Genomic DNA, 56,982 nt, shown 5'->3' with positions numbered 1-56,982 from the left:
CGCCGATCCCGACGATCACGAGAATCTCCTGTCACGCCGCGGTCGCGGCATCCGTCACCCTATCGCGGCGCGAATGACCGACCGCCCGTCGGGACTACTCGACGGTGACGGACTTCGCGAGGTTGCGGGGCTGGTCGACGTCGAGCCCCTTGGCCGTGGCCAGGCCCATCGCGAAGATGTGGAGCGGCACGACGGCGAGCAGCGGCTCGAAGAGCGGACCGGCCAGCGGGATGCGCAGCACCTCGTCCGCCTTGGGAAGCACCGCGGCGTCGCCTTCTTCTGCGATCGCGATGACCCGGGCGCCGCGCGCGCGGATCTCCTCGATGCTCGAGATGACCTTCTTGTGCATCTCGGCCGACTGCCGCGGCGAGGGCACGATCACGAAGACCGGCTGACCGGGCTCGATCAGCGCGATGGGGCCGTGCTTGAGCTCGCCCGCCGCGAAGCCCTCGGCGTGGATGTACGCGAGCTCCTTGAGCTTGAGAGCGCCCTCGAGGGCGATCGGGTAGCCGACGTGGCGGCCGAGGAAGAGCACCGAGCGGGTGTCGGCCATCCAATGCGCGAACTGCTCGATGCGCGGCTGCTCGCGCTCGAGGATCTGCGCGATCTTGGCCGGGATGGCCTCGAGCTCGCGGACGTGGGCGGCGGCATCCGTCGCCGAGACGACGCCGCGGACGCGACCGACGTGCAGGCCCATGAGGTACAGCGCCGTCACCTGGGCGACGAACGCCTTGGTCGACGCGACCGCGACCTCCGGACCGGCGTGGGTGTAGACGATCGCGTCGGACTCGCGCGGGATCGTCGCACCCTGCGTGTTGCAGATCGACAGGGTCTTTGCGCCGCGCTCGCGGGCGTACTTGACGGCCATGAGCGTGTCCATGGTCTCGCCGGACTGGCTGATCGACACGACGAGGGTGTCGGGACCGATCACCGGGTCGCGGTAGCGGAACTCGTGCGCGAGCTCCACGTCGACGGGCACACGGGTCCACTGCTCGATGGCGTACTTGCCGACCTGCCCGGCGTACGCCGCCGTGCCGCAGGCGATGACGATGATGCGCGAGATGCCGACGAAGAGCTCGTCGAGTCCGTCGAGCTCGGGGATGACGACCTCGCCGTCGCGGAGGCGGCCGCGCAGCGTGTTGGCCACGGCCTCGGGTTCCTCGGAGACCTCCTTGGCCATGAACGACGACCAGCCGCCCTTGTCGGCCGCCGACGCATCCCACGTGACCTCGAACGGCTCGACCTCGACCGGGTTCCCGGAGAAGTCGGTGACCTGCACGCCCTCGGGCGTGATGGCGACGATCTGGTCCTGTCCGATCGCGAGCGCGTTGCGGGTGTGCTCGACGAACGCGGCGACGTCCGAGCCCAGGAAGTTCTCGCCCTCGCCCAGGCCGATCACGAGCGGCGAGTTGCGGCGGGCGCCGACGACGAGGCCCGGCTGGTCCTCGTGCATCGCGAGGAGCGTGAAGGCGCCCTCGAGGCGCGACACGACGTTGCGGAAGGCGACCACGAGGTCGCCCGCGGCACGGTACTCGCGTCCGAGCAGCACGGCCGCCACCTCGGTGTCGGTCTGGCTGCGGAAGGTGTACCCCTCGGCGAGGAGCTCGTCCTTCAGCTCGGAGAAGTTCTCGATGATGCCGTTGTGGATGACGGCGAGCTTGTCGTCATCGGCCAGATGCGGGTGGGCGTTGTCGTCGGTGGGGCCGCCGTGGGTGGCCCAGCGGGTGTGGCCGATGCCCGTCGTGCCGTCGGCGAGGGGTGCGGTGCCGAGGTCGTCGCGGAGGACCTTCAGCTTGCCTGCGCGCTTGCGCATGCCCAGATCGCCGTCGGCGTCGATCACCGCGATGCCGGCCGAGTCGTAGCCGCGGTACTCGAGCCGGGCGAGTCCGGCGAGGAGGATGGCCTGGCTCTGGCGCGGGCCCACGTATCCGACGATTCCACACATGCCCTCAATGGTAGGCGGGCGGTTATGCGAGGAGCCTGAACGAAAAGAGACGCCCTGATCAGCGGGAGATCGGATGCCGCGGTCAGAGCTTGCGGAGCAGCACCCGCTCGACGGTGTGGTCAGCCGCCTTCTGCAGAACGAGGCTCGCCCGGCCCCGGGTGGGCAGCACGTTCTCCATGAGGTTGGGCAGGTTGATGTCGTTCCAGTACCCGAGCGCCGTCTGCACCGCCTCCTCGTCGGTGAGGTGCGAGAAGACGTTGAAGAAAGAGCTCGGGTTCGCGAACGCCCCGGACTTGAGCGCCATGAAGCGCTCGACGTACCACTGCGAGATGTGGGCAGGGTCGGCGTCGACGTAGATCGAGAAGTCGAACAGGTCGCTCACGGCGACGTCGTGCGGCGCAGGCGGCGGCTGCAGCACGTTCAGCCCCTCGACGATGACGACGTCCGGCCGCCGCACCGTCGTGTGCGCATCGGGCACGATGTCGTACCGCATGTGCGAGTAGAACGGCGCGCGCACCTCGGGGGCGCCGCTCTTGACCTCCGTCAGGAACGAGACGAGCGCGCGGCGGTCGTAGGACTCGGGGAAGCCCTTGCGCGCCATGATCCCGCGGCGCTCGAGCTCGGCGTTGGGGTAGAGGAAGCCGTCGGTCGTGACGAGCTCGACGCGGGGCGTGTCGGGCCAGCGGCTCATGAGCTCGCGCAGGAGACGCGCGATGGTCGACTTGCCGACGGCGACCGAGCCGGCCACCGCGACGACGAACGGCGTCGTCGCCTCGGAGTCGTGGAGGAACGCACTCGTCTCGGCGCCGAGCTCCTTGGTCGACTTCGCGTACAGCGAGAGCAGCCTCGAGAGCGGCAGGTAGACCTGCGACACCTCGGCGATGTCGAGCCGGTCGCCGAGGCCTCGGATCTGCACGATCTCGGTCTCGGAGAGCGGCTGCGCCATGCCCGCTGCGAGACGGGCCCACTCACCGCGGTCGATCTCACGGTAGAGCGAGAGCGCGGGGCTGATCGTGGCTGCGTCGTCGGCGGACATCCCGCTCATCGTAACCTGCGCGAGCGGGCCCGCCCCCCGGAGGGAGCGGGCCCGCGTAGCACTGGACGATCCGAGGTCAGTCGGCCTCGTTGTGTCCGTGGTCGGGGTGAAGGCCTCCGCCGCCGCCCGCCCACGTGCCCTCGGGGCCTGCGGACACCGGCAGCGTGAGCTTGCCCGGAACCGGGACTCCGGCCACGCCGTTCACCGACTCGGTCGAGTAGGAGTACGCCAGCACCGCCAGCGCGATGGCGTCCGCGTTGATCTCGAGCGCCTCCATGCTGATGTTGTCGATGTCGTCGCACGCCTGGTGGTAGCACGGGTCGAGCCACTCACCCGCGACACCGCCCCAGATCTCGGCCTGCTCCGGCGTCTTCTCATCCTCGGCGCCGGTGAACAGACCGCCCGCCGGGATGCCGTTGAGGATGAACGCCTCGTAGTCGCTGCGGCCGCTGAACTCGGCGTCGTCGTAAGGCTGGCCGACGCTGGTGAAGTAGGCCTCGAACAGGTCCTCGATCTGGATCGAGCCCTCCGGCACGACGACCGGCGCCTCGAACGTCGACTCGTCACCGTCGTAGATCATGTAGATGAAGTTCGGCGATGCGACCATGTCGAAGTTCAGGTACAGCGCGATGCGCTCCTTCTCGGCGTCGCTCAGACCGTCGACGTACGCCGCCGACCCGACGAGGCCGACCTCTTCGGCACCCCACCACGCGAGACGGATGGTGTTCTGCGGCTCGAGCTTGGACAGGTTCTGGCCGAGTTCGAGGAGGGCCGCGGAGCCCGAGCCGTTGTCGTTGATGCCGGGGCCTGCCGGCACCGAGTCGAGGTGCGCGCCGGCCATCACGACGTTGTCGTCGTTGATGCCCGGAAGCTCGGCGATGACGTTCTTCTGCGGGCGGTTCTCGAGGAACATCGACACCGTGGCGGTCGAGCCGGGCTGAGCCAGGGCGGTGCCGGCCGCGAACGAGGTGTTGACGACCGGGATCGCGAGGTTCTCGGTGTTCTCGCCGATCAGCGTCACGTTCGTGATGATGCCCTCGTTGCCCGCCGTGCCGATGTTCATGATGATGACCGCCTCGGCGCCGGCGTTCTGGGCGTTACGGGCCTTCACACCGAACTGGCAGCCGCCCCGCTGGATGAGCGCGATGTCCATTCCGCCGGTGAAGTCGAGCCCGGAGAAGTCGGACGCGGTGCAGCCGCTCGTGCTCGCGGCCGGGTTCGCGAGGGAGAGGTCGACGGGGATGACCGGCCCCGTGACGGTGCCCTCGCCCGAGCCCGTCGAGAAGAAGCCGGCGGGGTGCGTGGCAGCGGCGGGGGTCAGCTGCTGGATCTTGGGCACGGGGACGATGTAGTCGAACTCGTCGATCGAGACCTCCCAGCCCGCGGCCTCCATCGTCTCGACGACGTAGGCGACGCTGTCCTCGTAGCCGGAGGTGTCGGCTGCCCGGTTGCCGCCGTTGGCGTCGGCGATCGCCTGGAACGCCTCGAGGTGCTCGAGCGCGCCCTCGGCCGTGACGCACTGCAGCAGCTTCGACACGGTGTTGTTGTTGCGGTTGTCGCACTTCGCCGCCGGCGCCGCTGTCGCGGCGGACGCCGGCGCGATCGCGAGTGCGAGCGCGGTGGCGCCGGCCGCCGCGAGCGCCACAGCGCTTCTCGCTGTGATGCGGGATCGATTCATGTTCTCTCCTTCACGAGGGCGCTCCTCTTCGAGCGCCGTTGCGCGCGGACCTGCCCCCTGGGGGCCCGCGAGCGGGGGACGGTGCCGGATAGGCACCTGGCGCCGAGGTTAAGCGGGCTTCGCCGTACGCGATAGGGGCCTGCGCGAGTTCTCATCCGGCCCTCATGTCGCGACACACGAGCGACGCACGCTCCTGTCGGCCGGTACTGTCGTGGCGTGCGCCTGGGAGTCCTCGACATCGGATCGAACACCGTCCACCTGCTCGTCGCCGACGTCCGCCCCGGCGGCCGGCCGCTCGCCACGACGAGCCGGCGGACGGTCCTGCGCCTGATGCGCTACCTCGGCCCGGACGGTGAGATCACCCCGGACGGCGTCGCCGCGCTGGTCGCCGCCGTCGCCGAGGCGCGCCGGGTCGCGGCATCCGAGAACGTCGACGAGCTCCTCGCCACCGCCACGTCGGCGGTCCGCGAGGCCGCGAACGGCCCCGAGGTCATCGCGCTCATCGAGGAGGCGCTGGGTCAGCCGCTGCAGGTGCTCGGCGGTGAGACCGAGGCGCGGTACACGTTCCTCGCGGTGCGGCGCTGGTTCGGCTGGGCGGCCGGGCAGATCCTGCTCTTCGACATCGGCGGAGGCTCGCTCGAGATCGCCGCCGGTGCCGACGAGCTGCCCGAGGCCGCGGCATCCGTCCCTCTCGGCGCCGGTCGCATGACGGTGCAGTTCCTGCCGGAGGACCCGCCCGGCGAGGACGCCGTCGAGCGACTGCGCGACCACGCGCGCACGACCCTCAAGCCCGTCGCCGAGACGTTCGGCCGCCTCTCCCGCCCCGACCACGTCGTCGGTTCATCCAAGGCCATCCGCTCCCTCGCGAAGCTGGTGGGCTACCCGGTGCCCGGCTGGTCCGGCATCGAGCGGATGCTGCTCCCCCGCGCCTCGCTCAGCTCGTGGATCCCGCGCCTGGCGCGCATCCCCGCATCGGCGCGGCAGGAGCTGCCGGGCATCACGCCCGACCGCACGTTCCAGATCGTCGCCGGCGCGGTGGTGCTGCACGAGGCGATGCGGGCACTCGACGTGGACGAGCTCGAGGTCTCGCCCTGGGCGCTGCGCGAGGGCGTACTGCTGCGCTACATCGAGTCGCTGTCATGGAGCGCGCCGTCCCCCTGACCGCCGGGGTCAGGGGAACGGACGGACGACCTGGGCCTCAGAGCGCGAGGCGCTCGCGGACGACGGCCGCCAGACGCTCGGCGTGCGCGTGGGCGTCCTCGGCGGAAGCGGCCTCGACCATCACGCGCACGAGCGGCTCGGTGCCCGATGGGCGCAGGAGCACGCGTCCGGAGTCGCCGAGCTCGGCGGCGGCGGCCGCGACCGCTTCCGAGACACCCTGGTCGGTGTTCGCGCGCGATCGATCGACGCCCTTCACGTTGACCAGCACCTGCGGGTACACGGTCATGATCGAGGCGAGCTCGGCGAGCGTCTTCTTCTGACGCGCCATCTCGGCCAGCAGATGCAGCCCGGTCAGCAGGCCGTCGCCGGTAGTGGCGAACTCGCTCATGATGACGTGGCCGGACTGCTCGCCGCCGAGGGCGAAGCCGCCCTCGTTCATGCGCTCGAGCACGTAGCGGTCGCCGACCGCCGTCTGCTCGACGCGGATGCCGTGGTCGGCCATCGCGCGGTGGAGGCCCAGGTTGCTCATGACCGTGGCGACGAGCGTGTCGTCGGCAAGGCGGCCGCGGTCCTTCATGGCCACCGCGAGGATCGCCATGATCTGGTCGCCGTCGACGATCCGGCCGTCCGCGTCGACCGCGAGGCAGCGGTCGGCATCGCCGTCGTGGGCGATCCCCACGTCGGCGCCGTGAGCGAGCACCGCCTGCGCCAGGTTGTCGAGGTGGGTCGAGCCGACACCGTCGTTGATGTTCAGGCCGTCCGGATCCGCGCCGATGACGGTGACCCGCGCACCAGCGTCACGGAAGGTCTCGGGAGATACGCCGGACGCCGCACCGTGCGCGCAGTCGAGCACGACGTGGATGCCGTCGAGGCGATGGGGCAGCGACCCGAGGAGGTGCACGACGTAGCGGTCCTCGGCGTCGGCGAAGCGGCGGATCCGCCCGACCTCCGCGCCCGTGGGCTGAAGCTTCGGGCCGGCCATCGCGTGCTCGATGCGCTCCTCGACGACGTCAGGGAGCTTGACGCCGCCGCGGGCGAAGATCTTGATGCCGTTGTCAGGCGCGGGGTTGTGCGAGGCCGAGACCATGACGCCGAAGTCGGCGTCCATGTCGGCGATGAGGAACGCCGTCGCCGGGGTGGGCAGCACTCCCGCGTCGAGGACGTCGACGCCCGACGAGGCGAGGCCCGCCTCGACGGCGGCCGACAGGAACTCGCCGGAGACGCGCGGGTCGCGTGCGACCACCGCCGTGATGCGCTTGCCGGCCGCGCGGCGCGCGTCGGCAGAACGGCCCTGGCCCAGGACGACAGCGGTCGCCTGAGCCAGGGAGAGTGCGAGATCGGCGGTGAGGGGGCCGTTGGCCAGCCCCCTCACCCCGTCCGTGCCAAAGATCGGCATACGGAACGAGAGCCGATCAGCGCTTCGAGTACTGAGGCGCCTTGCGGGCCTTCTTGAGACCGGCCTTCTTGCGCTCGATGACGCGGGCGTCGCGCGAGAGGAAGCCGGCCTTCTTGAGGGCGGGGCGGTTGTTCTCGGCGTCGATCTCGTTCAGCGCGCGGGCGATGCCGAGGCGCAGGGCACCGGCCTGGCCCGAGGGGCCGCCGCCGGAGATGCGCACGATGACGTCGTAGGCGCCGGTGAGGTTGAGCACCGTGAACGGGTCGGTGATCAGCTGCTGGTGCAGCTTGTTCGGGAAGTAGTCCTCGAACTCACGGCCGTTGACGGTGATGACGCCCGAGCCGGGGATGAGGCGCACGCGGGCGATGGCCTGCTTGCGGCGACCGACGGCCGAACCGGGAACCGAGAGCACGGGGCGCTCGGCTGCAGCGGCAGCGGACTCGTCGACCTGGGTCTCGGTCGAGTAGCTGGTGGGTTCTTCGATGTTCGCCACGAGTGTGTCCTTATTCTCTGCGGTGCTTACTGGGCGACCTGGTCGAGGGTGTACGTCTTGGGCTGCTGGGCCGAGTGGGGGTGCTCGGCGCCGCGGTAGACCTTCAGCTTCGAGAGCTGCTGACGTCCGAGGCTGTTCTTGGGGAGCATGCCGCGGATGGCCTTCTCGACAGCACGGACGGGGTTCTTCTCGAGCAGCTCCTCGTACGAGACGGCGGTGAGGCCGCCCGGGTAGCCCGAGTGGCGGTACGCCATCTTCTTCTGGAGCTTCTGGCCGGTGAGGGCCACCTTCTCGGCGTTGACGATGATGACGAAGTCACCGGTGTCGATGTGGTTCGCGAAGGTCGGCTTGTGCTTCCCGCGCAGGAGCGCGGCGGCGTGCGAGGCGAGGCGGCCGAGGACGACGTCGGTTGCGTCGATGACCAGCCACTCGCGCTGGGTCTCGCCAGCCTTGGGGGTGTAAGTGCGCGTCACAGTAGTGCTGCTTTCTTGATCGAACGGAGAGGTTCGTGAATCCCACTCCGGGGTGGTTCGCCAGGCCGAGGGCCTTGCCGAACACGCCAGTGGAGGGCTCACGTTCGTGGTGCCGGGTCAGCTGAGCCGCACACCAAAGGTCGAGTCTACGGCATCCGAATGCCCTGGCCAAACCAAGGATCGACGGCGGCGTCGCGCCTGCTCGCTATCCTCGTCGTCATGTCCGCACCGACGCCGGCCGCCCGTTCCGCGATCACGCCGTCGACCTCGGTCCAGCGCACCTACAGGTATCTTCGGATCGCCATCGCCGGCACGGTCGTCGCGATCTTCGCCTCCGTCGCGGTCGCGTCGGTCTCGGTCGGCTGGCTGACCTCGGTGAGCGACTACTTCTACACCCCCGCGCGCAACGCGTTCGTCGGCGCCCTCATCGCCGCCGCCCTCGCCCTCGTCGCACTGTCCGGCCGGGGCACGGAGCGCGCCCTCCTCGACGCGGCCGCGCTGTTCGCTCCGCTCATCGCCCTGGTGCCGACGACGCTGGCGCCGGGGACCGTTCCCGATGTGGTCGTGCCGTGCACCGTCCGCTGCTTTCCCCCCGCCTTCGAAGCGGATGCCGCGAACGGCGTCATCACGTACCTCATCGTCGGTGGGCTCACCGTCCTCGTCGCCCTCCTGCTCGTCGCGCTGCGGCAGGTGTCGCTGACCGCGGTCGGCTTCTCTCTCGTGATCACCACGGCGGTCCTCGTCGTCGTCGGAGCCTCGTGGCTCTTCGCTCGCGAGGCGTTCCTCGCGCAGGGCCATTTCGTCGCCACGACGGCATTCTTCGGGCTCTTCGCCGCGGTCGCGATCATCAACGCCTTCCCACGCCGGGGCGCTCCGCCGGCGCCGGTGTACCGCGTGCTGTACGTCGCGATCGCCCTCGCCCTCGTCGGCGTGCTCGTGGTCTACGTCCTGCTCCTCCCCCAGGCGGACGCGCACGGCCTGCCGATCGTGCTGCTCGCCGAAGCCGCCGCCCTCGCCCTGTTCTTCGCGTTCTGGGTCGTGCAAGGAATCGAGAAGTGGCGCGAGGACGACCCGACGCTGATGGCGGCGGTTCACCCTCCCGCCGACTGAGCGTCGCCGTCCCGCCCCCGGCACGACACCGCGCCGGAGTATCCCTGGAGCGAGCGGCAGATCGCCGCGGGTCAGGAGAACTGCTTCTTGCGCCTCTCGGTGATCGGCTGCGGCTACCTCGGAGCGGTACACGCCTCCGCCATGGCCTCCCTCGGTCACGACGTCGTCGGCGTGGACGTCGACGACGGCAGGATCTCGCGACTTTCGAGCGGGGTCGCGCCGTTCTTCGAGCCGCATCTCGAGCCGCTCCTCCGCGACGGCCTGCGCTCAGGTCGCCTCCGGTTCAGCACCGATCCGGCCGCGGCATCCGGCTCGGCGGTGCACTTCCTCGCGGTGGGCACGCCGCAGCAGCGGGGCGGGCACGCCGCCGACCTCACCTACGTCGATGCGGCGGTGGACGCGCTCACGCCGCACCTGCGTCCGGGAGACATCGTCGCGGGCAAGTCGACCGTGCCCGTCGGCACCGCGGCGCGGCTCGCACCCCGGATCGAGCGGACGGGCGCGACCCTCGTCTGGAACCCCGAGTTCCTGCGGGAGGGCTGGGCCGTCAAGGACACGATCGAGCCCGACCGGCTGGTGGTCGGTGCGGGACCGGATGCCGCGGCCGCCGTCGACGCGCTGCGCGAGGTCTATCGTCCGGCGGTCGACGCCGGCACACCCTTCATCGTCACCGACTGGGCCACCGCCGAGCTCGTGAAGGTGGCCGCCAACGCCTTCCTCGCGACCAAGATCTCTTTCATCAACGCCATGGCCGAGATCGCCGAGGTCACCGCGCGGACGTCACCCAGCTCGCCGACGCGCTCGGCCACGATGCGCGCATCGGCCGGCGCTTCCTCGGCGCCGGGATCGGGTTCGGGGGCGGCTGCCTCCCGAAGGACATCCGCGCGTTCGCGGCGCGTGCCGAGGAGCTCGGACGCGGAGACGCGGTGGGCTTCCTCCGCGAGGTGGACGCGGTGAACCTCCGCCGCCGCGAGCGAGCGGTCGACCTGGTGGTCGACGGCCTCGGCGGATCGGTCTTCGAGAAGCGCGTGACGCTCCTCGGCGCGGCCTTCAAGCCCTTCAGTGACGACATCCGGGACTCGCCGGCCCTCGACGTCGCCATCCGGCTCCGCGGACTCGGTGCGCACGTGACGGTGACCGACCCCGCCGCACTCGACAACGCGCGACGGGAGCATCCCCAGCTGACGTATGTGGACGATCGCGACGACGCCCTCCGCGGGGCCGACGCCATCGTGCTGGTCACCGAGTGGGACCATTACCGGCGGGAGCTGGATCCCGCGCACGCGGCCTCTCTCACCGACGGCCGCGTGGTGGTGGACGGACGCAACGGATGGGACGCCCGGGCCTGGCGAGCCGCGGGCTGGACGTACCTCGGAATGGGTCGGCCCTGATCGCGTCCTCAGCGCGCACAGCCTGACCCGGGAGCGCGCTCCGATTGTTTCCGGCATGTTTCGGATGTGTCGGGCAGGTAAACGATTCGTGAGTTCGCGTAATAACTGTTGATCGTTTGCGTCAGGGTATGCCACGGTTATCCGGACAGCCGGACCGACGGCACTCGCAGCCCCGATACTGCGAGCGCTGACTGGGATGGTCCATGTGCTGTCATCTGGGGGCCTCGCCGTAGCGGCTCGACTGGTCGCGCGCTCTCTGTGGGCGACCCTCTTCCTGCGCGGCTCCGGTCGCGTTCCAGCATCGCGAATTTGGGGTTCACATGCTTCCTGGCACGACTTTCTCGACCGCTTTTTCCGCCGTTTCCGGCGCTTCTTCGACATCCACCGCTCCGAGCTTCAGCTGGTACTCGCTGGGCGACCTGTGGAACACCGTCGCTCCGTACTTCCCGCTCGCCGTCGCAGGCACGATCGTGTGGGGACTCTGGCTCTACCGCGTCATCCTCTCGGCGCGGGTCAAGCCGATCGAGAGCGATTACCGGACAACCACCTCGGTGATCGTCCCCTCGTACCACGAGGACCCCGACATCCTGATGCGCTGCCTGGACACCTGGCGTGGCCAGAACCCGACCGAGATCATCATCGTGCTCGATGTCGCCGACCTCGAGGCGTACGACCGGATCGTCGCGCTCGAGGACCCGCGGATCAAGCCGATCCTCTTCCACCACGCCGGCAAGCGCTCCGCGCTGGGCGTCGGGATCCGCGAGGCGACCAGCGAGATCCTGGTGCTCACCGACTCCGACACGTCGTGGACCCGCGGACTGCTCGACAACGTGCAGAAGCCCTTCATCGACCCCCTGGTCGGCGGCGTGAGCACGCAGCAGAACGTGTACCAGCGCGGCTCCAGCATCTGGCGCCGGGTGGCCGACTGGCTCGTCGATCTGCGCTACTACAACTACGTCCCCGCGATGGGAGCCGCCGGCGCCGTGCCGATCATCTCGGGTCGCACCGCGGTCTACCGTCGCGCGGCCGTGCTCCCCGTGGTCGACAACCTCGAGAACGAGTTCTTCCTCGGGCGCCGGTGCATCGCCGGCGACGACGGGCGGCTCACGTGGCTCGTGCTCGCGTCGGGCTACAAGACCGTGCACCAGCGCTCCGCGAAGGCGCTGTCGATGTTCCCCTCCAGCTTCCGCGCGTTCGTCAAGCAGCGCGTCCGGTGGAGCCGCAACTCGTACCGCACGTATCTCACCGCGATGTTCAAGGGCTGGCTGTGGCGGACGCCGTTCGTGACCAAGATCACCGTGCTGCAGATCCTGCTCACGCCGGTCACGATGGGCCTGACGGTCTTCTACATCATCTTCAGCCGGCTCGAGCCGACGCCGATCGCCATCTGGGCGACCGTCGCCTGGCTGCTCATCGGCCGAGGCATCCGCGGGTTCTCGCACCTGCGGCGCCGCCCGCTGGACATCTTCCTCCTGCCGGTCGTGACGCTCACCGTCATCTTCATCGCGCTGCCCATCAAGCTCTACGCGTTCGTCACGATGAACAAGCAGGGCTGGCTGACCCGCCACGCCGACCAGATCGGCGGCGACGGCCAGACCGCGCGCACGCTCACGCCCGAGCCGCAGTTCGCCGCGGGTCGCGAGATCGTGGCGGAGGCCGCCTGATGCGCGCCGCACGTCTGCCGCGTCTCGCGGCCACCGCCATCGTGCTCGGCGTCGCCGCTGCACTGACAGTCCCGCTCGCCGCGCACGCGGCGACGACGACCCCGGCGCCGACTCCGACGGTCGAGCCGGAGCCCGCCGGGGCGGCCGTCCCGGAGACCGGCGGCGTCCAGGGCGACCCGTATCCGGGCGATGCGGCCCTCGAGGCACAGCTGGTCGCGTCGGAGGAGCGCCGTCTCATCGACGTTCGCGCGATCTCGAACGCCGCAGGGTGGACGAACGTCAACCAGGGTCGGCCGTACCGCCTCGTGACGGGGAACACGTACACGCTCGTCCTGATCCGGCGCGAGGCGCCGTACACGCTGGACGACCTTCTCGAGTACGCCCCGAGCACGTTCGTGCGGCAGCCCGACGGCTCCTACCTGCTGTCGGAGAACATCGTCGTCGAACAGGGCGCCACCCTGCAGCTGAGCTCGGAGGAGGGGCTCGTGCTGCACATGCTGTCGACCCCCAACGCCTTCGTCTCGATCGTCACGATCGGCGGCGCCCTGAAGTTCGGCGGCACCGACGACAAGCGCGTCGAGGTGACGAGCTGGGACCCGGTGGCCAAGGTCGTCGACTCGACCACGGCGGACGGACGCGCGTACCTCCGGGTCACGGGCGGTCACGCCGCCTTCTCGCACGTCGAGTTCCACAACCTGGGCTTCTGGTCGGGGTCCACCGGCGGGGTTTCGCTCACCGGCACCGCCGCGCCGGAGACGCTCTCCGCCGACGAGGACCAGAACCGCGAGACGGAGACCGAGAGCGAAGCGGGCCCGACCGTGTACGGGACCGACATCTACCCGGCGGGCGGCGCGGAGCTGCTCAACCTCGCGCCAGATCTCGGCGGCTACAGCTACGTCTCGGCCGCGATCGACGATGTGCACAGCCGTGACAACGCGTTCGGCATGTTCATCACGAGCGCGGAGGGCGTCGACATCCGCGACTCCACGTTCGACAACAACCTGGTCGACGGTCTCGTGCTCCACCGCGGCGTGAGCAACACCGTCGTGCACAACACGTCGGCGTCGCACAACGGCGTCGACGGGGTCAGCGTGACCCGCGCCGCCACCGGTGTGATCCTGGACCGCATCACAGCCGGTGAGAACGGCCGCAACGGCATCCGTCTGGAGGGCGGCCCGCTCGCCGACGGTCCCAGCGCCACCGGGACCGCGACCGGCGACTACGGCAACAACACGGTGTCGAACTCGCTCGTCAGCGGCAACGGACGGTACGGCATCGAGGTGGTCGGTGGCGAGAACCTCGTCATCGACGGCAACTCGGTGTCGGACCAGCAGATGGGCATCGTGGTGGCGGATGCCGTCACCGGCGTGACCATCACCGACAACATCGTCGAGCACTCCGACGAGCACGCCATCGCCCTCCGCGGCGGCGTGACGGGCGCGACCATCCAGGGCAACAGCGTCGAGGGCGGGACGGTCGGCATCTTCCTGCGCGACGCGTCCGGACTCATCGACCGCAATACCGTCGCGGGCGTCGGGAACCACGCCGTCACGCTCATCCGGGGCGTCGAGGAGTCCACGATCAGCAACAACGTCGTGTCGGGCCGCGGCCCGAGCGCGATCGACGTGGCCCGCGCCGGCATCGAGCCGGTCGTCGAGAACAACGACACCGAGGCATGGCAGGGCACGAAGCCGCTGGACGTGATCCTGCGCAGCATCTTCCAGCCGCTCACGGTCATGTGGATCCTGCTCGGCCTCGCCGTCGTGATCACCGCCTTCACGGGGCTGCGCAGCCGCCGGCACCGCCAGGGGATCCGTCACCCGTACGAGTCCCACCGCTCGCTCGACCAGCTCACCGCGGGCGTCGCCGACCCCGCCGCGCTGGGGCGCGCTCCGCGCGCGACCGGCGAGGGGCAGACGGCATGATCACCCAGCTGACAGAGCGTCCCTGGCTGCTCGCCGCCCTCTCTTTCCTCGCAGGCGCCGTCACGATCCTGCTCGTGTGGGGCATCGCCTCGCTCATCGCCGCGGGCAGCCGGCCGATCGACGCCGGCGCGAACCCGACCTCATCGCCGGGACGCACGGAATCCCCGGTCGAGACGCCGGAGCCGAGCGACGAGGAGCAGCCGTCCGCCACGATCCCGGCCACGCCCGGCACCGACAGCCAGGCATCCCCGGTCGACTGCTCGTCGAGCACGGTCGAGGTGCGCAGCGCCGATGAGCTGTCGTCCGCGCTCGCGGACGCCGAGCCGGGCGACGTCATCGAGATGGCGCCCGGAACCTATGTCGGCGAGTTCGTCGCCACCGTCTCGGGCACGGACGACGACCCGATCACCCTGTGCGGGCCTGCGGATGCCGTGCTCGACGGCGGCGACTGGAAGGGCGACTACGTCTTCCACCTCGACGGCGCTCGGTACTGGCACCTCAAGGGCTTCTCGGTCACCAACGGGCAGAAGGGCGTGATGGCCGACGGCACCGTCGGCTCGACGATCGAGGGTCTCACGGTCTTCCACATCGGCGACGAGGCGATCCATCTGCGCAAGCACTCGACCGACAACCTCATCGTCGGCAACGACGTGAGCGACACGGGCCTGCGGCGCGAGAAGTTCGGCGAGGGCATCTACATCGGCACGGCCGAGAGCAACTGGGAGACGATCACCGGCGGCGAGCCCGACAACTCGGACCGCAACGTCATCCAGGACAACCACATCCACGGCACGACGTCCGAGGCGATCGACATCAAAGAGGGCACGACGGGGGGCATCGTCCGCGGCAACACGTTCGACGGTGCCGCGATCGTCGGCGCCGACTCGTGGGTCGACGTCAAGGGCAACGGATGGGTCATCGAGGACAACCGGGGCGTCAACTCGCCGCTCGACGGTTTCCAGACCCACGAGATCGGCAACGGCGGCTGGGGAACGGGCAACGTGTTCCGCGGCAACACCGCCGACGTCAACGGACCCGGCTTCGGGTTCTCACTCACTCCCGAACGCGACAACGTCGTCGCGTGCGACAACAAGGTCTCTGAAGCAGGCGAAGGGTACTCCAATGTCGACTGCCGCTGAGAAACCCGCCGTCCCGATCGGCGCTGTCCACCATTCCCGCGTTCCAGCAAGGAGACTCGCATGACAGCGAACCGCCCCGGGGTCGACGACCGCCGTCCCCGTATGACCGTCATCGGCACCGGCTACCTCGGTGCGACCCACGCGATCTGCATGGCCGTCCTCGGCTACGACGTGCTCGGCGTCGACGTCGATCAGAAGAAGATCGATGCCCTCGCCGCAGGCCAGGTCCCGTTCTACGAGCCCGGACTGCCCGAGAAGCTGGCCGAGGTGCTGCAGACGGGGCGCCTGCGCTTCACCACCGACTTCGATGAGGCCGCCGCGTTCGGCGACGTGCACTTCATCTGCGTCGGCACGCCCCAGCAGCAGGGTTCCGAGGCGGCGGACCTGCGCTTCGTGGACTCTGCGTTCACCGAGCTGGCGCGGCGCATCACCCGCAAGGCCCTCCTCGTCGGCAAGTCGACCGTGCCGATCGGAACCGCGGCCCGCCTGACGCAGCTTGTCCAGAGCGTCTCCCCGATCGGCGCCGAGCTCGAGCTGGCGTGGAACCCGGAGTTCCTCCGCGAGGGCTTCGCCGTCGAGGACACGCTCCACCCCGACCGTCTCGTCTTCGGCGTGCAGAGCGAATGGGCGGAGCGGATGCTGCGTGACGCGTTCGCCCCCCTGCTGGCCGACGGCGTCCCCGTCGTCGTCGCAGACACCGCGACGGCCGAGCTCGTCAAGGTCGCCGCCAACTCGTACCTGGCCACGAAGATCTCGTACATCAACGCGATGGCCGAGGTGTGCGAGGCGACCGGCGCCGACGTGAGCCTGCTCGCTCGGGCGCTGAGCTACGACGACCGCATCGGCGGGCGGTTCCTCAAGCCGGGCCTCGGCTTCGGCGGGGGCTGCCTCCCGAAGGACATCCGCGCCTTCCGTCACCGCGCGGCCGAGCTCGGGGTCGGAGCAGCCGTGGAGTTCCTCGGCGAGGTCGACCAGATCAACCTCCGCCGCCGCGCCCGCACGGTCGACCTCGTGCGCGAGCTCGCCGGCGGAGACCTGCGCGGCGTCCGCGTGGCGGCGCTCGGAGCGGCCTTCAAGCCGAACTCCGACGACGTCCGCGACGCGCCGGCGCTCGATGTCGCCCGCATGCTCTACCTCGAGGGCGCCAAGGTCACGGTGTACGACCCGGAGGCGATCGCCAACGCCCACCGCGCGTACCCCGACCTCGACTACGCCGAGAACATGGGCAAGTGCGTCCGCGGCGCCGAGGTCACCGTGCTGCTCACCGAGTGGGACCAGTTCCGCCGTGCCGACCCGACCCTCCTCGGCGAGCTCGTCGCCCAGAAGCGGATCGTGGACGGCCGTCATGCCCTCGACGCCACCGCCTATCGCAAGGCCGGCTGGGAATACCGGGCGCTGGGGCGCCCGGCAGTGGTCGACACATCTGTGTTGATCGACCACGAGAAGGACGCGGTCGCCTGACCCGTCCCCGGGCCGGCCGCGGCATCCCCTCCCCCGCCGCGGCCGGCCCGCCACAGAGTTCTGCCGGGACCGACACTTATCGGGAGTGCCGGTCCCGGCAGCGCATCGCATGCCGCGCGCCTCGAACCGCGGCCATCGGACACCCGTCGTCGTCATCCCCGCTCGCCCCCAACGAGGGGGGAGTTCTGTAGAGCCCCCACTCCGGGACGACGCCGGGTGAGGTCCCCTCGTGGCGTCTTCGGGCGCCGCGAGGGGACCGCCTCACGCTCGGCCGCGAGCGGCGCGCCGGCGGACTCCCGTCAGGACGCTTCCGCCTGCGGCGCGTCGACCGTGCGGCGGATGCCTGCAGCCGGTCGGGCGGTGACGAGGATCGGCAGGTGGTCGCTGAGGCCCTGAGGGAGCGTGCGCACCCGGTCGATCTCGAACCCCACCGACGTCGCGAAGTCGTAATGCCCCCGGAAGAAGCGGTAGCGGGTATACGTGCGCGAGTCGCTGAGGTTCAGCTCGTACCCCTGCTCGCGCACCTTCTGTCCGAGGTGCTCCTTGAAGACCGGGTAGTTGTAGTCGCCGACCATGAGAGCCGGGATGCCGTCGCCGAGGCTCTGCAGCTCGGTGAGCGCCGTGCGGATCTGGTGCCGCCGCAGCGAGTTCAGCGCGGTCAGCGGTGCCGCGTGGAACGAGGCGACGATGAGTTCCCGCCCCTCGTCGATGTCGTGGAGGCGCACCCCCAGCAGTCGCTCCTCCGCAGGCTTGAGGACGCGGTCGTGAAGCGACTTCTTCAGCGCGAGCGCGCGGACATCGACCGCGCGGTACGTGTTCTCGCGGTAGTAGACGGCGAGGCCCAGGCGGTTGCGCTGCGTCGAGTCGGCCAGACGCAGCCCCGAGATCACCTCCGGAAGGTCCGACGTGTCGGCCTCCTGGAGGCACAGCACGTCCGCGCCGTGGCGCTCAACCAGGTGGGCGAGCTCGCCGGCGGCGCGGTGCTTGCGCAGGTTGTACGAGATGACCTTCATGTGGAGACCACGATACGAGGGATCCGGGTCCGCGTCGCGACCCGGCGGGAACGCACAGAAAGCTCATGGCCCAACAGGAGGTGACGACGACAGCTTCCGGATCCCCCGCGCCGGGTGATCCCGGGCCGCCGGACAGAACAGGTGTGTAGCATCGGAGCACCGCGCCGGCGCGCGCGGACGGTCGTTGGGGCGGCCGCTGGGGCGCTTGACATTTCTTGCCGAGAGAGGCCTGACGCCGAAATGAGCAGTACCGTCGACGATGTGCAGACCGCGGTCATCATCGAGGATGACGCCGAGATCCGCCACATCCTCTCCGAGGTGCTCGAGTCCGCCGGATTCTCGACCGTCTCGGCCGACAACGGCATGGACGGCGTTCGGGCGGTCCTCGCCCACAAGCCGCTGCTGACGACGCTCGACGTCACCATGCCCGGTATCGACGGCTTCGAAGCCGCGCGGAGGATCAGGGCCCAGTCCGACACCTACATCATCATGCTCACCGGCCTCCAGGATGAGGCGGACGTCGTCGCGGGCCTCGGCGCCGGCGCCGACGACTACCTGTTGAAGCCCTTCCGTCCGCGTGAGCTGCGCGCCCGCGTCGACGCGCTGCTGCGGCGGGCGCGGGCGGGTGCCCTCGCCGGCGCCGGCCTCGTGCCGGAGACCGCCGCACCGAGCGCCTCCGGCGCACAGCCCCCGACCGTTCCACCACCGAGCGACCGGCAGCCCGCCGACCTCGCCGACCCCCAGCCGACGACATCCGCGGCGTCCCTTCCCGGGTCGGAGGCCGCCGCAGGGGGCCGAGCCCTCGACACCGCGCCTGACGGCGACTGGCTGCTGCACCGCGATCTGCGTCTGCACCCCGAGAATCGGATCGTCCTCCTGGACGGCGACGACCTCGACCTCACACGCACCGAGTTCGATCTGCTCGCCACGCTGCTCGAGTCCAAGCGGCGTGTGCGCAGCAAGGCCGACCTGGCGCTGGTCCTGCGGGGCGAGTCGTACGTCACCAGCTACTTCGTCGGGGATGCCGACAAACGCGCTGTCGAGGCGCACATGACGAACCTGCGACGCAAGCTCGGGGACAGCCCCACCAGCCCCCGCTACATCGAGACCGTCAGGGGCGTCGGCTACCGGCTCACGGCGGACGAGGCCTGAGACATCGGACGGACGACGGTGGGGGTGCCCCTTCCCCCGAAGGACACCCCCACCGCTCTCCCCAGACGGGCCCCCAGAGCCCGCACCGACGCGACCCCCTCTGCGTCAGGTCTTCGATCCGCTCTGCTGACGGATGGATATGTGCACCTCGCGGACGAGCGAGCTGATCCTCGTCACGTAGCCGGCGCGCTCCACCTGCAGGGCGAGCAGCGGCTCGGAGTCCGCGCTGTCTGCGGCCCAGGGCGTCGACCGGTCGTGGCGCGTCATCACGTTGCGAAGGGCGCGGGTCGAGAAGATCGCGAGCATGCCGCCGCCGGCGGCCGCGACGCCGGCGATGCGCGGAGCGGCCATCGCTTCGGACACGAGACCAGCGACGGCAGTGGTGTCGGCGATGGCGTCGCCGTCCACGGCGAGCAGGTAGTCGTGGCCTTCCACCAAGGTGTAGCCGTAGTTCAGCGCGCCGGCCCTCCTGTCGCGGTTCTTGCCGATGTCGTGGACGAACACCTCCGTGAACTCTTCGCCGAGTTCGGTGACGACCTCGTGCGGGCCCGCGAACTCCGAGGCGGCGCGGACGGTCGCGTCGGACGTGTTGCTGACGACGACGTGGATCACGTCGGGCACGAGGGTCTGCGCGAGCAGCGAGTCGAGCACCGCAGCGATCGATCCCTCGTCGTCGCAGGCCGGGACGATGCAGCCGATGGTGGACCGGCTCACCGGCGCGCCGTCGAGGACCGCCGGGACCACCGGGTCGGTGGTGGTGCGGGTGCCGATGGCGCTCATGGTGGTCTTCCGGGTCGATTCGTGCTGACGGGTTCCACGTTGCCAGGCCGACCGCAAGGCGCTCACCGGACGGACGCGGCATCCGCTCGCTTCTTGCGCAAGGTTCCCGCAAGGGGACCACAACCCGCTCCCGCCGCGTCGCCGCGTGCAGCGGGGGGCCGCTCACTAGACTCGCTCCCATGGCTACCGGGGGGCTAGCGGAAGAGAAGGCGCTCGGCGCGCCTGACTCCCGCACGCGCTCGATCTGGCTCACGCAGCTGGTGCTCGCGGCGAGCGTCGTGATCATCGCGGTCCTCGTCGTGGCGCTGCAGCCGGAGCTCTTCGGGCAGTGGAACTTCGTCGCCGGCATCCTGGCCCTCGTCGCACTCACCATCGCGACGCTCGCTCTGCCGTGGTCGCGGCTGCCGAAGGACGCGGTGCTGGTGATCGTGTTCCTCGACACGCTCGCCATCGGACTCGTCGCCAGCAGCACCGAGCTGCGCCTGGGCTTCCTGTGGGTGTTCCCCGTCATGTGGGCCGCCATGTACTTCCCGGCGACGGTGCTCGCGGGCGTCCTCTCTCTCGTCGGCGTCATCCTGCTGTTCGACTCCACCACCGCGCCCAGCAGCACGGCCGCCCTGCGCATCTTCATCGTGCTGCTCTCGCTCACGTTCATCGGGATCACCGCCCACCTCGCCATGCGGCAGATGAGGGCGCTGCGCCGCCTCCTGCAGCGCCAGGCCCGCCGGCTCGCCGAGACCCTCGACCGCCGGTCCGAGCAGGAGCGGCGCACGAACGAGATCCTCAACGGCGTCGACGCCGGGGTGGCCCGCGTGTCGCTCGGGGGCACGGTCCTCACGATCAACGACGCGTACGCGCGGCTCTACGGCCTCGATCCGCTCGACGTGAGCCTTCCGGCCAAGTCGGTCGAGTACACGGGATTGCGCGGGATGCCGGTGCCGCTGTCCGAGCGACCGCTGGCCCGGGCCGCGCGGGGCGAGCTCTTCACCGACGCACGCGTGTGGGTCTTCACCGGCGACGGCGAGTGGCGCGTGCTGTCGGTGAGCTCGAAGCGCCTGAGCGGATCCGCCCGCGAGGACGCCAGCATGCTCCTCCTCGCGCACGACGTCACGGCGATCACGCACGCCCAGCGCGAGCGCGAACGGCTCTCCGCGATCGCCTCGCACGAGCTGAAGCACCCGCTGACGGTGATGATCGGCAACGCCGACCTCGCCCTCGAGGACGACGACATCACGCCGCGCACCCGTGAGCGGCTCGAGACGATCCTGCGCGCCAGCGAACGGGTGCTCGAGATGACCTCCAGCATGCTCAAGACCTCGCGCACGGCGTTCGCCGGGCGCGAGTCGTACGACGACATCGACGTGCGCCAGATCGTGCTGGACTCCGTGGACTCGTTCCGGCCCACAGCCAGCGCCCACGACGTCGCGATCGACCTCGAGGTGCACGAGGCGCTGCCGGCGACGGCGGACGGCTTCCGCATGCGACAGGTCATCGACAACCTCGTCAGCAACGCGATCAAGTACACGCCGCGCGACGGCGACGTGCGCATCGCGGGGTCGCTCGACGGCGACAGCGTGGCGCTCACGGTGTCCGACACCGGCATCGGCATCTCCGAAGAGGACCTGCCGAACATCATGACGCCGTACTTCCGCACCGACACCGCCAAGGACACCGCGACGGGGACCGGCCTCGGGCTCGGGATCACGCGTGAGATCGTCACCGCGCACGGCGGCACCCTCACGATCGAGAGCGAACTCGGCTCGGGCACGACGGTCACGGTGCGGCTGCCGCGCTTCGCCCCCGAGAGTGCCCCGGGCGGGAATGGAGCACCGTGAACGACATCGTCGACATCACCGCCGGCGCAGGCCTGGCCATCGCGCAAGCCGCCATCGCGACCCTCGCGACGATGCTGACGATCGGTGTCGCCTTCCTCTCGAAGCCGTCGCGCGCGACGCTCCTCTGGTCGTTCGCCTTCGCCCTCGCGATGGTGTCGACGTTCGGCGTCGTCGCCGGCGAGGTGACCGGCTCCGAGACGATCCGGAGGATCTTCCTCGGCCTGCTGATGGGCGCGCCCGCCCTGCTCTGGTCGGGTTTCCGCGCGCTGTGGGGCCTGCGCTCGCTCCCGTGGATCGGGCCGGCGCTCGGCGTGATCTCCGCGGCGCTGCTCGTGGCGTCGGGCGACACGACCTGGTTCAGTCCCGCCTATCGAGCGGTGTTCTTCGCGGCGTCGGTGTTCGCAGGGCTCTTCTTCTGGGACTGGGTGCGGGTGCCCGCCCGCCGCGACCGGGTGACGCTCCCCTTCGCCGTCATGTCGCTCGCCTTCTTCGCCGTCGGCACCGCCAACGCCGTCGCCGGCTTCCTGTTCCCGCCCACGACCGGCGACGACCTCGCCCTCGTCAGGCTGGTGACCTCGATCGGCATGCTGGCGTACACGGCGTGCGCGCTCGTGGCCGTCGTCGGCATCTCGACCCGCGACACCCCGTTCGCCCGCCCCTCCGCCGTGCCCGCCGAGTGGCAGCGGTTCGAGCTCACAGCGACCGACCGTCTCGCACGGGCGCGCGCGTCGGCCGAGCCGTGGTCGATCGTCTACCTGCGCCTGGACAACGCCACGGAGCTCCGCCAGATGGGCGGACCCGCGGTGCTCGCCGCCCTGTCACGACGGTTCCTCGACGCCGTGCGCGCCGTCTTCCCCGCCGAGGCCGACGTGGGATCGCCGACGCCGGGCACCGCGGTCGTGCTCGTTCCGCGCAGTGACGCCGTCGTCCGCGACCATCTCCGCACGGCGCTCGAGCGCATCTCGGGCCTCGAGGTCGACATGAAGCTGGCGATCCGGCCGTCCGCGAGCGCCGGCTGGGCGCCCGTGTCGGTCGTCGGGTACGACCTGGACGCTCTCCTCTACATGGCACGCGAGGCGGCGACGCTCGCCAGCGAGAACGGCGGGGATCGATGGGAGCGGGTCGGCGTGACCGTCACCGACCGCCTGCTCAATCCCCTGCAGCGGTCCTGATCGCGGCGGGCGAGGAGCTGCAGCGCGCAGTCACTCCGGGTCCCGGCGCGCGCGCGTCTGCTCGGCGCGCTGGGCGAGCAGCTCGTCGGACGGATAGCCGACGGCCGTGAGCGTGAGGCCACGCGCGGCGAGCACCTTCACCTCGGGCACGCGCTCGCGTCCGTCGCGGATGTCGACGACGTCCTCGGCGTCGAGCCGCCCTTCGCCCACGGCGACGCAGCCGCCGACCAGGGCTCGCACCATGCTGTGGCAGAAGGCGTCGGCCTTGACATTGGCCAGGAGCACGCCGTCGCGATCGCGGCGCCAGTCGAACTCGAGCAGCGTGCGGATCGTCGTGGCCTCCTCGCGCGGCTTGCAGTAGGCCGCGAAGTCGTGGAGTCCGATGAGGGCGCGGGCCGCGGCATCCATCGCCCCTGCATCGAGAGCGGTGCGCACGGTCGTGGTGCGGTGCCGCTCGAGCGGATCATAGCCGGACACCGCGTCGGCGATGCGGTACTCGTAGCGTCGCCACACCGCCGAGAAGCGCGCGTCGAAGCCCGCGGCCGCCGGTGCGGTGCGGGTGACGACCACGTCGGAGTAGGCCCCCACGACGCCCGTGAGTCGCGCGGCGAGCGCAGCCACCGGATCGTGCTCCGCAGCGCCCGCTCGCGGTCGGCGCGCGAGCAGCCGCTCCCGCTGCAGGTCGTCGAGGTCGACGTGGGCGACCTGCCCGGTGGCGTGCACACCGGCATCCGTTCGCCCGGCGACGACGAGTCGGGGAGCGCCTCCGAGCACGCGGCCGAGCGCTCCCTCGAGGGTCTCCTGCACCGTTCTCAGGCCGGGCTGACGGGCCCAGCCCCGGAAGTGCGTGCCGTCGTAGGCGATGTCGAGCCGGATCCGCACCGCCCCAGCATACGGCGACGCCCGGGCCGCGCCGGCGTCCTGGCGTCCGCGGGGGGGGTCAGCCCAGGACGCTGCGGCCGTGCGGCAGGTACTCACCCGCGGCCTGCAGCGCCATCCGCGCGAGGCGCGTGCGATTCTCGCTCTCGCGCACGATCTCGCGGGCGACCACCGGGTGCATGCGCACGATCTCGTCGAGCACGCCGACCGGGAGCACGACGACGTCGACCTCGCTCACCGCCACCGCGCGCGAGATGGTCTGCGAGCGCGACAGCGCGGTCAGCCCCACGGCGTCGTCAGGACCGAGCAGCGTCACCTGCACGAAGCCGTCCTCCTCGGTGGGGATGCCCAGCATGACGCTCCCCCTGAGGATGAACCTGGTCTCGGTGGGCACGGTGCCGGGCCGCAGGATCGACTCGCCGGCGCAGTATCGCTCGAGGCGCGCATGCGCGGCGAGCGCGTCCGTCTCTCCCGGCTTGAGGCTCAGCGTGGGCGAGATCTGGCGCAGCGCGTCCTGCAGCCGGGCGGGGGTGCGCCAGTCGTCGGTGAGGTCGCCGTCCAGGTGCAGCTCGGCCCGGCGGGCGGCGTACCAGACGCGCGTCGCGAAGGTGTCGAGCACGGCGGGCCGGTCTCCGGGATTGCGGAGCGGGATCGCGACCGAGTACTTCCCGCCGGTGAGCGTGGCGGCCGTCGCGTCGCGGTCGGGCGCGATGAGCGGGATGTCGCGCGCCACGGCCACGAGGAGCTCGCGCACGCGACCGGGCGGATCGTCGCTGCCGAACTCGAGCTCGAACACCGCGGCGTAGGGGTCGGGGTTGCGCGAAAGGTTCACGAACGATCCATCGGCCAGCTCGGCGGTCGGCATCACCACGATGCCGTTGCCGGTGTCGAGGTGCACCGCACGCCAGTTGACCTCGACGATCTGACCGCGCGTGCCGCCCGTCTCGATCCAGTCGCCCAGCTCGAACGGCGCCTCGAAGATGAGGAACAGCCCCGAGACGATTGACCCGACGGCGTTCTGCAGGGCGAGGCCGACCACGATCGACGTGACGCCGAGGGCGGCGAAGACGCCGGCGACGTCGGCGCCCCACACCCACCAGAACACCGCGGCGACGCCGAGGATGATGAACACGAACCGGATCAGATCGCTGAAGATCGTCGGGAAGCGGTCGCGCCACGACCCCTTCTCTGCGCGGTGGAACACGAGGTGGTTGATCGCGTTGATCGTCACGACGATCACGAGCAGGCCGAAGACCGTCCAGACGACCCTCGGCCAGGTGCCCTCGCCCTGCCACGCGCCCGGCTGGCTGATGAGCACCAGGATCCCCGCAACCGGCACGAGATAGTTGCGCACCATCAGCACGATGGGAGCGGCCCTGCTCCCACGCCGCGCAAGCGCGTTGTGCAGCTCCGTCAGGCCGATGAGCGCCAGGGGCAGCCCCACCGACACGATGACGGCGGGCCAGAACCACGGCTGCGAGACGATGTCGGCCATCGGATGCCTCACCCCTCCACGACGATCGCGGGGGCCTCGACCTTCCAGACGCGCTGCACGCCGCTCTGCGTGTCGACATCGCCGGCAGGGTGGATCGGGATCGAGTCCGGCAGGCGGTCCGCCACCCGCTGGGTCACGTAGATGCCCGGCTCATCGGAGTCGCCCTGCACGCGGAAGGCCAAGTTCACGGCATCCCCCCACATGTCGTACACGACGCGGGCGCGGCCGATGAGTCCGCTGGTCACCCGGCCGGAGTCCAGGCCCGCCCGCAGGTCGAGCTTCACCCCCTGCTGCGTGGAGTACCGTTCCAGGATCGCGTCGAGCTCGAGGGCGAACTCGACCGCGCGGCGTGCGTTGTCCACGCGCGGCGTCGCCAGGCCGCAGCTGGCGAGATAGCTCTGGCGCGTGGTGCGCACCCGCTCCACGCCGTGCCGCTCTGCCGCTTCGTCGAACGTGCGGATCAGGTCGTTCAGGCGGGCGATGGCCTCGTCGGACGACATCGAGAGGGCGAGCTCCTCGAACCCGACGATGTCGGCGAAGACGACCGTGACGTCGTCGCTGTCCTGCGTGATCGCGTCGTCGCCGTGCTTGTACCGGTTCGCCATGCCCTCGGGCATGAACGACAGGATCAGCTGCTCGTTCGCCTTCTCCCGCTCCTCGATCAGGTGCGACTTGACCTGCAGGCTCCGGCTCATGTCGTTGAAGGCGTTGGCGACGTCGGCGAGCTCGTCGCTCGACCCGGCGTCCACCTGGACGCCCTCGTCTCCGGCCGCGATGCGCTGCGCGGCGAACTTCAGTCGACGCAGCGGACGGACGAACACCTGGGCGAGCACGAGCGAGAGGAGGCAGACGAAGATGATCATGCCGGCCGTCGACAGGATGAGGTTGCGCGTGAAGTCCTCGACGGGGACGAGAGCCTCGGCGGAGGTCTCCTGCGCGACGATCACCCAGTTCAAGCCGTCGACGTTGAGGGGTGCGAACGCGATGAGGCTGTCGCGCCCGAGATAATCGCGCTCGAGCAGCGCGCCGTCCTCGCCGGAGAGCGCGCGCGTGACCGCCTCGCCCGAGATCGCCTGCTGCATCAGGGTGTTGCCGTTCTGCACGCTGAGCGCTGCCGTCTCGGGCGCGAGGCCGGCCGCGACGGCCGCCGACTCGTAGGCCTCCGGGTCGTCGACGAGCTGCCGCGAGATCGACCGCATCAGCAGGTCGCGGCCCACCAGGTACGTCTCACCGGTCGCGCCGAGCCCGTTCATCGCCCACTCGCCGCCGACGGTCATGACGTCGTTGATGCGATCGATGGGCAGCTCGATCGCGAGCGCGCCGATCACCTCGCCGCCGTCGGCGATCGGCGTCACCGCCCAGCCGGCCGGGTTGCCGAGGCTCGGACTGTACGGGGCGAAGTCCGCGATCACGACGTCGTCGACGATGTTGCGGTCCATCACCGCGCGGTATGCGACGGCGAGGTTGGACAGCCGGTACGGGCCGTCGAAGAGGTTGGTGCCGAGGTCGACGCCCTTGAACGCCGTGTAGACGACGTTGCCCTCGGTGTCGAGCATGAGGACGTCCTCGAAGTCCTGCAGCTCGGTCATCGCGCGGTAGTACGGGTGGTAGCGGGCGTGCGCCTGCGACCACGAGCTGCCGTCGCCGGCGTCGCTCGCGACGATGGCGTCCTCCCAGTTGTCGTACGGGATGACGTAGTGGTACTGGAGATACCGCTGGGCGGCGTCCTTCGGCGCGAACGTCGAGCCGTCGACCGACTCGCCCGTCGCCTCGGCGAGGTCGGCGGCGAAGACGTCGCGGTAGTAGGCGTCCACCTGCGCGGAGGACGAGGCATCCGTCTCCTGCTGTTCGAGCTCGCGGAAGGCGGCGGTGAACTCGCGTGCGGCCTGCCTGCTCGTCTCGTTCATCGCGCTGAGGCGCACGGCGTTCTCGATCGAGCCGAACAGCTGCGCGACTTCGCGCGAGCGGTTCTCGCGGATCTCGACGAGCTTGTCGTACGCGATCGTGCGCAGCGCCTCGGTGCCGTTGACGTAGCCGATGATGCCCACGACGATGCTCGACAGCACGCTGACCGACAGCAGCATGATCAGGAGGATGGAGTAGATCGACAGGCCGGCGCGTCGGCGAGCGCGCGGTGTGCCCACCCACTCCGCGGGTGCCGCTGTCGGCGTCGTCTGCTCGGACAACTCGTCTCCCCCCTGCACCGGTCCGGCGCAGGAAAGCAATCCCCATGGCCCCGCCTGCGCGAGGTTGCGCCAAGACTAGCGGCAGCGCTCGCCCGCCCGGTAGAGCCGCCCGCGACGCGCCCTGATACTCCCGGTCGCCCTCCGGCGCCGAAGTACAATGGCCTCTCCCCCATACAGAACTCATGACGTCGACTGTGCCTGCCGCTCCCCCAGCCCGCTACGCGGGCCTCGATGGACTCCGCGCGATCGCCGTCACCCTGGTGATCGGCTACCACCTCTTTCCTCCCGCCGTGCTGCCCGCCGGCTTCGTGGGCGTCGACGTGTTCTTCGTCATCAGCGGCTTCCTGATCACGAGTCTTCTGCTGCGCGAGCACGACGCGAGCGGCCGCATCCGCCTCGGCGAGTTCTGGAAGCGCCGCGCCCGTCGCCTCGCGCCCGCCATGGCTCTCGTGCTGACGGTGTGCTCGACCCTCGCCTGGGTCATCGGTGGCGACATCCTGCTCCGCCTCGGACAGCAGGTGCTCGGGGCCCTGACCTTCAGCTACAACTGGATCGCGATCGGCGCCGGCACCGGCTACTTCGAGGGCACGACGCCCGAGCTCTACCGCAACTTCTGGTCGCTGTCGGTCGAGGAGCAGTTCTACGTCGTCTGGCCGCTCGTGCTGCCGCTGTTCCTCCTGATCCCCCGGGGCGCGGCGCGCGCGGCGGCGGCGCTCGCCCTCGCCGCCGCCTCCGCCGTCTGGATGGGCGGCGTGATCGCGGGCTGCGCCGATCCGACGCGCGGGTACTTCGGCACCGACACGCACTCGTTCGGCATCCTCCTCGGGGTCGCGCTGGCCTTCGTGCTCGCGCCGCTGCTCTCTCGGCCGGCGGGCGGGCCCGGACCCGTCGGCGGGCCCGTGGCACGGCGGGTGAGCGGATGCCTCGGCATCGCGGCCGTCGTCGGCATCGGCGTGGTCGCGTCGCTGCCGTCGGCGGACGGTGGCGCGGCGTTCCCCGGCTCGCTCCTGGTGGCGAGCGTCCTCACCGCCGCGGCGATCGTCGCCGGGGTGTGGCCCGGCTCGTGGTTCGGACCTGCGCTCGACCGGCCGCTGCGCTGGATCGGGGACCGCTCGTACGGCCTCTACCTGTGGCACTGGCCCCTGCTCGTGCTCGCCATGGCGTCGGCGCCGGCGCTCGGCGCCGAGGTGCCGGTCGCCACCGGGATCGGGGTGCTCGCGGTGACGCTGGTCGCCGCGGAGCTCTCGTACCGCTTCGTCGAGACGCCGGTGCGCCGCCTCGGGTTCCGGGCGTCGCTGGTGCGCCTGCGCGATCTCAGCCGCGCCGGCGCACGCGGCCGCCTGCGACTTCTCGGCGTGGCCGCCGCCGGGGCGATCGTGCTCGGAGGCACATCGGCTGCGATCGCCGCGGCGCCCGCGGAGTCGACCGGCGAGACCGTGGTCGCCGCCGGACAGGCGGCCCTCGACCGTGCGACCCGCTCACCCGAACCCACGCCGCCCCCGACGCCCGCCGTCTCGGCGCCCGCAGCGGATCCGAGACCGGCGGCGTCCGGCCTCCGTGACCTCCGCGCGAAGCCGTCGCCGATGCCGAGCCCCACCGAAGTCGTCGGTGCGGAGGTCAGCGCCGTCGGAGACTCCGTCATGCTCGCATCCGTGCCGGCGCTGTTCGAGCGGCTCCCGGGCATCCAGGTCGACGCGGAGGTCTCGCGCTCGTCGTGGGCGGGTCCGGCCCTCCTCGAGAAGCTCGCGGCCGCCGGAGAACTGCGCCCCTACGTCGTCGTCGCCCTCGGCACCAACGGACCGGTCGACCCCGGTGCGCTCGAGCGCATGGCCGAGATCGCCGGTCCCGACCGGCACCTCATCCTCGTGAACGCCTTCGCTCCGCGGGATTGGATCGCCGGCGTCAACGCCGACCTGGCGGCCTTCGCCGACGCGCACCCCGGCGTCGTCGTCGCCGATTGGGCAGCAGCCATCGCGCCGCGCACGGACCTGCTGGCGGGCGACGCGATCCATCCCGGCGCCGAGGGCGGCGCGGTCTTCGCCGAGACCGTCGCCCGTTCGATCGTACGCATCGAGCGCGAACGCGCAAAGGAGCAGTACGCGCGCGAGCTGCGGCTGTACGAGAACCTCTCGCGGCGGCCGCAGCCGCTCGCCGAGTAGTCCCGGCGGGCTTGTCGTCGGACCCCGCCGAACGAGGACGTCTCGCGGAACGAGGATCGATCGCGCCGCAGCATCCTCGATCCGCGCGAACTCCTCGCCTCAGGACGTGGGCTCATCGACCCCATGCGCGCATGACGTCTCGCGGCCCCCACTGCCCCGGAGACGCAGCGAGACCCGCGGCCCCGAAGGGCACGCGGGTCTCGCGGTGCAAGGGTGGCCTCGACGGGGTCGAGACGTGCCGGGCGGCTGCGCCCGGCGGCCCGATTACTCGGACTTCTCCTCGGCGGGGGCCTCGACGGCCTCCTCGGCGGCAGCCTCGGCGGCGGCGCCCTCCTCGGGCGACTCGGCGCCGGCGTCGGCGGCCTCGTCGGTGGCGGGCGTCTCCTCGGCCTCAGCCTCGGCCGGGGCCTCCTCGGCGACCGGAGCAGCCTTCGCGGCGGACTTCTTGGCCGACTTCGCCTTCGGCGTCACGGGCTCGAGGACGAGCTCGATGACGGCCATGGGCGCGTTGTCGCCCTTGCGGTTGCCGACCTTGGTGATGCGGGTGTAGCCACCCTCGCGCTCGGCGACGAGCGGCGCGATCTCGGTGAACAGGACGTGCACGACTTCCTTGTCACCGATGACCGACAGCACGCGACGGCGCGCGTGCAGGTCGCCGCGCTTGGCGAACGTGATCAGGCGCTCGGCGAGCGGACGCAGGCGCTTGGCCTTGGTCTCGGTCGTCTTGATCGACTTGTGCGTGAACAGCGCGGCGGCGAGGTTCGCAAGCAGCAGGCGCTCGTGTGCGGGACCGCCTCCGAGGCGGGGACCCTTCGTGGGCTTAGGCATTCTCAGTTACTCCAGTGTGAAAAGTCGGTCGGGTACCGGTACTCAGACGGTCTCGTCGTCGTAGCCGCCGTAGAAGTGCGCGCCGTCGAACCCGGGGACCGAGTCCTTCAGCGACAGGCCGAGCGAGACGAGCTTGTCGCGCACCTCGTCGACGGACTTCTGACCGAAGTTGCGGATGTTCATGAGCTGCGTCTCCGAGAGGGCGACGAGCTCGGACACGGTGTTGATGCCCTCGCGCTTGAGGCAGTTGTACGAGCGGACCGACAGATCGAGGTCCTCGATCGGCATCGACAGCTCGTTGGAGAGGACGGTCTCGACCGGCGCCGGACCGATCTCGATGCCCTCGGCCTCGACGTTGAGCTCGCGGGCCAGGCCGAAGAGCTCCGTCAGGGTGCGGCCGGCCGACGCGACGGCGTCGCGGGGCGCGATCGACGGCTTGGACTCGACGTCCAGGACGAGCTTGTCGAAGTCGGTGCGCTCACCGGCACGAGTCGCCTCGACGCGGTAGCTGACCTTGAGCACGGGCGAGTAGATCGAGTCGACGGGGATCTGACCCGCCTCGGCGTACTCGTTGCGGTTCTGGGTCGCCGACACGTAGCCGCGGCCGCGCTCGATCGTGAGCTCCAGCTCGAACTTCGCGGTGTCGTTCAGGGTCGCGATGACGAGCTCGGGGTTGTGCACCTCGACACCGGCCGGAGCCGAGATGTCGGCGGCGGTGACCTCACCGGAGCCGGTCTTGCGCAGGTACGCCGTGATGGGCTCGTCACGCTCGCTGGAGACGACCAGCTGCTTGATGTTGAGGATGATCTCGGTGACATCCTCCTTCACACCCGGGATGGTGCTGAACTCGTGGAGGACGCCGTCGATGCGGATCGACGTCACGGCCGCGCCGGGGATGGACGACAGGAGGCTGCGACGCAGCGCGTTGCCGATCGTGTAGCCGAAGCCGGGCTCCAGCGGCTCGATGACGAAGCGGCTGCGGAACTCCCCGACCTTCTCCTCGGTCAGAGTGGGACGCTGTGCGATGAGCACTATGTGTTCCTTTCGATCACGTGCCCGCTATATGACACGTGCGGTGGGTGAGGTGTTGAGTTTTACTCGAGGGATGCCTCGGGCCGAGGCATCCGCGAAGCGTGCGGTAGCCGGGGCATCCCGAAGGATGCCCCGGCTCCGGGATGTCAGACGCGGCGGCGCTTGGGGGGACGGCAGCCGTTGTGGGCCTGCGGGGTCACGTCCTGGATCGAGCCCACCTCGAGGCCGGCGGCCTGCAGCGAGCGGATCGCGGTCTCGCGGCCCGAGCCCGGACCCTTGACGAAGACGTCGACCTTCTTGACGCCGTGCTCCTGCGCCTGGCGGGCGGCCGACTCGGCGGCCATGCCTGCGGCGTAGGGGGTCGACTTGCGCGAGCCCTTGAAGCCCACGCCACCCGACGACGCCCAGCTGATGACGGCGCCCGACGGGTCGGTGATCGAGACGATCGTGTTGTTGAACGTCGACTTGATGTGGGCCTGGCCCAGCGCGATGTTCTTCTTCTCCTTGCGGCGCGGCTTGCGCGCAGCGGTCTTGGCCTGTGCCATGTGCTTGCTCTCCTAAACCCTGGGGGCCGCGCCTTAGCGCGCCTTCTTCTTGCCGGCGACGGTGCGCTTCGGGCCCTTGCGGGTACGCGCGTTCGTCTTCGTGCGCTGACCGCGCACCGGGAGGCCGCGGCGGTGGCGCAGGCCTTCGTACGAGCCGATCTCGACCTTGCGGCGGATGTCGGCGGCCACCTCGCGGCGAAGGTCACCCTCCACCTTGTAGTTGACCTCGATGTAGTCGCGGAGCGCGATGAGCTGGTCATCGCTGAGGTCCTTGACGCGGATGTTCTCGTCGATGTCCGTCGCCTTGAGGATCTCGTTCGAGCGGGTACGGCCGACGCCGTAGATGTAGGTGAGGGCGATCACCACGCGCTTGTCGCGCGGGATGTCAACGCCGGCAAGACGTGCCATGCGGTTTCTCCTATGGAGTGAGTGGAGGTGTGGAGCAGGACCGGTGCCCGGGCCTCCGCCCGAGGTGTCCCCCGCGAACGGGTTCTGGTCCTGCCTTTGATGTGTTCAGTTGTCGGCTTCGGGCTGCGCCGGGGCGCAGCATCCGATCAGCCCTGGCGCTGCTTGTGACGCGGGTTCGACTTGCAGATGACCATGACGCGACCGTGGCGGCGGATGACCTTGCAGTGGTCGCAGATGGGCTTGACGGAGGGGTTGACCTTCATGATTTCCTGTTTCGCTGTCTTCGCCGGCGCGCCGGAGCACGGGGCGTTACTTCTCGACCGGTCTAGCGGTAGCGGTAGACGATGCGCCCGCGGGTGAGGTCGTAGGGGCTGAGCTCCACGACCACACGGTCCTCGGGGATGATGCGGATGTAGTTCTGCCGCATCTTTCCGGAGATCGTGGCGAGCACCTTGTGTCCGTTGCTCAGCTCAACGCGGAACATCGCGTTGGGGAGTGCTTCGGACACGACGCCCTCGATCTCGATGACACCGTCTTTCTTCGCCATACGCTCGCTATCACTTTTGCGGACCGGTCGGTCTGCGGTGGATGGGATTTGTGGTGCTCGGACACGCCGATGAAGGCGCAACGCACCAAAGATCAAGCATACGTGATATCGGATGCCTCGGCAAACCGCGGGCCGGATAGCCCCGGCCGCGCTCAGGAGCGGCGCCGGCGCACGACCTGCACCACGAGCACGGCTGCGCCCGCGACGAGCAGCCCCGCCCCGGCCCAGACGAGCCACGTCGGCACACCCCCGCCGGTGGCGGACAGCTCGCCGTCGCCGTCGCCGTCTCCGCCGCCCTCACCTCCGGTGTCGGTGTCGGGGAGAAGCGTGTTGACCACCGTGAACACGAGCGGCTCGTCGAAGGACCCCGCGGTGATCTGCGTCGCGCCGGGCGTGATCACCGGCGCCGACCAGAAGCCTGCCGCCGGCTCGGCGGGCGTCGCTTCGGTCACCGAGCACCACGCGCCGACCGGTGCCTCGAACGCGTCGGACGTGGTGCCGGCGCTGAGCGACCACGTGCCGGCGGCCAGCTCGTCGCCGCCGTTCTGCCCTGTCGTGCACCTCCACGCCCCGGTGAAGGAATCGTCGTAGGTCAGATCGTCGTCATTGACGACGGCCTTCTCGATCACGAAGGCCCCGACCGTCGCGGTCAGCGTGTTCGTGACGGTGAAGGACAGCGGCTCCTCCGCCGACCCGGCGGTGATCTGCGTCGCACCGGGCGTGACGACGGGCGCAGACCACTCCCCGGCGGCGGGGTCGGCGGGCTGCACCTCCGTCACGCGGCACCAGGCCCCGACGACCACCTCGACCGGATCGGTGACCTCGCCCGCCATCAGCTCCCACGTGCCCGACGTCAGTTCGGCCGCCCCGTCCTGGTCCGCCGAGCAGGTCCATCCACCCGTGAACCCTCCGGTGTAGGCGACGTCGTCCGGGTTGGCGACGATCTTCTCGATCGTGAAGGATCCCGTCGCCAGCGTGTTCGTCACGGCGAACGCCAGCTGCACTTCGTCGGCCGGCGACGGCACGACGAACTCGACCGGCGCCGGCACCGGATCGCCGTTGAGCGTCCAGCTCGGAGCGTCCCAGGCGGAGAGCCGGGTCGCGTCGAAGCCGCCGCCGACGGACTGCCGCTCGCGGAACACCACCCCCACGGTCTCGGTGATCACACACTCCGCCCCCACCGGCAGCCCCTCGACCGTCGTGGTCTCGCCGGGCGCGGCCTCCCACTCGACGATGAGCTCGCCCCCTGCCGGGGCCGGGCAGGTCACCAGACCGTGGAACGTCGTGCCAGGCGGGATCAGTGCGGCGTCCTCGGGCGAGAGGATCTTCTCGACCGTGATCGATCCGATCTCGGCCGGGGTGATCTCGGGGACGCAGTCGAACGGCGCGACGAGCCACGGATAGTTGTGGTGCTCGTTCCCCACGCCGTCCATCAGGATCGTGCCGTTCGTGTAGAGCCGGCCGTTCGTGCTCGCGGTCACGCGCAGCGTCGGCGCGGACGGGTCGGCATTCGCGCCCGGCACGAGGATGGAGCCGAGCACCTGCGACGAGCCTGCGATGTGGACCGACGTCGCGTCGACGAAGTTCCAGAGGGTGCGGGCGGCGACGACGCCGAACAGCGGCGATGCCGGGTCGTCGGCGCGCACGCCGTCCTCCGCGAAGTAGTTCGGCGCCCAGGTCACCGGGCCGCCGGTCACGTTGACGATGACCGCGGCTCCGTCGGGGATGCCTGCGAATCCGATGCCGGGATTGGCGGCCAGCACGCTCGCGTCGACCGTGAAGACCTGCGGGTCGGACGTGCCGTCGCCCGTGAAGGTGAGCAGCGCCCCCACCGTCGTCGTGCCCGTCGTCGCTTCCGCCGCGAACCCGGCGGACTCGTCGGAGATCAGCGATCCCCACGTCGACCACGGCGCGATCGCCGCCGCACCCATCCCCTGCGTGAGCATGCCGTTGTTGAGCTCGTACCGCAGCCCGGTGACCTCGTAGTCGGGGAAGGACTGACCGCCGACGCTCACGTCGCCGCCCAGCAGCTGGCCGTCCGAGATCGCGTTCGCACCGACGTCGAGCACGGTCTGCGCGCCGACGCTCAGGTCGCCGCCGACGGCGAGCATCGTGGTCCCCGGAAGAGGCACCACGGCCGAGCCCACGCCCACCCAGCCGACATTGAAGCGCCCGCCCGGCGTCTTGTCGACCGACATGTCTCCGGCGACGACCACGACGCCTTCCGCCTCGGCGGCGGCCTGACGCACCTGGAAGTCGGCGCCCGCGTAGATCGCGACGTTCTGGTCGGTCCAGATCGGGTTGGTGTTGCCCGGCCCCGGGATCGTGCCCTCGGGGCACTCCCCGATCGCGGCCGCCGCAGGCTCGGGAGCGGGTGCCGCCGTGACGACGCCCGCGCCCAGCACGAGTCCGAACGCGGCGAGCAGTGCGGTGCCGCGCGTCTTCTCCCAGGTTCGTGAGCGCATGGATCCCCCGATCGCCTGATCGGAAGCTTACTGCGCGAGGCGGGCCCGCATCGAGGCGGACCGCGGGGTCACTCGAACAGCGTCGCGAGCTGCCCAGGCTCGGGCAGCGACGAGTTCGCGATGACCTCGCCGTTGACCGTGACGGTCGGGGTGCCGATGCCGCCCGCGCCCGGCTGCACCGGGGTCTCCTCCGTGATCGCCGTCACGTAGTCGGAGTAGAGCCCGTCGTTCACGCACGCATCGATGCCCGTGACACCGACCCCCTCGGCGATCGCGATGATCTCGTCGTCGGTGAGCCCGCTCGAGCCCTCCTGGGGCTGGTTCGCGAACATGGCGTTCATGAAGGGCAGCGAGGCGTCGGCATCCGCGACCGCCACGCAGTACATCGCGTTGGCGGCCCGCGTCGAGTACTCGGTGCCCCGCGACTGGGCATCGAGGATCGAGATCGGGTGGATCGCGAGCGTGATCGTGCCGTCGTCGACGAGCCCCTCGATCTCCTCGCCGAACACCTGCTCGAACTGGTTGCAGACCGGGCACATGAAGTCGATGTAGGTGCCGAGACTGTTCTCGCCGTCGCCCACGAAGATCGCACCGGTGTCGGCGTCGATGTTCGAAGCCGACGGGGTCTCCCCGGCGACGGGGGCGTCGGAGCGGTTGTTCAGCGTCACCACCAGGACGCCGGCGAGGACGAGGGCGATGACCACCCCGGCGCTCACCCAGATGGCGAACCAGTTGACCTTGCGCGGACCCTCGGCCATGACGTCTCCTATGCGATCGGTGCCGGCGTGACGCCGAAGGGCGCGAGCCCCGCCGCGCCGCCGTCGGGCGCAGTCAGCACCCAGATGCCTCCATCGTGCACGGCGACGCTATGTTCCCAGTGTGAGCCGGGCGTGCCGTCGAGCGTCGAGACGGTCCAGCCGTCGTCCTCGACGAACGTCGCCTGGTCTCCGGTCACGACCATCGGCTCGATGGCGAGCACGAGACCGGGACGCACCTCGGGCCCGGGATCGGACACGCGGTAATTGAACACCGACGGCGATTCGTGCATCTTGCGGCCGATGCCGTGCCCGACGTATTCGCGCAGGATGCCGTAGCCCGGCTCGTTCGCCTCGATGTGCCCCTGGACGGCGGCGCCGATCTCACCCAGGTGCTTCGCCGTCGCGAGCGCGGCGATGCCCGCCCACAGCGAGCCCTCGGTGACGTCCGACAGGCGCTGCCGCTCGGCGACGATCTCGGGCCGGGTCGGGTCGTCGAGCACGACGGTGAAGGCGGAGTCGCCGTTCCACCCCTTGTACTCGGCGCCGGCGTCGATAGAGACGATGTCGCCGGGCTCGAGCGCTCGGTCGCCGGGGATGCCGTGCACGACCTGCTCGTTGACCGAGGCGCAGATGGTGTGCCGGTAGCCCCGGACCATCTGGAAGTTCGACTTCGCGCCACGGCCGGTGATGAGAGCGGATGCCGCGGCATCCAGCTCCCCCGTCGTCACGCCCGGAGCGATCAAGCCCCGCGCCGCCTCGAGAGCTGCCGCGGTGATGAGCCCGGGCTCCACCATCGCCCGGAGCTGGGCGGGCGTCTTGTAGATCGAGCGGCGGAGCGACACGGGATCAGGCCGCGGCGTCGCGGGCGATGCCGCGGGCCTCGAGCGCCGCCACGATGCGCGCGGTGATCTCGTCGAGCGAGCCGACGCCGTCGATCTGGACGACGATGCCGCGCGTGCCGTAGACGCCGAGGATCGGAGCCGTCTCGCGCTCGTAGATGCCGAGGCGGTTCGCGATGACCTCTTCGGTGTCGTCGGTGCGGCCCTGCTCCTGCGCGCGCAGCGTCAGGCGCGAGATGCTCTCGTCGCGCGGGACGCTGAGCTCGATGACCGCGTCGAGACCCTCTTCGCGGCCCTCGAGGAACTCGTCGAGGTGCATGACCTGGCTGACGTTGCGCGGATAGCCGTCGAGGAGGAAACCGCCCTGGGCATCGGGCTGCGAGAGACGGTCGCGCACGACCGCGCTCGTCAGCTCGTCCGACACCAGGTCGCCGGCCTCGATCACAGTCTTCACCTGCTGGCCGAGGTCGGAGCCCTCGGCGACCGCGGCGCGGAAGACGTCGCCCGTCGAGACGGCGGGGATGCCGAAGGCCTCGGCGATGCGGACACCCTGCGTCCCCTTGCCCGAACCCTGCGGACCCACGATGAGGAGGCGCGTCATCGGAGCAGCCCCTCGTAGTGGCGCTGCTGGAGCTGCGCGTCGATCTGCTTCACGGTCTCGAGACCGACACCGACGATGATCAGGATCGAGGCGCCGCCGAACGGGAAGTTCTGGTTGGCGCCGACCGTGGCCAGTGCGATGAGGGGCAGGAGGGCGATGCAGCCGAGGTACAGCGAGCCGGGCAGCGTGATGCGCGTCAGCACGTAGTCGAGGTACTCGGCGGTCGGACGGCCGGCACGGATGCCGGGGATGAAACCGCCGTACTTCTTCATGTTGTCGGCGACCTCGACGGGGTTGAACGTGATCGCGACGTAGAAGTAGGTGAACCCGACGATGAGCAGGAAGTACACCAGCATGTAGATCGGGTGATCCCCGTTGGTGAAGTACTGCTGGATCCAGGACACCCAGCCCGGGATCTCGTTGTCGGCGTTCGGCTGCATGTTGAACTGCGCGATGAGCGCCGGGATGTACAGCAGCGACGACGCGAAGATGACGGGCACGACGCCGGCCATGTTCACCTTGATCGGGATGTACGTGTTGGTGCCGCCGTAGGTGCGGCGCCCGACCATGCGCTTGGCGTACTGCACCGGGATGCGCCGCTGCGACTGCTCGACGAACACGACCAGTGCGACGACCACGATGCCGACGGCGAGCACGAGGAGGAAGACCTCGAAGCCGCGCGACTGCCAGATGGCCCACATCGATGCGGGGAAGGCCGCCGCGATCGAGGTGAAGATGAGCAGCGACATGCCGTTGCCGATGCCGCGCTCGGTGACGAGCTCGGCGAACCACATGATGAGGCCGGTGCCGGCCGTCATCGTGATGATCATGAGGAGCTGCGCCCACCACGCGTCGTTGGTGAGGAGCTGTTCGCACTCAGGCACGCCGGTGGTGCCGAAGAGCTGGCCGCTGCGGGCCACCGTCACGAGGGTCGTCGACTGCAGCAGTGCAAGTGCGATCGTGAGGTAGCGCGTGTACTGGGTGAGCTTCGCCTGGCCCGCCTGGCCCTCCTTGTAGAGGGTCTCGAAGTGCGGGATCACGACGCGGAGCAGCTGGACGATGATCGTCGCGGTGATGTACGGCATGACGCCGAGCGCGAAGATCGACAGCTGCAGCAGCGCGCCGCCTGAGAACAGGTTGACGAGCGAGAGCAGGCCCTGCGTGCCGGCCGAGGCCGAAAGGCACGACTGGACGTTGGGGAAGTCCACGAACGGGGCCGGAATGTGGGCACCGAGGCGGTACAGGGCGATGATCGCCAGGGTGAATGCGATCTTCCGCCGAAGGTCGGGAGTGCGGAAGACCCGCGCGATGGCGCTGAACAAGAGGATGCCTCCAGAGGGGATGCCGGCCCGCACAGCGACGTGCCGACGTCCAGGGTAACCCAGTGGGGGCCGGAGCAAGCTCCGACCCCCACTGCGAGTACTACTTGACGGTGCCGCCCGCGGCGACGATCTTCTGCTCGGCGGAACCCGAGACCTTGTCGACCGACACGTTGAGCTTCACCGAGATGTCGCCGGTGCCGAGCACCTTGACCTTCTCGTTCTTGCGAACCGCGCCCTTGGCGACCAGGTCGCCGACGGTGACATCGCCACCGGACGGGTACAGCTCGGCGAGCTTCTCCAGGTTCACCACCTGGTACTCGACGCGGAACGGGTTCTTGAACCCGCGCAGCTTCGGGGTGCGCATGTGCAGCGGCATCTGGCCGCCCTCGAAGCCGACCTTGACCTGGTAGCGGGCCTTCTGACCCTTGGTGCCACGGCCGGCGGTCTTGCCCTTCGAGCCCTCACCGCGACCGACACGGGTCTTCGCGGTGTTGGCGCCGGGGACCGGACGCAGGTGGTGGACCTTCAGCACGCCGGGACGCGACGCCGGAGCGTCCGCCTTCGGAGCAGCCTTCTTCGCAGGGGCCTTCTTCGCGGCGGGAGCCTTCTCGGCCTTGTCCGCAGCCTCGGCCTTGTCGGCCTTGGCGGCAGCGGCCTTCGCGGGCGCCTTCTTCGCAGCTGCCGGCTTGTCGGCGGCAGCCTTCTTGGCGGGAGCCTTCGCGGCGGCGGGCTTCTTCGAAGCCTTCTCCTCGACGGCGTCGTTCTTCTCGGCCTTCTCAGCCATTAGTCGATCTCCTCAACCTTCACGAGGTGCGCGACGGTCTTGACGTAGCCGCGCGTCTGCGCGTCGTCGGGACGGACGACCGAGTCGCCGATCCGCTTGAGACCGAGCGAACGCAGCGTGTCGCGCTGGTTCTGCTTCTCACTCACCTTGGACTTGACCTGGGTCACCTTCAGGCGCGCGGCCATCAGACACCTGCCTTCGCAGCAGCCGCGGCCTCGGCCTCGGCACGGACGAGACGGGCGGGGGCGACCTGGTCGAACTCGAGGCCGCGGCGCGCGGCGACCGCACGGGGCTCCTCGAGCTGCTTCAGGGCCTCCACCGTCGCGTGGACGATGTTGATCGTGTTCGACGAGCCGAGCGACTTCGAGAGGACATCGTGGATGCCCGCGCACTCGAGGACGGCACGGACCGGACCACCGGCGATGACACCGGTACCGGCGGCGGCGGGGCGCAGGAGCACCACACCGGCGGCGGCCTCACCCTGGACGGGGTGCGGGATGGTCGAGCCGACGCGGGGCACGCGGAAGAAGTTGCGCTTGGCCTCTTCGACACCCTTCGAGATCGCCAGGGGCACCTCGCGGGCCTTGCCGTAGCCGACGCCCACGACGCCGTTGCCGTCACCGACGACCACGAGCGCGGTGAAGCTGAAGCGACGACCGCCCTTGACGACCTTCGACACGCGGTTGATCGTGACGACGCGCTCCAGGAACTGGCTCTTGTCGGCATCGCGCGAACCGCGGTCACGCTGGTTCTGGTTGCGCTCGCGGCCACCGCGGCGCGGCTCGCGCTCACGCTCGGCGGGCGCCTCGGTGGTCGTGGCGGCAGCAGCCTGCTCGGTCACTTCGGTCTCCACGTTGTTGTTGGTTGTTTCGCTCACAGGTTCAGACCTCCTTCGCGAGCGCCGTCGGCGATCGCCGCGACACGGCCCGCGTAGCGGTTGCCACCGCGGTCGAACACGACGTCCGAGACGCCGGCGGCCTTCGCGCGCTCGGCGACGAGCTCGCCGACCTTGCGGGCCTTGGCGGTCTTGTCACCGTCTAACGCACGCAGATCGGTCTCGAGAGTCGAGGCCGAGGCCACGGTGCGGCCCTTGCTGTCGTCCACGACCTGCACGAAGACGTGGCGGGCCGAACGGGTGACGACGAGGCGCGGACGCTGCTCGGTGCCGACGACCTTCTTGCGAAGGCGTGCGTGACGACGCGTGCGCGCCTGAGTCTTTGTCTTGACAGCCATGGTTACTTACCACTCTTTCCGGCCTTGCGACGAACGACCTCGCCGGCGTACCGCACACCCTTGCCCTTGTACGGCTCGGGCTTGCGGATCTTGCGGATGTTCGCGGCGGCCTCGCCGACAGCCTGCTTGTCGATACCGCTCACGGTGACCTTGTTGTTGGCCTCGACCGTGAAGCTGATGCCCGCGGGCGGGTCCACCAGGACGGGGTGCGAGAAGCCGAGGGCGAACTCGATCGACCCGCCCTTCTGCGCGACGCGGTAACCGGTACCGACGACCTCGAGGCCCTTGGTGTAGCCCTGGGTGACGCCGATGATGTTGTTGTTGATGAGCGTGCGGGTCAGGCCGTGGAGCGAGCGCGATGCGCGCTCGTCGTCGGGACGGGTCACGACGACCTGGCCCTCTTCGACCTTGACCTCGATGGGGCGCGCCACGGTGAGCGTCAGCTCGCCCTTGGGGCCCTTGACTGCGACGTCCTGGCCGTCGACCGTGATGGTCACTCCGGCGGGGATGTCGATGGGAAGACGTCCGATTCGCGACATGTCAGATCACCACACGTAGGCGAGGACTTCCCCACCCACGCCCTTCTGCTCGGCCTGACGGTCCGTGAGGAGACCGGAGGAGGTGGACAGGATGGCGACGCCGAGCCCACCGAGGACCGTGGGGATCTCGGTCGACTTCGCGTACACGCGGAGACCGGGCTTGGAGACGCGCTTGATGCCGGCGATCGACCGCTCGCGGTTCGGGCCGTACTTCAGCGTCAGCGTGAGGGTCTGGCCGACGCGTGCATCGGAGACCTCCCAGCTCGAGATGTAGCCCTCCTGCTTGAGGATGTCGGCGATGTGCGTCTTGAGCTTCGAGCTCGGCAGCGACACGGTGTCGTGGTGCGCCGAGTTCGCGTTGCGCAGACGGGTCAGCATGTCTGCGACCGGGTCTGTCATTGTCATTTCTTGTTTCCTTTGTTCATGAGGTTTCGGCTGCCGTTACACGACAGACGACCTTCTATGAGTGCCCCGGGAGCCGGCGGCTCCCGGGGACTTCATCGGCTCAGGCCTGAGCGTCCTCGCCACGGAACGGGAAGCCGAGGTGACGCAGGAGCGCACGGCCCTCGGCATCCGTCTTCGCCGACGTCACGACCGTGATGTCGAACCCGCGGACGCGGTCGATCTTGTCCTGGTCGATCTCGTGGAACACGGACTGCTCCTGGAGACCGAACGTGTAGTTGCCGTGGCCGTCGAACTGCTTGGCCGACAGACCGCGGAAGTCGCGGATGCGGGGCAGAGCGAGGTTGACCAGGCGGTCCACGAACTCCCACGCGCGGTCACCGCGGAGGGTGACGTGCGCGCCGATGGCCTGGCCCTCGCGCAGCTTGAACTGCGCGATGGACTTGCGGGCCTTGGTGACGACCGGCTTCTGGCCGGTGATCTTGGTGAGGTCCTCGACCGCGCCATCGATCACCTTGCTGTCGCGAGCTGCCTCGCCGACACCGGTGTTCACGACGACCTTGACCAGACCGGGGATCTGCATGACGTTGGCGTAGCCGAACTCGTCCTGCAGCTGGGTCTTGATCTCGGTGTTGTACTTCTGCTTCAGGCGGGGCTGGATCTTGCCAGCCTCCGCGGCAGTGGCGGTGCTCATGTTCAGAGGTCCTTGCCTGACTTCTTGGCGTAGCGCACGCGGACGGTGCGCTTCACGCCGTCCTTGGTCTGCTCCTCGACACGGTGGCCGACGCGGGTCGGCTTCTTGGTCGAGGGGTCGACGAGCGCGACGTTGGAGATGTGGATGGGGGCCTCGAACGTCTCGATGCCGCCCGTCTTGGTGCCGCGCTGGGTCTGGCCCACGCGGGTGTGCTTCGTGACGTAGTTCACGCCCTCGACGATGACGCGGTTCTGCTCGACGAGGACCTCGAGGACCTTGCCCTGCTTGCCGCGGTCGCCGCCGCGCTCGGGCTTGGCGCCCGAGATGACCTGAACCAGGTCGCCCTTCTTGATCTTCGCCATGATCAGATGACCTCCGGGGCGAGCGAGACGATCTTCATGAACTTCTTGTCGCGAAGCTCACGGCCGACCGGTCCGAAGATGCGGGTGCCGCGGGGCTCCCCGTCGTTCTTCAGGATCACGGCGGCGTTCTCGTCGAACTTGATGTACGAGCCGTCGGGACGACGGGTCTCCTTCTTGGTGCGGACGACGACGGCCTTGACCACGTCGCCCTTCTTCACGTTGCCGCCGGGGATCGCATCCTTGACCGTGGCCACGATGATGTCGCCCAGACCGGCGTACCGGCGGTGCGAGCCACCGAGCACGCGGATCGTGAGCAGCTCCTTGGCGCCGGTGTTGTCGGCGACCTTCAGGCGGGATTCCTGCTGAATCACTTGTTACTCCTTGGGTTCCAAGCAAGCCGAGGGCTTACTTGGCCTTCTCGAGGATCTCGACCAGGCGCCAGCGCTTGGTGGCGCTGAGCGGACGGGTCTCGTTGATGAGGACGAGGTCGCCGATGCCGGCGGTGTTGCCCTCGTCGTGCGCCTTGACCTTCGAGGTCCGACGGATGACCTTGCCGTAGAGAGGGTGCTTCACGCGGTCCTCGACCTCGACGACGATCGTCTTGTCCATCTTGTCGCTCACGACGTAGCCGCGGCGCGACTTGCGGTAACCACGGGCGTCGGCGTCGCGCACGTCGTGCTCGGCGGACTCGTGGCCTGCGACCTGCTCGACGACCTCGGCCTTGGCAGCCGTGGCCTTCTTCGCGGGGGCCTTCTTCTCGGTGGTCTCAGCCATCACTCGGCCTCTTCCTTCACGGCCTCGTCAGCGGCATCCGCCTTCTTGGCCTTCGTCTTCTTCGCCTTCGTCGCGGTCTCCAGCGGCGCGGGCGTGGCACGGATGCCGAGCTCGCGCTCACGGATCACGGTGTAGAGCCGCGCGATGTCGCGCTTGACCGCACGGATGCGGCCGTGGCTCTCGAGCTGGCCGGTGGCCGACTGGAAGCGCAGGTTGAACAGCTCTTCCTTGGCCTTGCGCAGCTCCTCGACGAGGCGCTGGTCTTCGAACGTGTCGAGCTCGCTCGGGGCGAGCGTCTTGGTGCCGATCGCCATTACGCGTCGCCCTCCTCGCGCTTGATGATGCGTGCCTTGAGAGGCAGCTTGTGGATGGCACGGGTCAGGGCCTCACGAGCGAGTTCCTCGTTGACGCCGGCGACCTCGAAGAGGACGCGACCCGGCTTGACGTTTGCGACCCACCACTCGGGCGAACCCTTACCGGAACCCATGCGGGTCTCGGCCGGCTTCTTGGTGAGCGGACGGTCGGGGTAGATGTTGATCCACACCTTGCCGCCGCGCTTGATGTGACGGGTCATCGCGATACGAGCGGACTCGATCTGACGGTTCGTCACGTAAGCGGGCGTGAGGGCCTGGATGCCGAACTCGCCGAAGGAGACCTTCGTGCCGCCGGTGGCCTGGCCATCGCGCTTGGGGTGGTGCTGCTTGCGGTACTTGACCTTGCGGGGGATAAGCATTACGCCGATGCTCCTTCTGCGACGGGGGCCTCGTTGCGGGGGCCACGACGCGGACGGTCGTCACGACGACGGTCGGACTTCGGCGCGTTGGCCTGCTCGCGTGCGAGCTCCTTGTTGGTCAGGTCGCCCTTGTAGATCCAGACCTTCACGCCGATGCGGCCGAAGGTGGTCTTGGCCTCGTAGAAGCCGTAGTCGATGTTCGCGCGCAGCGTGTGCAGCGGCACACGACCCTCGCGGTAGAACTCCGAGCGGCTCATCTCGGCGCCGCCGAGGCGGCCGGAGACCTGGATGCGGACACCCTTGGCGCCGGCGCGCTGAGCACCCTGCAGACCCTTGCGCATCGCGCGGCGGAAGGCCACGCGGGCGCTGAGCTGCTCGGCGATGCCCTGTGCGACGAGCTGAGCATCGGCCTCGGGGTTCTTGACCTCGAGGATGTTCAGCTGGATCTGCTTGCCGGTGAGCTTCTCGAGGTCGGCGCGGATGCGCTCGGCCTCGGCGCCGCGGCGGCCGATCACGATGCCCGGGCGGGCGGTGTGGATGTCGACGCGGACGCGGTCACGCGTGCGCTCGATCTCGATGTTGCTGACGCCGGCACGGTCGAGCGACGTCGTGAGCAGACGACGGATCTTGATGTCCTCGGCCACGTAGTCGGCGTAGCGCTGTCCGGGCTTCGTCGAGTCCGAGAACCAACGCGACACGTGGTCCGTGGTGATGCCGAGGCGGAAGCCGTACGGGTTGACCTTCTGGCCCATTACTTGCTCGCCTTCTTCGTCTTGGCAGCCGGGGCCGCCTCAGCGACCTCGGGCGTCGAGAGCACGACCGTGATGTGGCTCGTGCGCTTCTTGATCTGGAACGCGCGACCCTGGGCGCGGGGCTGGAAACGCTTGAGCGTCGTGCCCTCGTCGACGTACGCGTTGGCCACGTACAGGTCCTGCTCGTCCAGGTACTCGCCGTCCTTGTCGGCCTTCACGCGAGCGTTCGCGATCGCCGAGGCGACGAGCTTGTAGATCGGCTCGCTCGCACCCTGCGGCGCGAACTTGAGGATGGCCAGGGCCTCCTCAGCCTGCTTGCCCTTGATGAGGGCGACGACACGACGAGCCTTCTGAGGGGTCACGCGGATGTGTCGCACACGTGCGATGGACTCCACCATTTCTCTCTCCTCTTCGTCGCCGCCTTAGCGGCGACGGCCCTTCTTGTCGTCCTTCACGTGGCCGCGGAAGGTGCGGGTGGGCGCGAACTCGCCCAGCTTGTGGCCGACCATGGTCTCGGTCACGAACACGGGGATGTGCTTGCGACCGTCGTGCACGGCGATCGTGTGGCCGAGCATGGCCGGCACGATCATCGAGCGACGGGACCAGGTCTTGATGACGTTCTTGGTACCGGCTTCGTTCTGGACGACGACCTTGCGAAGCAGGTGCTCGTCGACGAAGGGGCCCTTCTTGAGACTGCGTGGCATCTTCCTCTACTCCTACTTGCGCTTCTTGCCGGCGTTGCGACGGCGAACGATGTACTTGTCGCTTTCCTTGTTCGCGTGGCGGGTGCGGCCTTCGGCCTGGCCCCACGGCGAAACAGGGTGACGACCACCGGAGGTCTTGCCCTCGCCACCACCGTGGGGGTGGTCGACGGGGTTCATCGCGACACCGCGGACGGTCGGGCGGATGCCCTTCCAGCGGTTGCGGCCGGCCTTGCCCCAGTTGATGTTCGACTGCTCGGCGTTGCCGACCTCGCCGATCGTCGCGCGGCAGCGGGCGTCCACGTTGCGGATCTCGCCCGAGGGCAGACGCAGCTGGGCGTACGGGCCGTCCTTCGCGACGAGGCGCACCGACGCACCCGCGGAGCGGGCCATCTTCGCGCCGCCGCCGGGACGGAGCTCGATCGCGTGGATCACGGTACCGGTGGGGATGTTGCGCAGCGGCAGGTTGTTGCCGGGCTTGATGTCGGCGCCGGGACCCGACTCGACGATGTCACCCTGCGACAGCTTGTTGGGCGCGATGATGTAGCGCTTCTCGCCGTCCGCGTAGTGCAGGAGGGCGATGCGCGCCGTGCGGTTGGGGTCGTACTCGATGTGAGCGACCTTCGCGTTGATGCCGTCCTTGTCGTTGCGACGGAAGTCGATGACGCGGTACTGGCGCTTGTGGCCACCGCCGATGTGGCGGGTGGTGATGCGGCCCTGGTTGTTGCGGCCACCGGTCTTGGCGAGCGGGCGGAGGAGCGACTTCTCCGGCGTCGATCGGGTGATCTCGGCGAAGTCGGCCACCGACGAGCCGCGGCGACCCGGGGTCGTGGGCTTGTACTTGCGAATAGCCATATCTCTAGTCCTCTATCCCGACCGTCAGCCGACTGCCGTGAAGATGTCGATGGTGCCCGACTTCAGGCTCACGATGGCGCGCTTGGTGTCCTTGCGCTTGCCGGTGCCGAAGCGGGTGCGGCGGGCCTTGCCGACGCGGTTGATCGTGTTGACCGCAGCCACCTTGACGCCGAAGATCTTCTCGATCGCGAGCTTGATCTCGGTCTTCGAGGCGCGCGGGTCCACGAGGAACGTGTACTTGCCCTCGTCGATGAGCCCGTAGCTCTTCTCGGAGACGACCGGCTTCAGGATGATGTCGCGCGGGTCCTTGTTCACGGCGGTCATGCCGAGACCTCCTCGGTGGCGCCGGCCTTCGAGGCGACGAACGCGTCGTAGGCGGCCTTGGTGAAGACGATGTCGTCGGAGACGAGCACGTCGTAGGCGTTGAGCTGGTCGAAGTACAGCACGTGGACGTACGCGAGGTTGCGCACGCTCAGGATGCTGAGCTCGTCGTCACGGGTGATGACGACCATCACGTTCTTGGTCGGGGCGAGCGCGGCGAGGACCGCGGCAGCGGCCTTCGTCGACGGAGCGCCCTCGATGCCGAACGAGTCGACGATGTGCAGACGGCCGCCGCGAGCACGGTCGCTGAGCGAGCCCAGGAGGGCCGCAGCGATCATCTTCTTGGGGGTGCGCTGCGAGTAGTCGCGCGGCTTCGGGCCGTGGACGATGCCACCGCCGGTCATGTGCGGCGCGCGGATCGAGCCCTGACGGGCGTTACCGGTGCCCTTCTGCTTGAAGGGCTTGCGGCCGGCGCCCGAGACCTCACCGCGACGCTTGGTCGAGTGGGTGCCCTGGCGAGCCGCCGCGCGCTGCGCGACGACGACCTGGTGGATCAGCGGGATGTTCGTCTTGACGTCGAAGAGCGCGGCGGGCAGCTCGACAGAGCCGGCCTTCTTGCCGTCGGCCTTGTGGACGTCGAGCGCGAGAGTCGAGTCAGCCATGTGTTCAGGCACCCTTCACTGCGTTGCGGACGTAGACGATGCGGCCACGGGCACCGGGGACGGCGCCCTTGACGAGCAGCAGACCCTTCTCGGCGTCGATGGCGTGCACCTTGAGGTTGAGGACGGTCACGCGCTCGCCACCCATACGGCCGGCCATGCGCATGCCCTTGAAGACGCGGCTCGGCGTCGACGAGGCGCCGATCGAACCGGGCTTGCGGTGGTTGCGGTGCGCACCGTGCGAAGCGGAGACGCCCTTGAAGTTGTGGCGCTTCATGACACCCGCGGTGCCCTTGCCCTTGCTGGTGCCGACGACGTCGATCAGCTGGCCGGCCTCGAAGACGCCGTCCACCGTGAGCTCCTGACCGAGTGAGTAGTCAGCGGCGTCCGCGGTGCGGATCTCCGTGAGGTGGCGACGCGGGGTGACGCCGGCGGCCTCGAAGTGGGCCGTGAGGGGCTTGTTCACCTTGCGGGGGTCGATCTGCCCGTAGGCGATCTGAACGGCCTTGTAGCCGTCCTTCTCGGGGGTGCGAACCTGGGTGACGACGTTCGGCGCCACCTCGATGACGGTGACGGGAACGAGCTTGCCGTTCTCGTCCCAGACCTGGGTCATGCCGAGCTTGGTGCCGAGCAGGCCCTTCGAAATCTTGTTGTTGATGTCAGCCATGTCGAACCTCAGAGCTTGATCTCGATGTTGACATCGGCCGGCAGGTCGAGACGCATCAGCGAGTCGACGGCCTTGGGCGTCGGGTCGATGATGTCGATCAGACGCTTGTGGGTGCGCATCTCGAAGTGCTCGCGGCTGTCCTTGTACTTGTGGGGCGACCGGATGACGCACACGACGTTCTTCTCGGTCGGAAGGGGCACGGGGCCCACGACGGTCGCGCCCGCACGGGTCACGGTGTCGACGATCTTGCGCGCCGAGCTGTCGAGGCCGGCGTGGTCGTACGACTTCAGGCGAATGCGGATCTTCTGTCCCGCCATTGTCTGCTCACTCTCTTTCTCGCGTCTTACCGTTCCGGGCTCCCCGGAGGCATTGGACGCACGGTGGCGCTCACGCGCCAGGGCACTTCTGCACTGCTCTTGCAGTGCGTTGCGCACCGCTGTTCTGATGTCAATCCGGATGCCGCGCCGAAGCGCCGCTCCCGGCATCCGCCACCCGCTCGCACGCGAGAGTCACTCTCGTGATGGAGGGGTTTGAGATGTGGTGGTTCTGCTGCCCGCGGCCTAGGACCCTGCGCTTCCGCGCCGCCTATGCACTGCCCTGGCAGTGATCCTGCGCGCGCCGAAAGACGCGCCGGAATGTGGAACCTCACTAGTCTACGTGCCGCCCGGGCGTGTCGCAAACTCGGGCGTGTCGCGCGGCGGGTATCCTCGGCTGCTTCTCAGGAGCCGGATGCCGCACGCGCTGAAGAAGGGCGGCCGCGCGTGCGCGCGACCGCCCTTCTGTGCGAAACGCCTGCTCGAGCGAGCTGCGACGTCCGCTCTCAACAGAGAGGTGGGGGGCCCTCCCTATTAAGAGGTATGCATCCCTAGCGGGAGGCGTGTGCCTCGCGACGACGCTGGTACGCCACGAGCGCGACAGCGGCCAGACCCATCACGAGCAGCGCGCCACCGGCGATCGGCACGATGGGGCTCACGCCGCCACCGGTCGCCGCGAGGGGGCCGCTCTCCGGACCGCCGGTGGCCGGCGTCTCCGGGTCGGTCGGCGACTCGGGGCTGATGGCCTGCTCGGGCGGGTTGGCGCACAGCGCCGTCGCCTCCGGGTACTCCAGGACCGTCTCGTAGTCCGGGTTCACCGCGAAGCGCACCGTGATGCCCTCGCGCGACCAGTCGAAGTTGCCCTCGGTCTTGACGTACGTGCCGTTCACGATCTCCCAGCCGGGCCACATCTTGGGCTCGGTCGCCGAGGCGCCGGGCCACAGCAGCTTGCCGCTGAGGGCCTGGTTCGGCACGACGTAGTCGTCTCCCTCGGGGTTGACGAAGGTCACCGTGACGGGCGTCTCGCTGTCGGGCTCGTAGCCCTCGGGAAGGGTCACGCCGTAAGAGAGGTACGGAACGTCGCCCACGCACGACGAGAAGATCTCACCGGGCAGGAGGGGGCAGGTGCCGATCTCGGCCTGCGTGAGGTCGCGGCTCTTGGTCTCGAGGGCGACGGTCGACTTCGCCGTGGCGTTGCCCTCGGCGTCGTACTCGAAGACCGTCGTCGTGATCTCACGGGTCTGGGTGACCTGCGTGTCGCCGCAGTCCCACTCGCCGTCGACCCACGAGCCGTACTCGACGTTGGTGTCGGGGAGCGGGCAGTCCTTCTTCTCGTCGGCCGTCATCGGACGCAGCGAGCTCGCCTTCTGCTCGACCGGCTCGCCCTTCACCCACGCGGTGCCGTTCCACACGTAGGGCGTGGTGGTCGTGACCGTCAGGACGGTGACCGTGACGCTCGCGCAGTCGTAGTCCGACGTCTCCTCGGTGACGACCTCGGCGTCGGGCTGCGGCGGGCGGCATGCCTCGATCTCGGTCGTGAGCCTGTCGAGGTTCGGAACCGTCCACTCGGTCTTGGCGCCGTCGGCGAAGACCGTGCCGGCGAGCGGCTTGGCGGTCCAGGTGGTGGTGCCGTCGGCGTTGAGCTTCGACAGCCACTCGACGTTCGGGCTCTTCGTGAGCACGCCCGCGGCGTCGCACGAGGGCAGGGTCCACGCGAGCGTGGGCGTCACGACGGTCGGCGGCGTCTGCGGGGTCGTGCCCTTGCAGACGATCCAGTGCGAGACGGTCGCCTGCTGGCCGCCGTTGTTGGTCGGCGACGCGTACGCGACACCGGCCTGCGGGTGCTCGGTGACGAAGTTGGTGTTGCCGGCCTTGATGACCAGCACCTCCCAGTGGTCACCGGGCCACGACTGATCGAACGGCTTGAGCGTGACGGTCTTGCCGTCGGCGCTGACCGACCCATGGCTCGACGACCAGGGGCCGTCGAGCTTGTAGCAGTCGGCCTTGTGCGCGGCGTACCGCGCCTCCCAGTACGACTCCTTGTTGGCCTCGGAGGTCGCCACCTCGGGCGTTCCAGGCGTTCCGATCAGGTCGGCCGCGGCCGCCCCGGTGCTGACCAGCGGAGCGACGACGAGCGAGACGGCCACAACGGCCCCCGCAAGCGACTTCCACAGTGTTTTCGTGCGCGAAACAGGCACAGTCATCCTTCCCCAGTGGCGCGCAGGCGCGCCGAATAACGTGCCGATGAATCGGCACCGACAACACTCGCTGAGCGCGTGTCATCCCCAGTTGATTTCGCCCGCGCATTCGGGTGCGCGAGCGTGACGGCGAACCGTCCCCAGGTGCAGGCTAACGCACGGATGGCCGAAAAACGAAATCTTCGGGATGCCTCGTCTCATCGTGTCGCGGGAACGGCAAAGAGGCCCTTCGCTCTGGGAGGGGCGAAGGGCCTCAGCGTCGCCTGGCCGCGACGAGGTGGGAGAGGGCGGGCCTTGGGGGCAACCCGCCCTCTCTCACGGTCAGAGCGTCGGCGTCTCCCCGCCCCGGCGGCGGCGGACGACGGTGAGCGCCGTCACACCGGCCAGGAGCGCGAGCACCCCGAACAGCGCCAGACCCCAGGGCACGTCACCACCGGTGGCGGGCAGCGGCGGCGGCTCCGGGAGGACGCCCCGCGGCACGGTGACCGTGGCGTCGTCGGAATCGCGGCCCGGGTCGCCGGGGTCGCCGAACGTGTGGTAGTCGACGACTGCCACATTGGTGATCTCGGTGGCCGTGGTCGCCTGGCTCACCATGGCCGTCAGGGTGATCGTCGGTGCCGACGTGGCGCCCTCATCGACGCCCTGCGGCTGCAGCGGCCCGAAGAGCACGCACTCGAGCGTTCCTCCGAACCCGGCGCTGTCCTGACCGGTCACGTCGCACGACTCCCAGTTCGGGAAGACGCTGTCGTCATCCTGTCCGGGCCAGGTGATGTCCGTGATCATGAGGTCCGCGGGGATCTCATCGGTCACGATCACACCCTCGGCGGCGGAGTCGGCGCTGACGTTCTCGACCGCGAGGTCGTAGGAGAACGTTCCGCCCACCTCCGTCACGTCGACGCTGGCCGTCTTCTCGATCTGCACCTCGGTGTGGCGCGCCTGGAAGCAGGCGGTCGTCTCACTCGGGTACTCGACGTCGAACGTGAGTGTCGGGTTGACCTCGAAGGTGACCGTGCTCTGACCGCGCCATGCGAAGTCGAGCTCGCTCGGGTCGAGGATCAGGCCGTTGAAGACGAAGAACCCTGCGTCCTCCGGCGCGTACTCCAGCCCGTCAGCCGGGTTGATGTACCCGCCGTCGGGACCGTAGTCCGCCGCCTCGAGCAGCCGCCAGCCGGGGTAGTCGATCGCGACGGGCGGGTTGCCCACGAACATGCTTCCCGGCCACTGGATCTCACCCGAGACGCCCTGCGGGTTCGCGAAGAACTCGCCGATCGTCAGGGAGTGACCCGCGGCGTTGGGCTCCTCGTCGGTCACCCAGCTGCCCGAAACGGGCAGCTGCGAGAGAGCAGGCGAGGTGCGGATGATGTACCGCAGCACCGCCGTGTCGCTGACGCACGCCGTGTAGACCACGCCGGTCATCTCGCGGACCTCGATGGTCAGGTCGTCGCAGTTGGGAGCGAACGGCTCGCCGTCGAACGGACCTCCGACCGTGTCGATCTCCGTGTCGACGCAGGCGTTGTTGACCAGCGACTCCAGCGGAGCCGGCGGGGTCGGCACGGGGTCACCCGGGTCGAGGACCGACACCGCGGGCTGCGCGGACAGCACGACCGAGATCGTGACCGTCATCGACTCCCCCGGAGCCAGCGGTGCGTCCAGCACGAGGTCGACGATGTCGTTCGCTTGGCCGCCGCCGTTCTCCGTCCAACCCGGCTCCGACAGCATCCCGAATCCATCCGACAGCGTCAGGTCGACGATGTCCAGGCGGGGGTGCAGGTCGTCGTCGCGGACGTGCGCGGCGATGGCATCCCGCGTGCCGTGGTTGGTGACCGTCAGCACGTAGTCGAAGGGCACCCCGGGCTCGACCGACGTCGAGCTCGACGTCTTCTCGAGGCCGACGTCGTCCAGGTGGATGGTGCCGCAGGCGTCGTCGTCGATCGGCTCGTCGTCCTCGACGGTCAGGACCGCCGTGTTGACGATGCCGATCCCGCTCTCCTCGCCTTCGCAGGGCTCGGCCTCTCCGGGGATCGACGTGATCTCGGCCAGGACGGTGACGGTGTAGACGTCGTCGTTCGCACCGTTGGACGGAGCAAGCGTCTGGTCGTCGGCCAACTCGGCCTCGAGCTCTCCCTCAGGGAAGTCGCCCTCGGTCGGTCCGGTCCACGAGGCGCTCAGCACCACGCCGTCGGTGGCGTCGATCGTGTCGGTGAGGTCGTACTCGCGAGACACGAGCTCGCTGTTGTTGTGCACGGTGATCTCGTACGTCACCGTCCAGGTGCCGTCCGGGTTCTGCTCCGAGCTCACGAGCGACTTGTCGAACTCGTACCCCTGGTCGACGTGCGAGTTCACGATCATGCAGACCACGTTCTCGCCCTTGTCCAGGCCGCCCAACGTCGCCGTTCCCGGCTCGCTGTCGGAGAGCTCGATCTCGCCCGAGATGTCGGACATGCATGACCACTCACCGGCCTCGAACTCGTCCGATCCGGCGAAGTCGCCGACGAGCTCCTCGGAGAGATCGAAGTCGACGCCGGTCGGCACCTCGGTCGGAGCGACGTCGCCGCCGTCCGCGTCGGTGACCGGATCGCCCTCGTCAGGCGTCGCCCACAGCTGCCAGTTGGTGTCGGAGACATCCGCACCGACGACCGTCTTCTCCAGCGCGATGGTCGGCAGTTCCGCCTCGTTCACGAACTCGCAGTCGACGGGCTGGTTCGGCATCGTGAAGCTGCCCTCGCGGCCCGAGTCGTCGAAGTACACGGTGTCGTCGGCACCCACGCAGACCAGCGACGAGGTGTAGTCGGACTCGTCGCCCTCCTGCACTCCGATCAGCTCGCTGACCATGATCTCCTCACCGATGAGCGCATCCGCCGTCACGGTGCTGACCACGTCCGTGAACTCTCCGACGCTGCCGTCGGCCGTGGACTGGCCGGAGCCGGTCGCACCGCCCGCGATGCTCAGGTCGGCCGTGTCGCCTTCCTGGCCGTTGACCCACGTCTTCACGACCGAGACGCTCTGCGTGAGCGCGCGGTTCGCGAACACGCAGATCGCGGTCTGAGTGACCGTGAGGTTGAACGTGCGGCCCTCGCCGGTCCCCGAAAGCAGACCCGCCGAGCACACGTACTTGGACTCGTACTGGCCCTGTCCGCTCACCGTCTCGGCGAGCGTCAGGATCTCTCCGATGCGCACCTGGGCGAACACCGTCTTGATGTTGTCCAGTCGGTCGAAGGTGCCGTCGGCGATCGAGACGTTGAACAGCTCCGCCGCACCCTCGCGGATGATCGACAGCCGAGCCTGGTCGAGGGCGATGCCGCCCAGCCAGCGCTTCTGCAGCAGGACGCCCACCTTGTTCGCGGTGTTGGTGAAGGTGCACTCCACGTCGGCATCCGGCGCGGTGAACGTCGTGCTCCGACCGGTGCCCTCGCCGCCGGCACCCGTGCACGCGTACGTGCTCGTGTACTGGCCGCGGTTGTCGCCGCCGAGCACCTCGGCCACCGTGATCGTCTCGCCCACGCGGACGGTGAGCTCCACGACGGCGTCGTCCGTCTGGTTCGCCGAGCCGTTCGCCGTCGACGTGCCGGTCTCGTCCTCGATCGAGAGCACCGCGTCGTCGCCCTGGAAGGCATCGACCCAGACCTTGTTCACGACGATGTCGGTGGTCTTCGCGGTGTTGGTGATGGTGCAGACCACCGACTCGGTCACCTCGAACTCCGGGATGCTGCCGCCCTGGCCGGACGTGCCGTCGTCACAGGCCCACGTCGAGGTGTACGAGCCGGTGTTCTCGTCGCCGAGCTCCTCCGACAGCGTGACCTCGTCGCCGACCCTGACCGTGACGGACGCCTTGTTGACGTTGTCGGTGCTGTTGCCCTCGGTAGCCACCGATGTCGCGGAGTCGGACTCCGCGCCGGTGATGTCGAGGTCGGCAGCGTCTCCGGCGAACGCGTTCACCCACTGCTTCTTCAGCTCGACCGTCGCGCGCTGCGCCTCGTTCTCGATCGTGCAGACCACCGCGCCGTTCGGGACCGTGAGCTGGAACGACAAGCCGGTTCCCGAGGTTCCCGTCGTGCAGGACCACGACGATCCGTAGACGCCTTCGCCTTCGAGAGTCTCACCCAGGGTGATCGTGTCACCGACCCGGACCTCGGCAACGGCCGTGTTGGTCGTGTCGAGCTGCGTGGCCGCTCCCGTGGCGGTCGACGTCGCCGTCGCGGTGCCCGCCGTCAGGTTCGCCTTGTCGCCCTGGATCGCGTCGACCCAGTACTTCTGCAGCGTGACCGTCTTGGTGACGGCCGTGTTGGTGAACGTGCACTGCACGCCGTTGGCCGAGGCCGGCCACGTCGGCGCGGTGATCGAACCCGCGGTGCCGGTGTTGTTCGAGACCGTCGCGCCGACGCAGGAGAGCGTCGACGAGTACACGCCCTTGTTCGACCCGCCCAGCGCCTCGGCGAGGGTCAGGGACGATCCCGGGGCGACCGAGACCTCGATGGACGGACCGGTCGTCGGTGCCGTCGATGTGCCGTTGGCCGTGGCCGCGCCGCCGATGCTCAACTGCGCCGTGTCGCCCGCGAACGAGTTCACCCACACCTTGGTGAGCGTGACCTTCGTGTAGGGCGTGTTCACGAACGCGGTCGAGATCGTCGGGTTCGGCGTCTGCTGCGACACCGTGAACGACTTCGACGACGGGTCGAGCACGTAACCGGCCGGAGCGACCGTCTCGACCACCGAGTAGGTGCCGGTGGGCAGGCCCGCCACAGTGAACTCACCGGGCGTGGCATCCGTGTCGCGACCGCTGTAGCCCGGCTGACCGGTGTTGTCGACGACGGTGATCGGAGCCGAGTCGAGGTCCCACGGAGCCGCAGCGGCAGCGCCACCGGTCGCGGTGATCTGGAATGTCGCACCGCCGAGCAGCGTGCTCGAGCGGTCGTGCTTCACCCACGAGACACCGCCGAGCGGGTCGACGAACGTGACCGTCCCGGACCCGTTGGCCGAGATCTGGATCTGCTGCGACGTCTGGGCCGGAAGCAGGTAGCCGGGAGGCGCGATCGTCTCAGTCACCGTGTAGGTGCCGGGCTTGACGTTGTTCGAGAAGACGAACGTGCCGTCCGCTCCCGTCACGACCGACGTGCTGCCCGTTCCCGTGGTCGGGTTCGGGCTCACCGTGAAGGTGGCGCCCGCGAGGCCCGCACCCTGCGTGTTGGTCTTCTTGATCGTCAGCGAACCGCAGGTCGACGGAGGGTCGACCGTCAGCGGGGCGACGTAGCCCTTGAGGTTCTTCGAGTCGCTGGCGATGTTGCCGGTGAAGCTGCGCACGTAGGCGGTGGCATCCGTAGCCGCCGGGCAGCCCGGCGTGACGACGCCGTCGGTCAGCTCGGTGACGTTGAGGCCGATCTCGAAGAACGCGCCCGCGAGGAGGTTCTCCCCGAACGGGTTCGTGAGGTTCGTGTCGCTCACTGCGCTGACGAACCCGCCCGAACCGTCGTACGCGGTGCACGTGCCGGGGTAGTCCTCGGCGTCGGTGTAGAGGCATACGAACCGCAGGACCGGCGCCGCGCCGCCCTGAGTCGTGATGACGAACACCGCACCGCCGTTGTCGCGGATCGGCTGCGGCGTGCCGTCGGACGCCGTACGCGCACCCGCGTTGGTGACCTCGATCAGGTAACCGCCGGTGCCGGCCTCCTGCCCGCGCTCCCAGCCGAACTGGAGGAAGTACTCCGAGCCGACCGTGGTGCTGTAGGAGTAGACGCGCTGGAAGTCACCCTTCGGGGGGGTGTTGCCCGAGCTGTCCCACTCGGTGGTGTCCTCGTCGTCGTCCTTGTTGCTGGTGTTGTACGTGCCACCCTGGGTCGTCGACGAGAAGTTGACGTTGCTCCAGTCGGCACCCGCGCAATCACCCGCGGCGTAGTTGCCGTCGATCTCGAAGCCGCCTTGCACGATACAAGGGGCGGCGAGGAGTGAGACCTCCTCTTCGGCCTGCGCCGCCTGCCGCGACGCCGTCTTGCCAGGCGCGCTTTCCTCGACGGGCGCCGCGGGCTCCTCCTCGGCGGGAGCGGCTGGCTCTTCGGCCGCAGGCTCCTCGGCGGGAGCGGCGGGCTCCTCGGCGGGAGCGGCCGGCTCCTCG

The 56,982-nt window shown here is 69.4% G+C and carries 55 protein-coding genes and 1 pseudogene (1 of these 56 only partly in view); 11 read left to right on the top strand and 45 right to left on the bottom strand.

Features of this window, described 5'->3' with window-relative positions; translation table 11 throughout:
- The 4 genes from OB08_RS00995 to OB08_RS00980 all read right to left on the bottom strand — a co-directional run.
- Positions 1-19: the start of a holo-ACP synthase gene (locus tag OB08_RS00995; RefSeq protein WP_461471193.1), read on the bottom strand. It extends 356 nt beyond the left edge of the window; the window shows 19 of its 375 coding nt (coding positions 1-19); the start codon lies at positions 17-19; its stop codon lies off the left edge, out of view.
- Positions 20-94: 75 nt separating this feature from the next.
- Positions 95-1,945: a glutamine--fructose-6-phosphate transaminase (isomerizing) gene (gene glmS, locus OB08_RS00990; protein ID WP_461471191.1), complete on the bottom strand. Its 1,851-nt coding sequence runs from the start codon at positions 1,943-1,945 to the stop codon at positions 95-97.
- 82 nt (positions 1,946-2,027) lie between these two features.
- A complete protein-coding gene (coaA, locus tag OB08_RS00985; protein ID WP_461471189.1) occupies positions 2,028-2,981 on the bottom strand; it encodes a type I pantothenate kinase in 954 nt (317 codons plus the stop codon).
- A gap of 76 nt (positions 2,982-3,057) precedes the next feature.
- The gene (locus tag OB08_RS00980) at positions 3,058-4,659 is read right to left on the bottom strand and encodes a M28 family metallopeptidase (protein WP_461471187.1); all 1,602 of its coding nucleotides are present in this window, start codon (positions 4,657-4,659) and stop codon (positions 3,058-3,060) included.
- Between the two features lie 216 nt (positions 4,660-4,875).
- Here OB08_RS00980 and OB08_RS00975 point away from each other — a divergent pair, with 216 nt between their 5' ends.
- Entirely contained in the window at positions 4,876-5,820 is a 945-nt protein-coding gene (locus tag OB08_RS00975; protein ID WP_461471186.1) for a Ppx/GppA phosphatase family protein, read from the top strand.
- A 37-nt stretch (positions 5,821-5,857) separates the two neighbouring features.
- On the opposite strand, the gene glmM is transcribed toward OB08_RS00975, so the two are convergent.
- From glmM to rplM, 3 genes are read right to left on the bottom strand one after another with little or no spacing between them, the layout of a single operon-like run.
- Entirely contained in the window at positions 5,858-7,216 is a 1,359-nt protein-coding gene (glmM, locus tag OB08_RS00970) for a phosphoglucosamine mutase (protein WP_461471184.1), read from the bottom strand.
- A 16-nt stretch (positions 7,217-7,232) separates the two neighbouring features.
- Entirely contained in the window at positions 7,233-7,709 is a 477-nt protein-coding gene (gene rpsI / locus OB08_RS00965; protein WP_461471182.1) for a 30S ribosomal protein S9, read from the bottom strand.
- A 26-nt stretch (positions 7,710-7,735) separates the two neighbouring features.
- On the bottom strand, positions 7,736-8,182 hold the full coding sequence (gene rplM / locus OB08_RS00960; RefSeq protein ID WP_461471180.1) for a 50S ribosomal protein L13: 447 nt from the start codon (positions 8,180-8,182) through the stop codon (positions 7,736-7,738).
- A gap of 219 nt (positions 8,183-8,401) precedes the next feature.
- Here rplM and OB08_RS00955 point away from each other — a divergent pair, with 219 nt between their 5' ends.
- The 6 genes and pseudogenes from OB08_RS00955 (at position 8,402) to OB08_RS00930 (ending at position 16,872) form a co-directional block, all read left to right on the top strand.
- Entirely contained in the window at positions 8,402-9,292 is an 891-nt protein-coding gene (locus OB08_RS00955) for a hypothetical protein (protein WP_461471178.1), read from the top strand.
- An 87-nt stretch (positions 9,293-9,379) separates the two neighbouring features.
- Positions 9,380-10,683: pseudogene (locus OB08_RS00950) on the top strand (UDP-glucose dehydrogenase family protein).
- Positions 10,684-11,003: 320 nt separating this feature from the next.
- On the top strand, positions 11,004-12,347 hold the full coding sequence (locus OB08_RS00945; RefSeq protein WP_461471176.1) for a glycosyltransferase: 1,344 nt from the start codon (positions 11,004-11,006) through the stop codon (positions 12,345-12,347).
- Entirely contained in the window at positions 12,347-14,272 is a 1,926-nt protein-coding gene (locus tag OB08_RS00940; protein WP_461471174.1) for a right-handed parallel beta-helix repeat-containing protein, read from the top strand. Before OB08_RS00945 ends, OB08_RS00940 begins: the two co-directional genes overlap by 1 nt.
- A complete protein-coding gene (locus OB08_RS00935) occupies positions 14,269-15,411 on the top strand; it encodes a right-handed parallel beta-helix repeat-containing protein (RefSeq protein WP_461471172.1) in 1,143 nt (380 codons plus the stop codon). The genes OB08_RS00940 and OB08_RS00935 overlap by 4 nt, the downstream gene beginning before the upstream one ends.
- A gap of 60 nt (positions 15,412-15,471) precedes the next feature.
- On the top strand, positions 15,472-16,872 hold the full coding sequence (locus tag OB08_RS00930) for a UDP-glucose dehydrogenase family protein (protein WP_461471170.1): 1,401 nt from the start codon (positions 15,472-15,474) through the stop codon (positions 16,870-16,872).
- A gap of 299 nt (positions 16,873-17,171) precedes the next feature.
- Here OB08_RS00930 and OB08_RS00925 read toward each other — a convergent pair whose 3' ends face one another.
- A complete protein-coding gene (locus OB08_RS00925) occupies positions 17,172-17,885 on the bottom strand; it encodes an endonuclease/exonuclease/phosphatase family protein (RefSeq protein ID WP_461471168.1) in 714 nt (237 codons plus the stop codon).
- A gap of 240 nt (positions 17,886-18,125) precedes the next feature.
- On the opposite strand from OB08_RS00925, the gene OB08_RS00920 reads away from it, so the two are divergent.
- On the top strand, positions 18,126-19,037 hold the full coding sequence (locus OB08_RS00920; RefSeq protein WP_461471166.1) for a response regulator transcription factor: 912 nt from the start codon (positions 18,126-18,128) through the stop codon (positions 19,035-19,037).
- A 105-nt stretch (positions 19,038-19,142) separates the two neighbouring features.
- On the opposite strand, the gene OB08_RS00915 is transcribed toward OB08_RS00920, so the two are convergent.
- A complete protein-coding gene (locus tag OB08_RS00915) occupies positions 19,143-19,817 on the bottom strand; it encodes a glycosyltransferase (protein ID WP_461471164.1) in 675 nt (224 codons plus the stop codon).
- A gap of 179 nt (positions 19,818-19,996) precedes the next feature.
- Here OB08_RS00915 and OB08_RS00910 point away from each other — a divergent pair, with 179 nt between their 5' ends.
- Entirely contained in the window at positions 19,997-21,652 is a 1,656-nt protein-coding gene (locus OB08_RS00910) for a sensor histidine kinase (RefSeq protein ID WP_461471162.1), read from the top strand.
- On the top strand, positions 21,649-22,824 hold the full coding sequence (locus OB08_RS00905; protein WP_461471160.1) for a nucleotidyl cyclase domain-containing protein: 1,176 nt from the start codon (positions 21,649-21,651) through the stop codon (positions 22,822-22,824). The genes OB08_RS00910 and OB08_RS00905 overlap by 4 nt, the downstream gene beginning before the upstream one ends.
- Positions 22,825-22,854: 30 nt before the next feature.
- Here the strand turns inward: OB08_RS00905 and OB08_RS00900 are convergent, their stop codons facing one another.
- The 3 genes from OB08_RS00900 to OB08_RS00890 are packed head-to-tail and all read right to left on the bottom strand — an operon-like array spanning position 22,855 to position 27,384.
- Entirely contained in the window at positions 22,855-23,706 is an 852-nt protein-coding gene (locus OB08_RS00900; RefSeq protein WP_461471158.1) for a tRNA pseudouridine synthase A, read from the bottom strand.
- Between the two features lie 58 nt (positions 23,707-23,764).
- Entirely contained in the window at positions 23,765-25,198 is a 1,434-nt protein-coding gene (locus OB08_RS00895) for a mechanosensitive ion channel domain-containing protein (RefSeq protein WP_461471156.1), read from the bottom strand.
- 8 nt (positions 25,199-25,206) lie between these two features.
- Entirely contained in the window at positions 25,207-27,384 is a 2,178-nt protein-coding gene (locus tag OB08_RS00890; RefSeq protein WP_461471154.1) for an adenylate/guanylate cyclase domain-containing protein, read from the bottom strand.
- A 182-nt stretch (positions 27,385-27,566) separates the two neighbouring features.
- On the opposite strand from OB08_RS00890, the gene OB08_RS00885 reads away from it, so the two are divergent.
- Positions 27,567-29,543 (top strand): acyltransferase family protein, encoded by a 1,977-nt coding sequence (locus OB08_RS00885; protein WP_461471152.1) that lies wholly within the window; start codon positions 27,567-27,569, stop codon positions 29,541-29,543.
- Positions 29,544-29,807: 264 nt separating this feature from the next.
- Here OB08_RS00885 and rplQ read toward each other — a convergent pair whose 3' ends face one another.
- The 33 genes from rplQ to OB08_RS00720 form a co-directional block, all read right to left on the bottom strand.
- Positions 29,808-30,371 (bottom strand): 50S ribosomal protein L17, encoded by a 564-nt coding sequence (gene rplQ, locus OB08_RS00880; protein WP_461471150.1) that lies wholly within the window; start codon positions 30,369-30,371, stop codon positions 29,808-29,810.
- A gap of 42 nt (positions 30,372-30,413) precedes the next feature.
- Complete coding sequence (locus OB08_RS00875; RefSeq protein ID WP_461471148.1) at positions 30,414-31,403, bottom strand: DNA-directed RNA polymerase subunit alpha; 990 nt, start codon at positions 31,401-31,403, stop codon at positions 30,414-30,416.
- Positions 31,404-31,549: 146 nt separating this feature from the next.
- On the bottom strand, positions 31,550-31,948 hold the full coding sequence (gene rpsK, locus OB08_RS00870) for a 30S ribosomal protein S11 (RefSeq protein ID WP_056117708.1): 399 nt from the start codon (positions 31,946-31,948) through the stop codon (positions 31,550-31,552).
- A 33-nt stretch (positions 31,949-31,981) separates the two neighbouring features.
- Positions 31,982-32,356 (bottom strand): 30S ribosomal protein S13, encoded by a 375-nt coding sequence (gene rpsM / locus OB08_RS00865; RefSeq protein WP_461471145.1) that lies wholly within the window; start codon positions 32,354-32,356, stop codon positions 31,982-31,984.
- Between the two features lie 146 nt (positions 32,357-32,502).
- On the bottom strand, positions 32,503-32,619 hold the full coding sequence (rpmJ, locus tag OB08_RS00860; protein WP_005050492.1) for a 50S ribosomal protein L36: 117 nt from the start codon (positions 32,617-32,619) through the stop codon (positions 32,503-32,505).
- A 62-nt stretch (positions 32,620-32,681) separates the two neighbouring features.
- On the bottom strand, positions 32,682-32,903 hold the full coding sequence (infA, locus tag OB08_RS00855) for a translation initiation factor IF-1 (RefSeq protein WP_018171468.1): 222 nt from the start codon (positions 32,901-32,903) through the stop codon (positions 32,682-32,684).
- Between the two features lie 152 nt (positions 32,904-33,055).
- The gene (locus tag OB08_RS00850; protein ID WP_461471138.1) at positions 33,056-35,368 is read right to left on the bottom strand and encodes a choice-of-anchor A family protein; all 2,313 of its coding nucleotides are present in this window, start codon (positions 35,366-35,368) and stop codon (positions 33,056-33,058) included.
- Between the two features lie 68 nt (positions 35,369-35,436).
- Positions 35,437-36,126, bottom strand: coding sequence for a DsbA family protein (locus OB08_RS00845; protein ID WP_461471136.1), 690 nt, complete (start codon positions 36,124-36,126; stop codon positions 35,437-35,439).
- A gap of 8 nt (positions 36,127-36,134) precedes the next feature.
- Positions 36,135-36,968, bottom strand: a complete 834-nt coding sequence (map, locus tag OB08_RS00840; RefSeq protein WP_461471134.1) for a type I methionyl aminopeptidase — start codon at positions 36,966-36,968, stop codon at positions 36,135-36,137.
- Positions 36,969-36,972: 4 nt separating this feature from the next.
- Complete coding sequence (locus OB08_RS00835; RefSeq protein WP_461471132.1) at positions 36,973-37,566, bottom strand: adenylate kinase; 594 nt, start codon at positions 37,564-37,566, stop codon at positions 36,973-36,975.
- Positions 37,563-38,888 carry a preprotein translocase subunit SecY gene (gene secY, locus OB08_RS00830; RefSeq protein WP_461471130.1) on the bottom strand — a complete coding sequence of 442 codons (1,326 nt, stop codon included), beginning with the start codon at positions 38,886-38,888 and terminating at the stop codon, positions 37,563-37,565. The genes OB08_RS00835 and secY overlap by 4 nt, the downstream gene beginning before the upstream one ends.
- Positions 38,889-38,988: 100 nt before the next feature.
- A complete protein-coding gene (rplO, locus tag OB08_RS00825) occupies positions 38,989-39,672 on the bottom strand; it encodes a 50S ribosomal protein L15 (protein WP_461471128.1) in 684 nt (227 codons plus the stop codon).
- Positions 39,672-39,857 carry a 50S ribosomal protein L30 gene (rpmD, locus tag OB08_RS00820; protein ID WP_023954062.1) on the bottom strand — a complete coding sequence of 62 codons (186 nt, stop codon included), beginning with the start codon at positions 39,855-39,857 and terminating at the stop codon, positions 39,672-39,674. Before rpmD ends, rplO begins: the two co-directional genes overlap by 1 nt.
- Entirely contained in the window at positions 39,857-40,525 is a 669-nt protein-coding gene (rpsE, locus tag OB08_RS00815) for a 30S ribosomal protein S5 (protein ID WP_461471316.1), read from the bottom strand. Before rpsE ends, rpmD begins: the two co-directional genes overlap by 1 nt.
- Before the next feature lie 20 nt (positions 40,526-40,545).
- Entirely contained in the window at positions 40,546-40,905 is a 360-nt protein-coding gene (rplR, locus tag OB08_RS00810; RefSeq protein WP_461471125.1) for a 50S ribosomal protein L18, read from the bottom strand.
- Between the two features lie 2 nt (positions 40,906-40,907).
- On the bottom strand, positions 40,908-41,444 hold the full coding sequence (gene rplF / locus OB08_RS00805; protein WP_461471123.1) for a 50S ribosomal protein L6: 537 nt from the start codon (positions 41,442-41,444) through the stop codon (positions 40,908-40,910).
- A gap of 6 nt (positions 41,445-41,450) precedes the next feature.
- On the bottom strand, positions 41,451-41,849 hold the full coding sequence (gene rpsH, locus OB08_RS00800) for a 30S ribosomal protein S8 (RefSeq protein WP_461471121.1): 399 nt from the start codon (positions 41,847-41,849) through the stop codon (positions 41,451-41,453).
- Between the two features lie 100 nt (positions 41,850-41,949).
- Positions 41,950-42,540 (bottom strand): 50S ribosomal protein L5, encoded by a 591-nt coding sequence (gene rplE, locus OB08_RS00795; protein ID WP_461471119.1) that lies wholly within the window; start codon positions 42,538-42,540, stop codon positions 41,950-41,952.
- A gap of 2 nt (positions 42,541-42,542) precedes the next feature.
- Positions 42,543-42,902 carry a 50S ribosomal protein L24 gene (rplX, locus tag OB08_RS00790; RefSeq protein ID WP_461471117.1) on the bottom strand — a complete coding sequence of 120 codons (360 nt, stop codon included), beginning with the start codon at positions 42,900-42,902 and terminating at the stop codon, positions 42,543-42,545.
- A gap of 2 nt (positions 42,903-42,904) precedes the next feature.
- Positions 42,905-43,273 carry a 50S ribosomal protein L14 gene (gene rplN, locus OB08_RS00785; RefSeq protein WP_461471115.1) on the bottom strand — a complete coding sequence of 123 codons (369 nt, stop codon included), beginning with the start codon at positions 43,271-43,273 and terminating at the stop codon, positions 42,905-42,907.
- A gap of 34 nt (positions 43,274-43,307) precedes the next feature.
- Entirely contained in the window at positions 43,308-43,676 is a 369-nt protein-coding gene (gene rpsQ, locus OB08_RS00780; RefSeq protein ID WP_241112747.1) for a 30S ribosomal protein S17, read from the bottom strand.
- A complete protein-coding gene (rpmC, locus tag OB08_RS00775) occupies positions 43,676-43,990 on the bottom strand; it encodes a 50S ribosomal protein L29 (protein WP_045275475.1) in 315 nt (104 codons plus the stop codon). Before rpmC ends, rpsQ begins: the two co-directional genes overlap by 1 nt.
- Positions 43,990-44,409, bottom strand: coding sequence for a 50S ribosomal protein L16 (rplP, locus tag OB08_RS00770; RefSeq protein ID WP_045275476.1), 420 nt, complete (start codon positions 44,407-44,409; stop codon positions 43,990-43,992). Before rplP ends, rpmC begins: the two co-directional genes overlap by 1 nt.
- Positions 44,409-45,161: a 30S ribosomal protein S3 gene (gene rpsC / locus OB08_RS00765; protein ID WP_169580747.1), complete on the bottom strand. Its 753-nt coding sequence runs from the start codon at positions 45,159-45,161 to the stop codon at positions 44,409-44,411. The genes rplP and rpsC overlap by 1 nt, the downstream gene beginning before the upstream one ends.
- Entirely contained in the window at positions 45,161-45,559 is a 399-nt protein-coding gene (gene rplV / locus OB08_RS00760; RefSeq protein WP_056117684.1) for a 50S ribosomal protein L22, read from the bottom strand. The genes rpsC and rplV overlap by 1 nt, the downstream gene beginning before the upstream one ends.
- 24 nt (positions 45,560-45,583) lie before the next feature.
- Complete coding sequence (gene rpsS, locus OB08_RS00755; protein ID WP_168912871.1) at positions 45,584-45,865, bottom strand: 30S ribosomal protein S19; 282 nt, start codon at positions 45,863-45,865, stop codon at positions 45,584-45,586.
- 12 nt (positions 45,866-45,877) lie between these two features.
- The gene (gene rplB, locus OB08_RS00750; RefSeq protein WP_461471110.1) at positions 45,878-46,717 is read right to left on the bottom strand and encodes a 50S ribosomal protein L2; all 840 of its coding nucleotides are present in this window, start codon (positions 46,715-46,717) and stop codon (positions 45,878-45,880) included.
- 24 nt (positions 46,718-46,741) lie between these two features.
- Positions 46,742-47,041 carry a 50S ribosomal protein L23 gene (rplW, locus tag OB08_RS00745; protein WP_461471108.1) on the bottom strand — a complete coding sequence of 100 codons (300 nt, stop codon included), beginning with the start codon at positions 47,039-47,041 and terminating at the stop codon, positions 46,742-46,744.
- Positions 47,038-47,700: a 50S ribosomal protein L4 gene (gene rplD / locus OB08_RS00740; protein WP_461471106.1), complete on the bottom strand. Its 663-nt coding sequence runs from the start codon at positions 47,698-47,700 to the stop codon at positions 47,038-47,040. The genes rplW and rplD overlap by 4 nt, the downstream gene beginning before the upstream one ends.
- A 4-nt stretch (positions 47,701-47,704) precedes the next feature.
- Positions 47,705-48,364 carry a 50S ribosomal protein L3 gene (gene rplC, locus OB08_RS00735; protein ID WP_191766100.1) on the bottom strand — a complete coding sequence of 220 codons (660 nt, stop codon included), beginning with the start codon at positions 48,362-48,364 and terminating at the stop codon, positions 47,705-47,707.
- An 8-nt stretch (positions 48,365-48,372) separates the two neighbouring features.
- Positions 48,373-48,681 carry a 30S ribosomal protein S10 gene (gene rpsJ, locus OB08_RS00730; protein ID WP_013584016.1) on the bottom strand — a complete coding sequence of 103 codons (309 nt, stop codon included), beginning with the start codon at positions 48,679-48,681 and terminating at the stop codon, positions 48,373-48,375.
- Between the two features lie 548 nt (positions 48,682-49,229).
- Complete coding sequence (locus OB08_RS00725) at positions 49,230-50,876, bottom strand: hypothetical protein (protein ID WP_461471102.1); 1,647 nt, start codon at positions 50,874-50,876, stop codon at positions 49,230-49,232.
- A 321-nt stretch (positions 50,877-51,197) separates the two neighbouring features.
- Positions 51,198-56,982 (bottom strand): MSCRAMM family protein (locus OB08_RS00720; RefSeq protein ID WP_461471100.1); only part of this gene is annotated, 5,785 nt, incomplete at its 5' end.

It is taken from the genome of Microbacterium sp. HJ5 (assembly GCF_054824025.1).
Note: the sequence above shows the minus strand (reverse complement) of the source record. Positions and strands in the feature narration are given on the sequence as shown.

Coding starts and splice junctions, on each gene's coding strand:
- rpsQ (WP_241112747.1), bottom strand. CDS start 43,676: ATGGCTGAGACCACCGAGAAGAAGGCCCCCGCGAAGAAGGCCACGGCT.
- OB08_RS00885 (WP_461471152.1), top strand. CDS start 27,567: ATGACGTCGACTGTGCCTGCCGCTCCCCCAGCCCGCTACGCGGGCCTC.
- rplE (WP_461471119.1), bottom strand. CDS start 42,540: ATGAGCACCGCCACTGCCGCGGAGGCTGGCAAGATCCAGCCCCGCCTG.
- glmS (WP_461471191.1), bottom strand. CDS start 1,945: ATGTGTGGAATCGTCGGATACGTGGGCCCGCGCCAGAGCCAGGCCATC.
- rplQ (WP_461471150.1), bottom strand. CDS start 30,371: ATGCCTAAGCCCACGAAGGGTCCCCGCCTCGGAGGCGGTCCCGCACAC.
- rplF (WP_461471123.1), bottom strand. CDS start 41,444: ATGTCGCGAATCGGACGTCTTCCCATCGACATCCCCGCCGGAGTGACC.
- OB08_RS00955 (WP_461471178.1), top strand. CDS start 8,402: ATGTCCGCACCGACGCCGGCCGCCCGTTCCGCGATCACGCCGTCGACC.
- rpsM (WP_461471145.1), bottom strand. CDS start 32,356: ATGGCACGTCTTGCCGGCGTTGACATCCCGCGCGACAAGCGCGTGGTG.
- rpmJ (WP_005050492.1), bottom strand. CDS start 32,619: ATGAAGGTCAACCCCTCCGTCAAGCCCATCTGCGACCACTGCAAGGTC.
- rplR (WP_461471125.1), bottom strand. CDS start 40,905: ATGGCTGTCAAGACAAAGACTCAGGCGCGCACGCGTCGTCACGCACGC.
- rpsS (WP_168912871.1), bottom strand. CDS start 45,865: ATGCCACGCAGTCTCAAGAAGGGCCCCTTCGTCGACGAGCACCTGCTT.
- rplO (WP_461471128.1), bottom strand. CDS start 39,672: ATGGCTGAGAAGGCCGAGAAGAACGACGCCGTCGAGGAGAAGGCTTCG.
- OB08_RS00980 (WP_461471187.1), bottom strand. CDS start 4,659: ATGAATCGATCCCGCATCACAGCGAGAAGCGCTGTGGCGCTCGCGGCG.
- rplC (WP_191766100.1), bottom strand. CDS start 48,364: ATGGCTGACATCAACAACAAGATTTCGAAGGGCCTGCTCGGCACCAAG.
- rplX (WP_461471117.1), bottom strand. CDS start 42,902: ATGGCGAAGATCAAGAAGGGCGACCTGGTTCAGGTCATCTCGGGCGCC.
- OB08_RS00935 (WP_461471172.1), top strand. CDS start 14,269: ATGATCACCCAGCTGACAGAGCGTCCCTGGCTGCTCGCCGCCCTCTCT.
- rplW (WP_461471108.1), bottom strand. CDS start 47,041: ATGACCGCCGTGAACAAGGACCCGCGCGACATCATCCTGAAGCCGGTC.
- rplP (WP_045275476.1), bottom strand. CDS start 44,409: ATGCTTATCCCCCGCAAGGTCAAGTACCGCAAGCAGCACCACCCCAAG.
- rpsJ (WP_013584016.1), bottom strand. CDS start 48,681: ATGGCGGGACAGAAGATCCGCATTCGCCTGAAGTCGTACGACCACGCC.
- rpsH (WP_461471121.1), bottom strand. CDS start 41,849: ATGACAATGACAGACCCGGTCGCAGACATGCTGACCCGTCTGCGCAAC.
- OB08_RS00915 (WP_461471164.1), bottom strand. CDS start 19,817: ATGAGCGCCATCGGCACCCGCACCACCACCGACCCGGTGGTCCCGGCG.
- OB08_RS00910 (WP_461471162.1), top strand. CDS start 19,997: ATGGCTACCGGGGGGCTAGCGGAAGAGAAGGCGCTCGGCGCGCCTGAC.
- OB08_RS00945 (WP_461471176.1), top strand. CDS start 11,004: ATGCTTCCTGGCACGACTTTCTCGACCGCTTTTTCCGCCGTTTCCGGC.
- OB08_RS00845 (WP_461471136.1), bottom strand. CDS start 36,126: ATGGCCGAGGGTCCGCGCAAGGTCAACTGGTTCGCCATCTGGGTGAGC.
- OB08_RS00930 (WP_461471170.1), top strand. CDS start 15,472: ATGACAGCGAACCGCCCCGGGGTCGACGACCGCCGTCCCCGTATGACC.
- OB08_RS00920 (WP_461471166.1), top strand. CDS start 18,126: ATGAGCAGTACCGTCGACGATGTGCAGACCGCGGTCATCATCGAGGAT.
- OB08_RS00895 (WP_461471156.1), bottom strand. CDS start 25,198: ATGGCCGACATCGTCTCGCAGCCGTGGTTCTGGCCCGCCGTCATCGTG.
- OB08_RS00835 (WP_461471132.1), bottom strand. CDS start 37,566: ATGACGCGCCTCCTCATCGTGGGTCCGCAGGGTTCGGGCAAGGGGACG.
- OB08_RS00925 (WP_461471168.1), bottom strand. CDS start 17,885: ATGAAGGTCATCTCGTACAACCTGCGCAAGCACCGCGCCGCCGGCGAG.
- rpsC (WP_169580747.1), bottom strand. CDS start 45,161: ATGGGCCAGAAGGTCAACCCGTACGGCTTCCGCCTCGGCATCACCACG.
- rplB (WP_461471110.1), bottom strand. CDS start 46,717: ATGGCTATTCGCAAGTACAAGCCCACGACCCCGGGTCGCCGCGGCTCG.
- infA (WP_018171468.1), bottom strand. CDS start 32,903: ATGGCGAAGAAAGACGGTGTCATCGAGATCGAGGGCGTCGTGTCCGAA.
- rpsK (WP_056117708.1), bottom strand. CDS start 31,948: ATGGCACAGGCCAAGACCGCTGCGCGCAAGCCGCGCCGCAAGGAGAAG.
- OB08_RS00940 (WP_461471174.1), top strand. CDS start 12,347: ATGCGCGCCGCACGTCTGCCGCGTCTCGCGGCCACCGCCATCGTGCTC.
- rpmC (WP_045275475.1), bottom strand. CDS start 43,990: ATGGCGATCGGCACCAAGACGCTCGCCCCGAGCGAGCTCGACACGTTC.
- coaA (WP_461471189.1), bottom strand. CDS start 2,981: ATGTCCGCCGACGACGCAGCCACGATCAGCCCCGCGCTCTCGCTCTAC.
- rplD (WP_461471106.1), bottom strand. CDS start 47,700: ATGGCTGACTCGACTCTCGCGCTCGACGTCCACAAGGCCGACGGCAAG.
- rpmD (WP_023954062.1), bottom strand. CDS start 39,857: ATGGCCGCGCGCCTGAAGGTGACCCAGGTCAAGTCCAAGGTGAGTGAG.
- rplV (WP_056117684.1), bottom strand. CDS start 45,559: ATGGTGGAGTCCATCGCACGTGTGCGACACATCCGCGTGACCCCTCAG.
- glmM (WP_461471184.1), bottom strand. CDS start 7,216: ATGCCGATCTTTGGCACGGACGGGGTGAGGGGGCTGGCCAACGGCCCC.
- OB08_RS00850 (WP_461471138.1), bottom strand. CDS start 35,368: ATGCGCTCACGAACCTGGGAGAAGACGCGCGGCACCGCACTGCTCGCC.